The following is a 57671-nucleotide window of genomic DNA, read 5'->3' on the forward strand; positions in this document are numbered from 1 at the left end:
GGCCCGGGCGGCGGGGCTCACGAGCGGGGTGTCCGGGGAGGTGGCGAAGAGCTCGACCAGTTGCAGCAGCCGCCGGGCGAGCCGGTCCACGGTCTCCGGCTCGAACAGGGCGGTGCGGTACTCGAACCGGCCGTAGACCAGGTCGCCGAGGTGCCACCAGGCAACGGTGACGTCCATCGAGGAGATGCCCTCGGGCACGGCGTTGGCGTAGACGGTGGCGCCGGGCACCTCGTAGGAGACCGTCTCGGCCAGGTCCAGGTGGACCAGCATGGTGCGCAGCAGCGGGTAGCCGTGCGCGGTCCGCTCGGGGGCGGCAGCCCGGACGATCTCCCCGAACGGCGTCTCGTGGTGGGCCGCGACGGACGCGCCCGCCGCATGGGTCGCGGCCAGGAAGTCGTTCGGGGTGGGGTTCTCGGGCAGCCGGATCCGCAGCGGCACGTTGGTGAGCAGGAAGCCGACCAGATCCTGCACGGCGGCCTGGCCGCGGGTCACGCTGGGCACCCCGATCAGGATGTCGCGCTCGCCGCTCTCCTCGTACAGCAGGGCCGCGTACGCGGCCGCCATGGCGTTGGCGACGGTGGTGCGGGCGGCCTTGGCGCGGCTGATGAACGCGGCGGCGATGCCCTTGTCCAGCACGAAGTTGTGCTGGCGGCCGAGCCGGTCGCCGGTCTCGACCGGGTGGTCGTACGGCAGCAGGGGCACGTCCGGTGCGTCCGCGAGGTAGTCGCGCCAGAACGCGCGGTGGCGTTCGCCGTACTCGGTCTCGAAGTAGGCGCGCTGCCACTGCGCGTAGTCGCCGAACTGCACGGGCAGGACCGGCAGTTCGGGCTCACGGCCCTCCAGCCGGGCCCGGTAGGCCTCGAGCAGCTCGCGGTTGAGCCGCACGTACGACCACTGGTCGGTGAAGGAGTGCGGCATGGTCTGGACGATCTGGTGGTCGCCGCCGCCGAGGTCGGCCACGCCGATGCGCAGCACCGGATCCCGGGACAGGTCGAAGGGGCGCCGCACCTGTTGCCGTACGAACTCTCTCCGGCGCAGCTCCTTCTCCTCGGCCGGACCTCCCGACAGGTCGGCGAAGGCGAGGTCCGCGCCGAGGTCCGGGTGCAGGCGCAGCCGTGGCTGCGCGCCGTCCACCTCTACGGTGCTGCGCAGCAGTTCGTGCCGGCGCACCACGGTGGACACGGCTTCCTCGAACGCGTCGCGGTGGAACTCCCCGACGAAGCGCAGTCCGAAGCCGAGCGTGTAGGTGACGGTGCCGGGGTAGAGCTGGTCGAGGATCCACAGGCGTTCCTGGTCCATGCCCAGGGGCGCGGTGTCGCGCGGTCCGGTCCGCTGCACGAGTGGTGGAGGCCCCTGGCGCTTGCGGGACAACCGTGCGGCCAGAGCGGCCCGTTGCTGCGGGGTGAGGCCGGCGAGCCGGGCCGTGAGGGCGGCTTTGTCGGCGGCTGCGGTCATCGGTCACGCTCCGCGGGGACACAGGCGAACAGGGCGGGCAGGGCGGCCAGCACCTCGGTGGTGGGCAGACCGAAGTCGACCAGGAAGCCGACCTCGTCGGCGCCCGCCTCCCGCAGCTGTCCGAGGACGGCGGCCGCCTTGGCGGCCGGTCCCAGCAGGGAGGGGCCGGCGAGGTAGTTGAGGTAGGCGCTCTCCAGCAGCAGCGTCTCGTCCTCGCCGGGTGCGGTGGTCTGGCTCCGGTACGCCCTCAGGTAGCCGTGCATCGCGGGGCGCAGGAAGTCCTCCAGGTCGGCGCGTTCGCTGACATAGGCGTGCACCATGACCACCACGTCGCCGTCCCCCGGGTGGCCGGCGCGGCGCCACTCCTCGCGGTAGTGGGCGATGTTCTCCCGCAGCTGAGGCATCGTCTGGCCGAGCAGCGCGGTCATCACGCCCAGCCCGGCGCGGGCGGCCGATGCGAAGGTCGCGGAGCTGCCCGCCGAGGTGAGCCAGACGGGCATGTCGCGTCGTACGGGCGCGGGGCCGGTGCGGACGGCGGCGGTGCCGCCCGCGGTCGTGGGGTGGCTCACTTTCTCACCCCGCCAGTGGGCCCGTACCTGGTCGATGATCCGCAGGGTGGTCTCGCGCCGCTGTGCGTAGTCGGTGCGGGCGAGGACGAAGTCGTCGGGATGCCAGCCGCTGGCGAAGGAGATGCCGGCCCGCCCGCCGCTGAGGTTGTCGACGACGGACCAGTCCTCGGCGATGCGCGCCGGGTGGTGCAGGGGGGCGGCGACGCTGCCGGCCCGGATCTGCACCCGCTCGGTCTGCACGGCGACGGCCGCGGCGAGGACGGCCGGGTTGGGCGAGTGCCCGCCGAAGTCGACGAAGTGGCGCTCCGGCAGCCAGACGGCGTGCAGTCCGGCGGTGTCGGCCTGGCGTGCCGCGTCGAGGACGAAGCGGTAGTACTCCGGTGCGGAGACGGCGTCGGCGCTCGCGAAGAAGTAGAGACTCTGCCGCTCGGGAACGCCGGCGGCCGCGGCCCCGGCCGGTTCGCGGGCCGTGCGGTTCTGCAGCCTGCGCCCGAGGAGCCTGCGCTGTTCGGGGGTGAGGGCGGCCAGACGGTGGGACAGGTCGGTCACGGCGCTTCCTCGATCTCGTTGAGCAGCCGGAGGAGTTCCTCGTCGTCGCGTTCGCCGGCCAGTTCCTCGGCCCGGCGGATGAACGCGGCCAGGTCGGAGTGCTCGTACAGGTCCCCGAGCACCAGGGCGAGCAGCAGTGTGTCGTTGATGACGCTGATGAGCTGCGCGGCCTGCAGCGAGGTGCCGCCGAGGGTGAAGAAGTTGTCCTCGGGAGTGAGGGGCGCCCCGCCGAAGGCCTCCTGCCAGATCTCGGTGATCACGGCGGCGATGTCGCTCACCTCGGGTGCCGGCTGCGCGGCGGGGACGGCCGGCCGGTCGTCGCCGGCGGGAGCGTCGGCCTCCTGGACGCCGGGCGGGGCGTCGGCCATGTCGTCGGACGGTGTGCCGGGCGCCTCGATCCAGTGCCGGGTGTCCGCGAACGGGTAGCGCGGCAGCGGGGCGGGCCGGTCCGGGTGGGGTGGGGCGAGGTCGACGGCGCAGCCGACCGCCCACAGCCGGCCCAGGGCGGTGTGGCGGGCGAGCGTCACGTCCTGGCCGGAGCCGCCGAGCATGTCGACGATCCGGGGCGGCCGTGCCGTGGCCAGGGCGCGGGCCGCGCGGCGCACCGGGTTGGTGAGCGACCGGCTGCCGCCCACACCGACGACCACGTCGCAGGGACCGGCGAGCAGGGTGCGGACGGCGTCGGCCAGCCGTACCGTCCCGCGGAGCTGTGCCGCCCAGTAGCCGGGGTCGGTGGCCTGTTCGGGTGTCAGCTCCGCGCCGGAGACGTTGGAGATCACCCTGGTGCGCGGTGCGGACAGCCGCAGCGTGCGCAGGAACTCCTCGAAAGAGGCGGCGGCCTCTTCCATCGAGCGGGTGTGGAAGGCGTGGGAGGTGGCGAGCCGGGTGGTGGCGAGCCCGCGCTCGGCGCACCGCCGTTCGATTTCGGCCACGGTGGCGGGATCGCCGCCGAGGACGACGTCGTCGGGGCCGTTGACGCCGCACAGGTCGGCGGGGAGCCCGGCGACGATCACGCGTGCGGCCGCCTCCTCGATCGGCACGGCGAGCATCGCTCCGGGCGGGGCCTCGCCCATCAGCGCCCCGCGCCGGACCACGGCCGCCGCGGCGTCCTCGACGTCGAACACTCCGGCGTACGCGGCGGCGGTCAGTTCGCCGATGCTGTGTCCGAGGAGGGTGTCGGGCCGCACACCCCTGCGCTCCAGCCACCACAGGTGGGCCAGGCCCAGGGTGAACAGCAGCGGCTGTACGACCGCGGTGTCCAGCAGCCGGGGATCGTCGCCGTCCCAGGTCGTGAAGTCCCGCAGGTCGGGCCCCCCAGCGCGCAGCACGGCGTCCTGCAACCGGGTCAGGTCGGCCGCGAACGCCGGGTCCCGGTCGGCCGGTGCGTCGGCCGCCGACAGCCGCACGCCCTGCCCGGGGAGCAGGACGGCCACGGTGGGCTCGGTCCCGGCGGGCGGCACGTCCGCGCCCTCGGCCACCTCTCGCAGGCCCTTTCGCAGTGCCGCGTGTGCCTGCCCGGGCTCCGCGGGCAGGGCGATCGCGGCCCGGTGCGCCAGGTGGCGCCGCCCGTGCCAGAGGGTGCCGAGAACGTCGCCGAGGCCGGTGTCCGCTCCGGGTCCGTCCAGCCAGCCGGCGAGGTCCCGGGCGCGGTCGCGCAGGGCCTGGGGTGTGGCGGCCGTCAACACGGCCACCCGGGGGCCGTCGGCGGCTTCCGGCTCGCCGGCCGCCCGGGGGCCGTCGGTGGCGGGTCCGGCGGCGCCCGGGGCGAGGATCACGTGCGCGTTGGTGCCGCCGAGCCCGAAGGAGCTGACGGCGGCGCCACTCGGCACCGTCCCGCTCCACGGCCGGGCCTGGCGGGGGACGAAGAACCTGGCCGCGCCCAACTCGGCGTCCGGGCCGTCGCCCGGCTGGGCGGGGACCGGCGGCAGGGTGTCGTGCTGGAGGGCCAGCACCGTCTTGATCAGCCCCACCACTCCGGCGGCGCTGTCGGTGTGGCCGACGTTCGGCTTCACCGCGCCGATGGCGCAGCCTGGCGTCGCGGCGCCGTACACCTCGGCGAGCGCGGCCAGTTCGACCTGGTCGCCCAGGACGGTGCCGGTGCCGTGGGCCTCGACGTAGCCGATGTCCTCGGCGGCGAGTCCGGCGACCTCCAGGGCCTCCCGGATCACCTCGGCCTGCCCGCGCGGGCTCGGCGCGGACATGGCCATCCGGTCGGCGCCGTCGTTGTTGACGGCGCTGCCCACGATGTGGGCCCGGGCTGCCCGGCCCCGGTCCGGCAGGTCGGCGGATCGCCGCAGCACCACCACTCCGGCCCCGCCGGACGGAACGGTTCCGCCGCTGCCCCTGGTGAAGGCACGGCAGCGGCCGTCCGGCGCGTAGATGCCGCCCTCGGACCACCGGTACTCGGGCCGCTCGACGGGGAAGACGGTCACACCGCCCGCGACGGCGATGTCGCACTCGTAGGTCAGCAGGCTGCGCACGGCCTGATGGACGGCGACCAGGGAGGTCGAGCACGCCGTCTGCACCGTCATGCTGGGGCCGGTCAGGCCGAGCCGGTACGACAGGGCCGTGGCGAGGTAGTCGCGGGAGTTGCCGAACAGGATCTGCTCGGGGCCCTGGGAGCGCACCACGCGGTCGTTGCGCAGCACGTGATGGTGCAGGTAGTCGTCGGGTCCGCAGCCGACGAAGACACCGACCCGGCCGTCCTCCCGCTCGGTGTCGAGCCCGGCGTCCTCCAGGGCCTCCCACGTCAGTTCGGTGAGCACGCGGTGCTGCGGGTCGGTGGTCGCCGCCTGGGCGTGCGTCATGCCGAACAGTTCGGCGTCGAAGTGTTCGTAGCGGTCGATCTGGCCCGCGATCAGCGGCCCGTCGGCCGGGTTCACGCGGTCCTCCCGGGCGGCGGGCAGGGAGACCCGGCCCGCGAGGATGTTCGCCCAGAACGTACCGGGGTCCGACGCCCCGGGGACCCGCAGCGCCAGTCCGACGACGGCCACGGCGTTGTCAGGGCGGTCCGACTCAGTCATGCCGGTGCTCCTTCAGGTGCGTGCGACCAGGCCGGGAACGGACGACCGGGTCGAGGACGGTCCATTCCCCCGGCCCGGACTCGTCGGGTCATGACTGCGCCGGGCGCTGGTCGAGCGCGGCGGCCAGCCGCCTGGGGGTGGAGTTGCGGAAGACGTCCCGCAGGCGAACGTCGGGGAAGTCCGCCTCGCGCAGGGCGCTGATGAGCAGGACCGCCTGCACCGATGTGCCGCCGAGGTCGAAGAAGTTGTCGTCCGCGCCGACGGGCACGCCCAGGACCTCCTGCCAGGTCGCGGCCATGGCCGACCAGGGCCCGTCGGGTTCCGCCGGCCCCGCGTCCCGGCCGGCGGTGGCCACGGCCGGCGCGGGGTCGGGCAGCCGGGCGGTGTCCAGCTTGCCGTTCGGGGTCAGGGGCAGCTCGGGCACCTGGGTGAGGGTGGCGGGCAGCGCATGGCCGGGGAGCCGGTCGGCGAGCCGGTGGCGGATGTCGTCCAGCGCGTCGGGACGGTCGGTGACGACATAGGCGTCCACCCGCGCGGTCTCCGGTCCGCCGGGGGTGCGCACCACACAGGCGGCGGCCCGCACGCGCGGGTCCTCCAGCAGGGAGTGCCGGATCTCGCCGGGCTCGATGCGGTGTCCGCGGATCTTGACCTGTTCGTCGAGCCGGCCCAGGTACTCCAGTCGGCCGTCGGGCAGGAAGCGGCCCAGGTCGCCGCTGCGGTAGAGGCGCCGGCCGGGCAGGACCGGCAGACCTTCCAGGAACCGCTCGGCGTTCAGCTCCGGCCGGTCCAGGTATCCCTGGGTGACGCCGGCGCCACCGACGTAGATCTCTCCGGGCACGCCCGGGGGGACCGGGCGTCCGCGACCGTCCAGGACGTGGATGTCCCAGCCGGGGACGGGGCGTCCGATGGAGCGGCTGCCGCGCCGTGCCTCGGCGTGGTCGACGGTGTGCCAGGTGCAGAAGACGGTGGTCTCCGTGATCCCGTACATGTTGACGGCGCGGCAGACGTCCTGCGGATAGCGGTCCATCCAGGGCAGCAGGATGCCGCGGTCCAGGGCCTCGCCGCCGAAGATGAGCAGCCGTACCGCGAGGCCGCCGTCGTGGAAGGCCCGGGTGTTCACGAGCTGGGCGAACGCGGACGGCGTCTGGTTGAGGACGGTCACGCCCTCGGCACGCAGCAGGGCGTGGAACGCCTCGGCGTCACGCGAGACGTCGTAGGGGACGACGACGAGCCGGCCGCCGCTCAGCAGGCAGCCCCAGATCTCCCAGACGGAGAAGTCGAAGGCCAGGGAATGGAAGTACGACCAGACGTCGTCCGGTCCGGGTGCGTACTCCTGCTTCGTGGCGGCCAGCAGGGCGGCCACGTTGCGGTGACTCACCAGAACGCCCTTGGGCCGGCCGGTGGACCCCGAGGTGTGGATCACGTAGGCCGTGGTGTCGGGGGTCGGGGAGGGCAGCGGCCGGTCCGGGTCCTCGGGCTCGGCGTCCACCGGGACCAGGCGCAACCCCTGCGTCCCGGACAGCAGTCCCTCCCGGGTGATGACGGTGCGCAGGCCGGTGTCCTCGACGACGAAGGCGAGGCGCTGCGGCGGATAGTCCGGGTCGAGGGGCACATAGGCCGCTCCGGCGCGCAGCACGGCGAGGACGGCCGTCACCTGGCCGGTGCCGCGGTCCAGGCAGACGCCGACCCGGTCGCCGGGCTGCACCCCGGCCTCGCCGAGCGCGACGGCCAGGGCCCTGGAGCGCTCGTCGAGTTCGCGGTAGGTGAGGCGGTCGGCGCCGCAGACGACGGCGGTTCTGTCGGCGACGGTGGCGGCCTGCTGTTCGAACAGCTCGGTCAGGGTGGGTGCGGGCACGTCGAGCGGCGCGCCGCGCCCGGTGTCCAGCCCTGCGAGCACCTCCGGGCCGGGCAGGGTGTCCACGGCGCCGAGCAGCCGATCCGGAGTCCTCGTGAACTCACCGAGCACGTAGAGCAGTTGTCGGAAGAAGAGGGCGGCGGCCGAGTCGTCGACCAGGGCGCGCTGGTGCCGCAGCAGCATCCGGACCCCGCCCTGCCGGCCGGGCTGCTGGTAGAGGCCTATCGTGAGCGGGAAGTGGGCCGTGCCGAGTCCCTGGTCCTGCTGCGGTTCGGCGGTCAGCTCGCCGTCGGTGAGGTGCGGCAGGGCGTCGATCGCGGCCAGCACCACCTGTGGTGTGGGGCCCCCGGAGGATGGCCAGACGGCAGACAGGGGCACGTCCGAGTCGCGGTACGCCCGCATTCCGCGCCGGTGCACGGCGCGCAGGAAGTCCGAAACGGTGATCTCGTCGTCGAGCCCGATGGGCACCGGCGTGGTGGTGTTGAAGTACCCGACCGTGGTGGCGTGGGCGGCCGGGCGGCGGGAGACGGTGGTACCGACGACCGGCCGGGAGCAGCCGGAGTTGCGGCCGATGACGAACCCCGCGGCGGCCAGCACCACCGAGTGGGCTGTGACGCCGAGGTCGGCGCCCAGCTGCCGGATGCCCTCGTGCAGCGCGGCGGGGACGAGGGCCTCGGCGACTCCGCCGGTGGGCTCGTCCCGGGGCGGGGGGCCGTCCGGCGCGGCCCAGTCGAGGGAGGGCGCGCTGTCCGCGGCGGCGAGTTCGGCACGGATCGCGGCCGCGTCGGCGGTGCGGGCGGCCTGCCGGTCGCGGGCGGTCGCGGCCCAGTCGGCGAAGGCGGGACCGGAGGTGCCGGGCTCGTCGGTCAGCAGCAGGCGGGCGATCAGTGCCAGGGAGTGCCCGTCGACGACCAGGTGGTGCGCCACGAGCAGCAGATCGGCGGTGTCCGGCCGGTACCGGAGCAGGATGACCCGCAGCAGCGGGCCCTCGGCCAGGTCCAGCGGTACCCGCAGTTCGTCGTGCACCCGTTGCCGGGCCGCCGTGCCGTCCGGGTCGGTGTCGAGTGTGACGCACAGCAGTTGCGGGCGGTCGGGCGTCTCCTCGAGTAACCAGGAGGTTCCGTCCTGGACCACCCGGGCGACGAGCACGGGGTGCGCGGCGGAGAGTCGCTCCAGTCTCCGGGCGAGCCGGTCCGAGTCGACGGGACCGGTGATCCGGTAGACCGCGTTCACGAGATATGTGGCGGGGTCGTCGGTGGCGTGGTCGGCGGTGTAGAGGTCGATCTGGTTGGGCGCCAGTTCCCAGCCCATGGGTCAGCTCCCCGGGGTGTCGGTGGTGAGCAGACGGGCGATCGCCCCGGCTCCGTCCGCCTCGAGCACGTCGAGGTACTCGATCTCACGCCCCGTCAGTTCGTACAGACGGGTGGTCAGCAGGACCGCACGGAATGAATCGCCACCGTTCTCCAGAAATCCGGTGCCGGTATCGGCGCCGGGCCCCAGAATCTCACTCCAAAGACTCTCCACCAGACCCGCGGCCTCACTGGTGGAGACACCGGTTGGATATGAATTCGACTCCACTGAACAGTCCCCCGAATTCCATTGGTCCGAATTCTTCGCCACCTGCGTACATGGCGGGTAATTTCCTGGGCCAGCCAGGCGCCCGGCGCCGGGTCGCCGCCTCAACTGCCCGCGATCTCAAGGACCTACAGATTGAATACCCAGGCCACGCTACAGAGCCACCAATCGATGATCAACGTGACGCACGTCACATCGCTGATGTCCCGTTACACGCGGAAATCCGCCGGTGCGCCCCGGGAACGGTCAATCCGACTTCTTCCTTGACACCGGAAAAGGATCTTCCTAGCGTGGCTCTGTTATTTCATCGCACGGATTTGAGGCGGGGGCTCTCCGAATGTCTGACGATGCAGATCCAGAGAATGCGATCGGTCCGGCCGGCGCCGAGCAGACGCGATTCTTCCTGCTCGACCAACAGGGCGGCCGGGCGACCCTCGTCCACCACATCCGCGTCGACGGCCAGGTCGACCCCGACCGGTTGACGGCGGCCGTCCGGACGGTCGTCGCCGCCCAGCCGGCGCTGCGGACGTCCCTGCACCCCACTGCCGACGGCCTGTTGCGGCGCCTGCACCCCGCCGCCGACGTCGACATCGCGACCGAACGGTCCGCGGACGACACGGCGCTGACGGCGCGCATGGCCGAGATCGGCGCCCCGTTCGTCCACGGGCAGGGGCCGCTGTGCCGGGTCCGTGTCGTCGTCACCGGGGACGGCGCCCACTGCCTGGTGGGGATCCACCACGCGGTGTTCGACGAGGAATCGGCCGCCGTCCTGCTGCGGCTGCTCGCCGACGCCTACGCCGGCACACCGCTGCGGAGGGCCGACGACCGCAGACCGGCGCCGGACGCCGACCGCGTGGCGGCACTGGAGGCCTTCTGGTCCCGGGAACTCGACGGCTGCCCCGCCCACACCGCACTGCCCCGGATCGCGTCCGACGAACCGCCCGGCCACGCCACGGTGGCCCTGCGCGTCCCGGCGGAGCTGAGCGCGGCGATGCACCGGCGCGCCCGGGAGACAGGGGCGACCGCGTTCGCCCAGGTCCTCGCCGCATCAGCGGTGGTGACCGGCTGGTACAGCGGCAGCGACGACGTCGTCCTCGCCACCGTCGCCACCACCCGCACGAAGACTGACCAGGACGTCATCGGCTGTCTCCAGAACACCCTGCCGGTCCGCCTCCGGCTGGCCGGGGCCGACACCGCGTCCGTGTGCGACCTCGCCGCCGACGCCCTCTTCGACGCGCTCGACCACGTCGAGCTGCCCGTGGAGGACATCCTGCGGGTGAGCCGGGCCGAGCGCAGCCCGGGACGCAAACCCCTGACCGGGATCATCTGCACCCAGGCGTCCGCCCCCGCCCAGCTCACCGCGAGCGGCCTGGTCTGGCAGCTCACCCCACCCTCCGTGGCGGCCGGCGAGTACCCGCTCGCGGTGACCCTGCACCGGGCCCCCGACGGCGGCGCCCACCTGAGCGTCGAACACGACCGCGCCCAACTGCCCACCCGTGCCGCCGAACTCTTCGGCGAGCACCTGTTACGCGCCCTCTCCGCCCTCACCGCCGAACCGGCCGTCCCGCTCACCCGGCTGCGGCTGACCGGCGACAGCGGACCGCAAGCCGGCGCCGGGGAGAGCGGTCCCGCAACCGCTGCGAAGGCCGACGCCCAACCGCCCCCGAAAACCCTCACGGCCGTACCAGACCACGTCACCGAGCACGCCCGGCGCACCCCGGAGGCGACCGCGGTCGTGCACGACGGCGCACAGGTCGGCTACGCCGAACTGGACCACCGGGTCCGGAAACTGGCCGCCGCCCTGATCGAGGCGGGGGTACGGCCCGGTGACCGGGTGGCCGTGCGGCTGGAACGAGGCCCCGATCTGCTGGCGGCACTGCTCGCGGTCTGGCGGGCGGGCGCCGCCTATGTGCCGCTCGACCCCGACTACCCCGCCGGCCGGCTCCGGCTGATGATCGAGGACGCCCGGCCGTCCGCGATCATCGGCACCCCGGTACCCGGCACCGGCTCCGGGGCGGCCGCGGGCACGGTGGTCCTCGCACCGGACGCGGCGGCCCCGGAACCCGCGCAATGGCCGCGGATCCGCCCCGAGGACCCCGCCTACGTCATCTACACGTCCGGGTCGACCGGCAGGCCCAAGGGCGTGATCGTCCGCCACGAGAACCTGTCCGCGCTCTTCGCCGCCTTCGACCGGGAGTTGTCCGGCCCGCCCGCGGTCACCGTCGCGGCCACCAGCGTCTCCTTCGACATCAGCGCACTGGAGCTGTACTGGCCGCTCACCGCCGGCCGCGCCGTCCTGCTGACCTCGCACCGCGAGATCGCCGGTCAGGACGTACCCACAGGCGCCCTCTACCAGTGCACCCCCACGGTGGCGCGGATCCTGGCCGACGACCCGGACGGGCGCCGTCTGCTGGGCCGGCTCGGCACCCTGCTGGTGGGCGGGGAACAGCTGCCGCGCGACCTGGCCGACCGGCTGGACGCGCTGGTCCCCGGCGAGGTGCTCAACTGCTACGGCCCGACCGAGACCACGGTGTGGTCGACGGTGTGGCGGGTACGGCCGCACGTACCCGTGCACATCGGCCACCCCCTGGCGGGCGAGGAATGCCTGGTGGCCGATCCCCACGATCGGCCGCTGCCACCCGGCATGCCCGGTCGTCTGCTGATCCTCGGAGCGGGCGTCGGCTCCGGCTACTGGCGGCGGCCCGATCTCACCGCCGACCGGTTCCGGGAGTACGACGGCCGCGCCGGGTACGACACCGGCGATCTCGCGGTCCTCGACCCCGAGCACGGCCTGCGGTTCCTCGGCCGTGCCGACGGCCAGGTGAAGATCCTCGGCCAACGGATCGAACTCGCCGAGATCGAGAGCGTGCTGCGCGCCCATCCCGCGGTCCGCGACGCCCTTGTGGCCGTAGCCCCCGACGGCGCCACGGTCACCGCGTGTCTCGTTCCCGAGAGCGGCACCCCGGGCCCGGGCGGGCCCGTGCCGGCGCCACCGGAGCAGGCTGAGGAGATACGGCGGTACGCGGCCGCCTCTCTCGTACCCGCGATGGTGCCCGCCGTGTGGCTGCTCGTCGGGGAACTCCCCCAGCTGCCCAACGGCAAGATGGACCGGGCCACCGCGGGCGGCTGGGCGGTGCAGGCGCTGTCGTCCCGGTCCGGCCCGCCCGACGCGGAGCCCGCCGGGCAGGCCCTCGACGCCGTTCGCGGGGCCTGGGAACGCGTCCTCGGCGCCCCGGTCGCCGACCTGGACACCACCTTCTTCGACCTGGGCGGCACTTCCGCCGGACTCCTGCGGGTGCTCGTTCTGCTGGCAGACCGGTATCCGGAGCTGACCGCCGCCGAGCTCTTCCGTCACACCACCGTCCGTGGCCTGGCCCGGCGGCTCGACCCACCGGGCGGCCCGGGCGACGTGGACACCCCGGACGCCCGCCCGGACCGGACACCCGCCCGGGGAGCCGCCCGTGCCCGGGCGCTGGGCGAATGGCGCCGACGGACCGAACGATCCCAGCAGCGACACCCGTGACGACGAAGGGTCGACGATCAGTGAGCACCCATCAGACGGGCCAGGCGCAGGCACCGATGGCCGTCCTGCCGCAGACCGCCGTCGCGGCCACACCGCACCAGCAGCAGCTCTACCTCGCCCATGAGCTGACGCCGGACCACACGGCCCACGAGCTGCGCTTGACCGTCACCTTCGAGGGCACCACCGACACCGCGCGGCTGCGGTCCGCCGTGGCCGGGTGCGTACGGCGCCACGACGCGCTGCGCACCCGCTTCGCCTTCGAGGGCACCACTTTGGTGCAGTCGGTGCACGGCGAACCGCCGTCGTTGTGGGCGGAGCCGGACGCCGCCTTCGACCCGGAGCGGGGACCGCTGCTGCGGGCCGCCGTGGAACCCGCCGGCCGCACCGGTCTGCGGCTGACGCTGACCCTGCATCGCATGGTCGCCGACGAACGGTCCCTGGACCTTCTCCTCGACGAAATCCTGGCCGCCTGGCAGGCGGAGGACGGACCGCAGGCGACCCAGCCGGCCGCCTCGCCCGCACCGCAGTTCACCGAGTACGCCGCGGCCGTCGCGGACGGCCCCGTCGCCGCGTACGCGGACGCCGAGGACCTGGCACCGCCGCGGCTTCCGGGCGTCCTTCCCGACCGGGCCGCCACCCACCGGTTGCGCTTCCCGGCGGAGGCCGTCACGGGTCTGCGCGACCTGTGCGCGGCGGCCGGCGCCGACCTCGGGGACGGGCTGACCGCCCTGCTGGCCCTGCTGGTCGCCCTGTACACGGACACCGACGACGTCCTCCTCGCCACGGCCCGCGACGAGCGCGGGACCGCGTTCGCCTCCACCGTCGGCCCGTTCACCACTCCCTCGGCCGTCCACGCGGACCTGACCGGGGACCCGGACTTCCGCACCGTACTCGGACGGCTGCGGCGCCTGGCCCCTCGCGACGCCGGGGCCGGCTGGCCGGACGAACAGCCGCCGCTCCCCGTCGCCTTCGAGCTGCGCGCGACGCACACCGGCGTGCGGGAGCTGCCGGACGGGGTCGTCCTCACCCGCGAGGACACCCCCGCGCCGCACCCCCATGCGCTGCGGCTGACCGTCACGCCGGACGGGGAGGCCCGCTTCGACGCCGCCTGGCCCGACTGGCTGACCGAGCAGTTCGCCCGGCACTACGTCCAGCTCCTCACCGAGGTCGTACGGAGCCCGGGCCATCCGGTGCACACCCTCGCGGTGCCCACCGCCGGGCCCACCGCCCACACGGCGCCGGAGGCGAGCGAGGAGACCGTCCTCGACCGGTTCGCCCGTCATGCCGCAGACCGGCCCGACGCCGTCGCGGTCCGCCACGGCGGGGAACAGCTCACCTACGCCGAGCTCGACCGGCGCTCCAACCGGCTCGCCCGGCACCTGCGGCAGCTCGGCGTGGGCCGCGAGGTCCTGGTCGGCCTGAGCGCAGAACGGTCCTCGGACCTGGTCGTGGCGATCCTGGGCATCCAGAAGGCCGGCGGCGCCTACGTCCCGCTGGACCCGGCGTACCCGCAGGCCCGGCTGTCCTTCATCGTGCGGGACACCGCGCTGACCCATGTACTGGTCGACGGGCGGCCGGGCGCCTGGCTGGACGGCTTCACCGGCGCCGTGGTCTCGCTCCGGGACGACGCGGCCGTCATCGCCGCGCACCCGGCCGAGGCACCGGACCACCGGGTCCACCCGGACGACCTGGCGTACGTCATCCACACCTCCGGTTCCACGGGAGAGCCCAAGGGCACCCTCGTCCCGCACCGCAATGTCGCCCGGCTGTTCACCTCGACCCGGCACTGGTTCGGGTTCGGGCCCGAAGACGTCTGGACGCTGTTCCACTCCTACGCCTTCGACTTCTCGGTGTGGGAGCTGTGGGGTGCGCTGGCCCACGGCGGCCGACTGATCGTCGTCCCCTTCGAGACCAGCCGGGACCCCGGTGCGTTCCTGCGGCTCCTGGGCGCCGAAGGCGTCACCGTCCTCAACCAGACTCCGTCGGCGTTCGCCGTGCTGATGCGCGAGGAGGACCGAGCGGACGTCGCCGTACCGGCCCTCAGGTACGTGGTGTTCGGCGGCGAAGCGCTGGAGCCGCGAACGCTGCGCCCGTGGTTCGCACGGCATCCCGACGGACCGCGCCTGGTGAACATGTACGGCATCACCGAGACGACCGTCCATGTCACCTACCGGCCGATCTCACCGCGGGACGCCGAGGAGGGCACCGGCAGCGTCATCGGCGTCGCCATCCCGGACCTCGCGCTGGACGTCCTCGACCACCGGGGCCGCCCCGTGCCCGACGGGGTCACCGGCGAACTGTACGTGCGTGGTGCCGGACTCGCCCGGGGCTACCTCGGGCGCCCGGAGCTGACCGCGGCCCGCTTCGTCACGCTGCCCGGCGGCCGGGCCTATCGCACCGGCGACCTGGTCCGGCGGCTTCCCGGAGGGGAGCTGGAGTACTGCGGCCGGGCCGACGACCAGATGAAGATCCGGGGCTTCCGGATCGAGCCGGGAGAGGTGGAGGCGGCACTCGTCGGGCATCCGAACGTACGGGAGGCCCTGGTGTCGGCCGTCGACGACGGCCCGGACGGCGGCCCGCGGCTCGTGGCCCACGTCGTGTCCGAGCGGACCGACCTGGACGCGGCGGAACTGCGGGACCACCTCCTCGACGCGCTGCCTCCCCATATGGTTCCGGCGGCCTTCGTGGTGCTCGACCACTTCCCGCTCACCGTCAACGGCAAGGTCGACAGGCGCCGGCTGCCCTCCCCGTCCCGCGCGGCCGACGTGCCGGTCACGGCCTCGGCCAACCGGGCGGAGGAGATCCTCGTCCAGGTCTGGAGCGAGGTGCTCGGCCATGAGCGGGTGGGCACCGACGAGAACTACTTCCTGCTGGGCGGCGACTCGATCCGCACCATCGCCCTGCTCAGCCGGGCCCGGGAGAAAGGGCTGGACTTCCGGCTCCAGGACCTCCTTCGGTACCAGACGATCCGGGACCTGGCCCCGCACACCTCACTCGTCGCCCCCGGCAGCGGGGGCACCCGGTACCGGCCGCTGTCGCTGCTCACCGCCGAGGACCGGGCCGCGCTGCCCGCCGACGTCGAGGACGCCTTCCCACTCTCCCAGTTGCAGGCCGGCATGCTCTACCACAGCGAGCTGGACGCGGCCGAGCGGATCTACCACAACGTCTGCGGATACCACATCCGGGCCGCCTGGTCCGAGGACGCCTGGCGCACCGCCCTGGACTCGATGACGGCCGACCACCAGATCCTGCGAGCCTCCTTCCACCTCGAAGGTTTCGGTGAACCGCTCCAGCTGGTGCACCGCCGCGTCACGGCCCCGGTCTCCTTCGAGGATCTGCGCCACCTGGACGAGGCCGGGCGGCGAACCGCCCTGGACGAGCGGTTCGCCGCCGAGAAGCAGACCCCGTTCTCCTGGGAGCAGGCCCCGCTGATCCGGTTCCATTTGCAGCGGCTGACCGACCGCACCTTCCAGCTGTGGGTCACGGAGCACCACGCGATCCTCGACGGCTGGAGCGAGCGCTCGCTGATCACCGAGCTGTTCGACCGCTATCTGCGGTGCGTCGACGGATCCGGGACATCCGGGATCGTGTTCCCCGAACCGCCCGCCGCCCGGTTCGGCGCGTTCGTCGCGGAGGAACGCGCTGCCGTGGCCGACGAGGAGCACCGCGCCTTCTGGGCGGAACACCTGGCCGACTGCGAGTTCACGGCCCTGCCCCGGCTGCGGCCCGCCACGGGGCGGCCCGACATGCGCATCGTCCCCGTGGAGTTGCCGTCGGCCGAGGCGTCGGCACTGACCGAGCGCGCCGAACGGCTCGGGGTGCCGATGCGTACCCTGCTGCTCGCCGCCCACCTGCGCGTGGTCTCTCTGCTCACCGGCAGCCCGGACGTCGTCACCGGCGTCGTCTACAACGGCCGTACCGAGGACCGCGACGGCGACCGGGTGCTGGGCATGTTCCTCAACACCCTGCCCTTCCGGACCCGGCTGAGCGGAGGCGCCTGGGACGACCTGGTGACCGCCGTCAACGGCACCGACATCGCCGTACAGCCGCACCGGCGCTTCCCCATGCCGGAGATCAAGCGTGCCGTAGGAGGCCGGGAGCTGTTCGACAGCTTCTTCAACTTCACCCGCTTCCACGTCTACCGCTCGGTCCTGGACCGCGCGGCCGAACTGGAAGTGCTCGACGAGCGGCGCGTCACCAACACCAGCATCCCGTTCGGCGCGGAGTTCTCCCAGGACCTCGTCTCGGCCGCGGTACGACTGCATCTGCGCTACGACGCCGACCGGTTCACCGACGAGCAGATCGCCGAGATCGGCGGCTACTACCGTCGGACGCTCATCGCGCTGGCCACCACTCCCGGGGACCGGTACGAACACACCGTGCTGCTCTCCGAGACGGAGCTGCGCCGACTCGACCGGTGGCACGGCGATCCCGTCCCACGGGACGGCAATCCCTTCTTCCCGGCCCTGTTCGAGGCCCGGGCACAGGAGCGGCCGCACGCGCCGGCCGTCGTCGACGGCCGCACCACGCTCGGCTACGCGGAGCTGAACTCCCGGGCCAACCGGCTGGCCCGGGAACTGCTCGCCCGCGGCGCCGGCCCCGGCCGCATCGTCGCGCTCGCCCTGCCCCGCTCGGCCGACGTGCTCGTGGCCCTGGTGGCGGTGCTGAAGACCGGCGCCGCCTATCTGCCCGTCGACCCGCAGTACCCGCGGGAACGGATCGCCCTGCTGCTGACGGACGCCCGGCCGACGCTCCTGGTGACCACCGCCGGGACGGACCGTTCCCTGCCCGCGGCCGACGTCCCGCGGCTCGTCCTGGACGACCCCGCGGTCGACCTGGCCTGCCGGCCCGACGGCGATGTCACCGACGCGGAGCGTCCACGCCCGCTGAGCCCGGCCGACCCGGCGTACATCATCTACACGTCCGGGTCCACCGGGCGGCCCAAGGGCGTGGTCGTCTCCCACGCCAACATGGCCGACCTGCTGGCCTGGCTGGCCGGCTTCCTCGGCACGGAAGGGCTCACCCAGGTGCAGGCCACCACCTCGGTCAGCTTCGACGTCTCCGTCTTCGAGATCTTCGGCCCGCTCGCCACGGGCGGCACCGTCCGGATCCACCGGGATCTGCTCGCCCTGGCCGAGGAGGAGACCCTGGCGGCCGGCCCGGTCACCGCGCCGGCCCTGGTCAGCGGGGTGCCCTCGGTCTTCGCCGACCTGATCCGGCGCCTGGACCCGGCGGTCACCGCGGGAACGGTGGTGCTGGCCGGCGAACAGCTGGGCGCCGCGGTGGCGAACGAGATCGCGGCGGCGTTCCCCGGCGCACGCGTCGCCAACATCTACGGGCCCAGCGAGGCTCCCGTCTACGCCACCGGCTGGCTCGGCGGCGGTCCCTTCGACCAGGCGCCCCCGGTGGGCCGCCCGTCCTGGAACACCCGCGCCTACGTTCTCGACCAGGGACTGTGCCCGGTCCCCGTGGGCGTGCCCGGCGAGCTCTATCTGGGCGGCCCGGGCCTCGCCACCGGTTATCTCGGCAGGCCTTCGCTGACCGCGGAGCGCTTCGTCGCCGACCCGTACGGCGAGCCGGGAGCCCGGATGTACCGCACGGGGGACCTGGTGCGTTGGCTGCCGGACGGCAACCTCGACTTCCTCGGACGGCTCGACGACCAGGTCAAGGTCAACGGCTTCCGGATCGAGCTGGGCGAGGTGGAGGCGACCCTCGCCCGCCACGCCCACGTGGCACAGGCGGCCGTCGTGGTCCGCGAGGACCGGCCCGGCGACCGCAGACTGGTCGGCTACGTCGTCCTCGAACCCGGGGCCACGACCGACGGCCGGGCGCTGCGCCGCCATGTCGAGGGCGCCCTGCCCCGGCACATGGTGCCGATGGTCGTCACCCTGCCGGCCCTGCCCCGCACCCCCAACGGCAAGCTGGACCGGCGGGCGCTGCCCGCGCCGGCCCCCGGCAGCGCGGCGGGCCGCGAGGAGCGGCCGCCCGGCACCCCCCTGGAGAAGGAGCTGGCCGCGCTCTTCGGCGAGGTCCTGGGCGTGGACGGGCCGGCCGGCCGGCCCGGTGCCCACGACAGTTTCTTCGAGCTCGGCGGTCACTCGCTGCTCGCCTTCCGGCTGCTGGCGCTGCTGCGCTCCCGGTTCGGGGCCCGGTTCGGCATCGACACACTGTTCCGCACCCCGACCGTCGCCGGTCTGGCCGCCCTCCTCGACGGTCCGGCGCCGGAGGCGCACCCGGACGGTGCGCTGGACGTGCTGCTCCCGCTGCGGCCGCAGGGCGGCCGGGAGCCGCTGTTCTGCTTCCACCCCGGCGTCGGGCTCGGCTGGGTGTACTCGGGTCTGCTGCGCCACCTGGATGCCGAGCGCCCGGTCCACGCTCTCCAGTCCCGCGGCCTGGAGGACCCCGCCGCCCTGGTCCCCGACCTGGCCGCGATGGCCAGGGACCATGTGGCTCAGCTGCGGTCCGTCCAGCCCCGCGGTCCCTACCACCTGTTGGGCTGGTCCATGGGCGGCATCCTCGCCCACGAGGCGGCCCGGCTGCTGCGCGCCGAGGGCGAGGAGGTCGCGCTGCTGGCGCTGCTCGACTCCTATCCCCGGCGCCCGGACGCCCGCCCGGTGGACTACGACCAGCCCGAGGCCCTCGCGGAGGTGCTGCACTCGCTCGGGATCCGGCAGCCGGACGGCGCGCCGCCGCTCGACCCGGCGGCAGCCCTGCGCGTCCTGACGGAGCACGGCAGCCCGCTCGGCACGCTGTCCAGCGATCAACTGGCCTCGGTGGCCGAGGTGTTCACCAACAACGTCAACGCTCAGCGGCGCCACGACTCCCGGCCCGTCGACGTGGACCTGCTGTTCTTCGAGGCGATGGAGGACAAGGCCCCGGATCCCGAGGGGCCGGGCGACTGGGCACCGTACACGAGTGGAGGGATCGAGAGTCATCCGATCGCCTGCCGCCACGGTGACATGCTCGCCCCCGGCCCGCTGGCCGACATCGCCGCCGTGCTCGCCCGGCGCCTGGACGGCCCGGGCCACAGCGCGTGAGCACTCCCGCCGGCATCCTGCCCGACCTGTCAGGAGACACCTGTGAGAAGTCCCTTCGACGCCCCGGCCGACACCGCGGGCCGTTTCCTCGCTCTGGTCAACGACCGGCACGAGTACTCGCTGTGGCCCGCGAAGGCGGACGTGCCGGCAGGGTGGTCGGTCGCGTACGGGCCGGCCGCCCGGGCGGACTGCCTGGAGCTGATCGAACGATCCTGGGCGGACGACCTCATCGGGGCATCGCATGACCGCTGACCTCACCGGCGCCCTCGCCGGTTCCACTATCCCCTTCCACCTGATCGACCCTGCCCTGCACCCGGACCCGGACGCCTGCGACGCCTGGCGCGAACTGCGGGCGGAGCACCCGGTGGTCCGGTGCGAGACCGGCAACGGCGGCCCGGGGTTCTGGGCGGTCACGCGGTACCGTGACATCGCCACGGTCTACCGGGACACCGTGCGGCTCGGTTCGGAGCAGGGCAACATGCTCGGCACCCTGCTCACCGGCGGGGACTCCGCGGGCGGCCAGATGCTGGTGGTCACCGATCCGCCCCGGCACACCGCCGTGCGCCGCATGCTGATGGGCGCGTTCTCGGCCCGCGCCATGGCCCCGGTCGTGGACGGCGTCAGGGCCGCCACCCGGAGTCTGGTGGCGGCCCTGGTGGAGGCGGGCGGGGGCGACTTCGTCGCCGATGTCGCGGCGCAGATCCCGCTCGTCGCGATCTGTGAACTGCTCGCCGTGCCGCCGTCGGACCGCGCCGCGATGCTGGAGATGACCATGGCCGCGCTGGGCGCGGACGGTTCGCAGGAGTCCCAGGAAGAGGCCGCGGCGGCCCAGCAGGAGATCCTGCTCTACTACGCCGGTCTGCTCCCCGGCCGCCGCAAGGCGCCCGGCGAGGACATCGTGAGCCTGCTCGCCACCGAGGAGGCCGACGGCGCCCGGCTCAGCGACGCCGAGGTGCTGCTGAACTGCTACAACATCATCATCGGCGGCGACGAGACGACACGGCTGTCGTCCGCGGGCGCGGCGCTGGCCCTGATGGAGCACCCGGAGCAGTGGGAGCGGCTGCGCCAGGACGAGGGGCTGCTCGATCCCGCGGTGGAGGAGGTGCTGCGCTGGACGACTCCGGTGACGCACATCGGCCGTACCGCCACGGTGGACATCGAGCTGAGGGACCGGCGGATCACCGCCGGCGACATAGTCACGCTCTGGAACATCTCGGCGAACCGGGACGAGGAGATCTTCCAGGATCCCTACCGCTTCGACGTCTCCCGCACCCCGAACCGGCACCTGACCCTCGGCCACGGCCCGCACTTCTGCCTGGGCGGTCCGCTGGCCCGGGTGGAACTGCGGGTCATGCTGGAGGAGTTGCGCAGTCAGGTCGGTGAACTGCAGGCGGCCGGACCGGTCGAACGGATGGCCTCCAGCTTCCTGACCGGCGTCAGCCGGCTCCCGGTGCGATGTTCGGCGGGTTCGTGACGGGCCGGTGCGGGCGGCACGTCACGGTGCCGCCCGCACCGGTGCCGCCCGCCGGCGCGACCTGCCGGTCAGGCGGGGTCACCGGGCGGCCCGGCGTCCGGGTCGCCCGCGGTGTTCTCCAGATGCCGGGCCAGCTCCCGCAGGGTCGGATACCGGTACAGGTCCACGAGGGTGAAGTCCGGCAGCCCCGTCATGGTGCGCATGGCCTTCATCGAGTCGCCGCCGAGCATGAAGAAGTCGTCGTCCCGGCGCACCGAGGCGACGCCCAGGACCTGCTGCCAGACCGCGCCGAGCCGCTCCTCCCAGGGGCCCTGCGGCCGGTCCGCTTCGGGCACCGCGGGTGCCGGTCCGTCCGGTGCGGGCGCGAACGCGGCGGGAAGGGCCTTGCGGTCGATCTTGCCGTTGGGGCTGAGCGGCAGCGCCGGCAGCGTGAGCAGGGCGCCGGGGACCATGTGCGGCGGGAGCCTGGACGCCAGGTGCTCGCGTACGTCGTCGGCCCGGAAGCCGCCGCTCTCCTGCGGCACCGCGTAGCCGACCAGGACCGGGGCCCCGGCGGCATCGGTCTGTGCCGTCACCACGGCCTCCCTGACCGCCGGGTGGTCGCGCAGCGCCGCCTCGATCTCGGTGAGCTCGACGCGCAGGCCGTGGATCTTCACCTGCAGATCCACCCGGCCGATCAGCTCGATCAGTCCGTCGGCGTCGAACCGGGCCAGGTCTCCGGTGCGGTAGAGGCGCTCGCTCACGGGTCCGTACGACCACGACAGGAAGCGCTCCGCGGTCCGCTCGGGCTGGTCGAGGTACTCGCGGGCGAGCCCGGTACCGGCCAGGTACAGCTCGCCCGTGACACCGAGCGGTACTGGCCGCAGGGCGTCGTCGAGGATGTACACCCGCTGGTTGGCCATCGGGCGCCCGTACGGGATGCTCGTCCAGGTCGGGTCGGTGGCCTCGACCTCGAAGAGGGTCGAGTAGATGGACGCCTCCGTGGCGCCGCCGAGGGAGATGAAACGGCACTCGGGTGCGCGGGCCCGGATCCGGTCCGGCATCCGAAGTGGGATCCAGTCGCCGGCGAGCATCACCAGCCGCAGGTCGCGCAGGGGCAGCGCCCGGCCGGCCGGCTGCGGTTCGGCGGGTTGCTCGTCGGGGGCGGACGGCTCGGCGTGGTCGAGGTGTTCCAGGACCAGTTCCAGCAGCGCCGGCGCGGTGTTCCAGAGGGTGACCCGGTGACGGGCCGACAGCTCGGCCCAGTGCCCTGGGTCCCTGGTACGGCCGGGCGAGGGCAGCACCAGGGTGCCTCCGCCGACGGGCACGCCGAGGAATTCGTACACGGACATGTCGAAGCTCGGCGACGACAGGCCCAGGACGCCGTCGCCCGGTCCCACGTCGAAGCGGGTGTTGAGGTCCGCGATGTTGTTCATCACGCCGCGATGGCACAGGGCGATGGGCTTGGGCGTGCCGGTGGAGCCCGACGTGTGCATGACGTAGCAGAGGTGGTCTGGACCGGCCAGCGGCTGCGGATCGTGTTCGGGCTCGGCGGCCAGCTCCTCGGCCGCGCGGTCGAGGACGATCAGACGGCCCTGGGATCCCTCGGTCGGCGGGAGGCCGTCGGCGAGATCGCTGCGGCTGATCACGGCCACACAGGAGGCGCCCGTGATCATGGTGGCCACGCGCGACCTCGGATAGCCGGGGTCGAGCGGCACGTAGGCGCCGCCCGCCTTGAGCACGCCGAGGATGGCGACCAGGAGATCGGGCGACTGGTCGAGGTACAGGCCGACACGCCGGTCGGGACCGACGCCGAGTCTCCGCAGACGGTGGGCCAGCCGGTTGGCGGCCGTATTGACCTGGCGGAACGTCAGCAGGCGGTCGTCCTGGGCCACGACAACGGCGTCCGGGGTGCGCGCGGCCTGCTCCTCGAACGCCTCGTGCAGGCAGGACCGCGGATGCGGCAGGTCCGCCGCCGTGGCGTTCCACTCGACGAGGATCCGGTGCAGCTCGCTCTCGCCGAGGAACTCCAGCTCCGCCAGGGGCAGGTCCGGACGGGCGAGGCCCTCGGCCAGCAGGGCGTCGAAGTGGGCGAGCAGTCGCTCGGCCGTGGCGGCATCGAGAACCGACTCGTCGTAGCGCAGTTCGACCGGCAGCGGGCCGTCGCCCACGGCGGGCAGCACCAGTTGTGCCTCGTACGGGAGGCCGGCCGGGACCGCCGCACCGGTGCGGACCACCGTGGGAACGGAGACCCCCGCCGGGTGCTCCTGTGCCGCTCCGGCGTCCTTCACCAGCATGCGGAAGGTGGCCTCCCCGGTGACCGCCAGACGGACGGCGGTGGCCTCGGAGCGGTCCTGACTCAGCCCGAGTTCGACGTGGCTGCGGCCGGTGTACCGGTACAGCAGAGCGGCGAACGCGGCGAGCGCCGCCCGTTCCCCGGTGGTGCCACAGGCCTTCGCCAGCGTCTCGAGGCCGGCGTCGCTCATCGCGGGGACGTTCCGGCGCGCCGTTCCCGTGCGGCGCGGCCGGGAACCGCCACTCGTCCGGTCGCCTGGGAGCTGAACGGCATAGGAAGTCAATTCCCCGCCTTCCGTCTCGTGGTTCCGGGCGGCGCATGCGAATATTCGGCACGCGAGCCCGTCCCTGACTGACACATTGCCAAATACATTGCGACAACGACTGGTTGGCGAGATTATCGATCACCTCCGGCCATCACAAGGTGATGAGCGTCACAGCATTTCTTCGAGAAGTGGGAGCACTGCCTGATGCAATGTCTTTCGGGGTCTCGGCTGCGTAACGGGATATTCCCGACCAGCCGGGAGGTCGCACCATGAACTCCTTCGATTTGGCCACGCAGTCGGCACTCGATTCTCTCGACATCGGCGAGTTGTCGCGCCGGGACGGAGAGAAATGGGCGCATGCCGGAACCGACGTGCTGGCCTCCTGGGTCGCGGACATGGACTTTCCCACGGCACCCGCGATCCGTGAGGCGGTGGCGCGCCGGGCCGCGGGAGACCTCGGCTATCCGACGTGGTTCGACGAGTCGGAGGGCGGTCCGCTCGGCGAGGTGTTCGCCGAGCGCACCCGGCGCCGTTACGGACACACCCCGGACCCCACCCACGTGCGGCTGTTCACCGACATCAACCAGGCGATGCTGGCCATCCTCCAGCTGGCCACCGCCCCCGGCGAGGCGGTGCTGGTGCACACCCCGGCCTGCCCCCCGTTCGTCGAGGTCATCGAGCGGATCGGGCGCCGGCCGCTGACCGTGCCGATCGAGGACGACGGCACGGGCTGGGAGTTCGATCCGGACCGGATGGAACGCGCCGTGGCGGACGCGGGACCCGGGCGGTGCCGCGCCCTGTTCCTGGTGAACCCGCACAACCCGACGGGCAGGGTGTTCCGGCGTGCCGAGCTGGAGTCGCTCGCCGAACTGGCGCTCCGCAACGACCTGTTGGTCATCTCGGACGAGGTGCACGCGGATCTGACCCACGCCCCGCACCGCCACGTCCCGTTCGCCTCGCTGGGCCCCGAGGTGGCGGCCCGCACCGTCACCCTGACCTCGGGCAGCAAGGCGTTCAACCTGGCCGGGGTCCGCTGCGCGGTCGCCCATGTGGGCCCGAGCGCCGTGCGTGACGCCGTCGACGCCCGGCAGGGCCTGTCCTTCGGCCAGGTGGGCGTGCTCGCGGTGGAGGCGCTCAAGGCCGCCTGGACCTCGGGCGATCCCTGGTTGGACGAGGTCATGGCACTGCTCGACCGCAACCGCCACCGGGTGGCCGAGCGGCTCCCCGCGGGGCTCGCCTACCGGATTCCGGAGGCCGGATTCCTCGCCTGGCTGGACTGCCGCCGCCTGGACGTGGGCGACGATCCCATGGCTTTCTTCCGTGACGAGGCCAGGGTGCTGCTGTTCTCCGGCCCGGCCTTCGGTGCGGCGGGAAACGGATTCGTGCGCCTCAATTTCGGCACCTCCCTCAAGGTGCTGGACGAAACACTGGACCGTATGGACACCGCGGTCCGGCGTCTGCGGAAGTGACTGTCTCCTTTGTCCTGTTGACTCGCACCGGGCACCGCCTAGTAGGGTGGCAAGCAAGATCACGGGGGCTTTTCTTGATTACACGCAAGGTCGACAGGCCATGCCGGTCGAACCGATTTATCAGGCGCTCCGTGTCGGACCCGAACAACCGGGATCAGACGGCCATATCAATCAGTGCCGCCTAACGATCCGGAGGGCTGATGACCATTCACACTGTCGAAAGCGTGCAATTCACCGGCGGAAATATACGCGTACATCGGCCGGGGGACGCGGCGGACATCGCTTCCTTCCGGCAACTGCGCCGCGTACGCCGGGAGAGACTGCTCGAGGACCTGGCACAGGGACGCACGGCAAGCCGCTACTTCCCGGTGCTGTCGGTCCTGGCACCCGTCATGACCCAGTTCGAGGGAGAGATCACCTACCCCGGTGATCCGATGTGCCTCTACACGGCGATCTCAGTGGCCGTGCACCGCGCCGTCGACGACGCGGGCCCACTGGCGGAGGCCACGCACTACAACGACTTCGCCCCCGAGTGGACCCGGTTACCGTCCAAGGAGTACCGGCTGGCCGCCGGGGCCGACGGCTACCGGCCGTACGGCAGCGACCCCAACACCGACCAGACGGTGTTCGACCCGCGGGTCTGGGACGGCGCGGCCAGAGTGCGCTGGATCCGGCTGCTGCGCGAGGTCCGCCCCCGGGCCGTCCTGATCAGTGCGGTCTCCCCTGGACACCGCTACGCGCTGGAGATCGCCTCCCTCGTCAAGAGCGAACTCCCGGAGGCCTTCGTCATCCTCGGCGGCCGGCACGCGGACGAGACCATCACCTGTACGCCGGACGGCCTGAGGCTCCTCCTGAAGCCGAGCAGCCCCCTGTCCGTCATCCAGGAGGGCAAGGCGCCCCGGGTCCTCGACGCCGTCGTGACCGGCGAGGCCCACCACGCGGTGGACCTGCTGATGCGAGCCGTGGCCCTCGCCGTGGACCTGGACGGGCAGTGGGTGAACCGCGACCGGGTCCTCGGACTCCTCCAGGGACTGCTCGCCGAGGAAGGCCCCGGCCCCGGCCAGGCCCTGGCCGTCGTCGCCTCGGACGACGGCTTCGACGCCGTACCGCTGCGCGGTCGCACGCTCGACCTCGCCGACCTCCCCTCGCCGTACGAGGCATTCGCGATCCGCTCGCACTTCCCGATCTTCACGGCGCCCGACACCGGCGCGGTCCTGCGTACCGCCCACTTCATGGTGTCCAACGCCTGCCCGTACCGCTGCAACTTCTGCTCGGAGTCGGTGCAGGTGGCGGGCACCCTGAAGCGCTTCAAGCGCGACCCGGTCGGCACGGCTGCCGAACGGGTCTGCGAGTACGTCCACTACGGCGCCGAGTCGCTCTTCTTCGACGACTCCGTGTTCTGGAGCGGACGTTACCGGGACATCGCGGACTTCTGCGACGCACTGGCCGAGCTGCGGGCGGCGGACGGCGAGCAGATCCCTGCCCGCTTCGCGGCGCACCTCGGCGACCCCGACGACCTCGAGCGGCTGCGCCGGCTCCAGTGGGGCGCCCAGCTCACCGTGGACACGCTCGTGGCCCTGCACTCGCCCGAGCAGTCCGGCGAGATCCTGCGGAAGATGAAGGCCGCCGGGTGCACCTACGTCTACATGGGCATCGAGAGCATGTCGACGCAGGTCATGGACCACATCCACAAGAACCTCCGCCGGGACGAGACTCGCCCCTGGAAGGCGAAGGTCCGGGAAGCGGCCCGGCTGGTGAAGGAACACGGGCTGCAACTGGGCACCTCGGTGCTCTTCGGCCTGGACGGAGAGACGCGCGCCAGCATCGACGAGACCGTCCAAGAGGTGGGGCGACTGATCGACGACGGTCTGATCGACCTCGCCAGCCCCAACATCCTCACCTACCATCCCGCGACCCCGGTCACCGCCCAGCACGGCATGCAGGACCGGCTCGACTACCACTCGCCCCGCATCGACAACCGTAAGCCCTACATCTACTTCGAGGAGGCCTTCCCCGGGGTGGTATCGGTGCTTCTCTCGGAGGACGACATCTGGCACATCCACAACGAGACGCGCATCCACTGGGGCACCGTCCGCAACGGATCGTCCCCGACCGCGGCGGCCCCGTGATCCTCGAGCCCATTACCTCGAGGCGGACCGGCCGATGATGCGGCGGGCGACGGCGAACACCGCGTCGGCGACGCCCGCCCACGCAGCCCCGTGAGTGAAGCCGACGGCCCAGGCGCGGTTGGGGCCGCGCGCCTGGGCGGCGGATGAACCACGTCGGCACGGAGCGTCGCCACCCGGGATGCGTCGTCCACGGTGCGGACGTCGCTCCCGCCGCCCGCGTCCGCTCGGAGTACGTCCGCAGCTCCAAGTGCGCGCCCGAGGTGAGCACTTGGGGCGGGTGGCAGCACCTGGCGGTGCGGACCCGAGAGGGGGCGGCGCTACTTCACCGCTCCGGTGCGGAACGGGTGACCGCCGTCGTCGATCCGTAGCGTGCCCGAGCGGGGGCCCTGGGTCCATCTCAGTTCCAGGTACCAGCGCACCTCGCTCTTCGACGTGTGCGCGGTGACGTCCAGGACCAGGGGGGTCCCGGCGGACGCCTCGTACGGGAAGGCGCGCCCCGGGCTCACGGCCCGGGGCTCGGGTGCGTCCAGGTCCACGGCGAACGGGTGCTGTGCGGCTGTGTCTTGGCAGTCCGCGTAGGTGACTTCGGCGGGCGGGGCTTCGCCGGCCAGTACCCGGACGTCCATGGCGGTAATGCTCACGGGGCCCTCTGCCGTGCTGCCCACCTTCAGGCGGAACGTCGTGGGACGGGGCCGAGTGCCGTCCGCCCGGGGGCAGTCGTCGTCGGACGGGACGACGGCCGCCGAAAGGGGAACGTTCCCTCCGGCCGCCCCGACGTCCCCGGTCGACGGGTCGGGCACCGTGATGGCCGGGACCGTCAGGTCCGGTGCCGACTCGGCACGGAACCGGTCGATGGCCAGCGCTCCGGAGACGCTGAGGGCGACCACGGCGGCCGCCAGCAGGACGTACCGCGAGACGAGTTGGCGGGCTCGCGGCGTCGGCTCCGCGACAGCCGGCGGACTCTGGACGACCGGTACCGGCGCGGGCGCCGGCGCCGCCGCACCCTCCGACGGGCTCGTCCCCCTCCCGCGCCGCGCCTTGTCCGCCACCGCCCATCGCCGGTGCAGCTCCAGCAGCTCCTCGGGGTCCGCCCGGCAGATCCGGCCGAAGCGTTCGACCGGGGCGAACTCGGCCGGCACCGAGTCACCGGTGCAATAGCGGTGCACCGTAGAGGTACTCAGGTGCAGCCTGCCCGCGAGAGCGCCGTAGCTGAGGCCCGCGCGCTCCTTCAGCGAGCGCAGCATCTCGCCCAGCCCGGCCGCCGCATCGGCGTCCCTCATCGTCCCCACCCCACCCACACGTCCCACCCCATGTCCCCTGCGGCCGCATCCCGCCTGGTCAGGGGATGCGGAACGTCCCAGCGTCCCGGAACGGCCGTCCGGGCTGGCCCGGGACGGACCTCCCGGGCAGGCTGCGATCACCAACCGGCGAGCCCGACAAGGGGATCATCACACATCTCGCCGGACGACTCGCGCGCGCACGCGCGGCCCTCCAGCTCGACCGACCGATCCGCCCCAGGATGGAAATGATCACCGCCATATCCCAGACCCGCTCGTCCCGAAGATTCCTGATGCGCCGGCCGGCGATGGTGGCGAGGAGCACCGTGCTCGGTGCGCTCCTCGCCCTGCTGCTGTCCGTCTCCGGCGTCTTCCTCTCCGCCACGCCCGCCCGGGCGAACGACTACTACAGCAGCATCACCGAAGCCTCCGCGGCCAACGTCGACTGGATGTCACGGGTCCCGGACGGGACCAACCTCGCCTGGCTCTCGGTGCCCGGCACCCATGACAGCCTCGCGCTCTGCGGGGACACACCGGACCCGGCCACGGGCCAGTGCTCGGGCATCGTCACCAGCATCACCCAGACGCAGGAGAACCACGGCTTCAGCGCGAAGACCCTGACCACCCAGTTCGACGCCGGCATTCGCGCGCTCGACATCCGGGTCCGGGTCGACAAGGGGGACGAGGGGCTGAAGTTCACCGTCCACCACGGCGCCACCTATCAGTACGCCAACTTCACCGACGTACTGAAGACAACCTACGACTTCCTGAGCGACCACCCCGGCGAAACCGTCCTGATGAACCTGAAGGCGGAGTGCAGCGGCTCCACCTTCTCCTGCAAGGACGCCGACGGGTTCGGGACCGACGAGTGGCGCAAGAAGATCTTCGACTCCTACCTGGACGGCCGCTCGTACACCGGGGACGGCGACGAGAGCACGCCGTCGACCGCCTGGCGCAACCTGTTCTGGGGCCCCTCGGTCACCGGCAAGAGCCAGTCGAGCCGCGTCCCGACGCTCGGCGAGGTACGCGGCAAGGTCGTGCTCCTCGGCTACCGGAACACCGGCGGCGGCATCTTCGGCGGCTACGGGCTCAAGCAGCCCTACCCGTCCGGCGGCTCCAACGAGGAGTACGTGCAGGACGACTTCGAGCTGTCCACCATCAGCGACATCGACGATAAATGGGAGAAGGTACGTGCGCACCTGCGCCGGACCAACGGCACCTGGGACGGCAGCCGCCCCGGTGAGAAGGACCTCGAGTACAAGCAGGACGCGCTGTATCTGAACTACACCAGCGCCTCCGGGACCGGCGTCCACCCTTACACGGCGGCTAGCGGCACCCCGACGGCGACCGGTGTGAACAACTTCCTCATCCAGTGTCTGCGCGCCGAGAAGGACCGGTGCCCGGAGTTCTACGCCGGACGCGACGACCGGTTCGGCGGGCGGTCCGACCTGGACCGCATGGGCGTCATGATGATGGACTTCCCCGGCGGCAAGCTCATCGACGAGATCATCGCCCGCAACTCCGTGACGCACACCGACATCCGCGACGTCATGGTGGTCGGCGATTCCATCAGCCACGGGTACGAGGGCGACCACACCTGGCGCTACCGGCTGTGGGACTGGGCCAGGAGCAAGAAGTGGCCGGTCACCTTCGTCGGACCGTACCGCGGCACCGTGCAGCAGGCCGACGCGCAGCCGCCGCGGCCGCCGGTGCTGGGCGAAAGCAGCGGCGGCGAGCCCACGGAGCCCCTACCGGGCGACGCGCGCGTCCAGGGCGAGTACGCCGAGGACGTGAATGCCGGGTTCTCCGTCGGCGGCTCGGCCCACTACGCCCTCTGGGGCCGCTCACTGACCCGGACCGTGCCGACCATCAAGCCGGTGATGCAGGAGCTGAAGGCCAAGGGCCGGACGCCCGACCTGCTCCTGGTCGAGCTGGGCTTCAACGACATCGGCTGGTACGGGGCGGGCGCCGATCTGGTCGGCACCATGAAGAAGTTCGTGGACAACGCGCGGGCGGTCAACCCGGACGTGCGGATCGTCCTGGCCAACGTCCCCCAGCGGACCACCCTGGGCGACGCGAACCCCGAACTCCCCCAGCGCATCAGCGACTACAACGCGGCCCTCGCCAAGGCGGCCCCCGGCTGGAGCACCAGCGACTCGCCGGTGGAGTTGGCCGACCTGAACAAGGCGATGGGCTGCGACCCGACGGCGACGACCTGCGCCACCACCTACGACGGGCTGCACCCCAACGCCCTGGGCGAGTACCGCATCGCGCAGGCGTTCGGCACCGTGCTGCACAAGGAGTTCGGCATCGGCGCCGCCGCGCCCGACGTACCGGACAGCGCGCCCGGCCGGTCGCTCGCCACGCCGTCCGGCATGAAGTTCGACGGCACCCAGCAGGGCGTCACCGCCACCTGGGACAAGGTCTTCGGCGCGCACACCTACGACGTTCAGTGGCGTGACGTCACCACCGACTCCAAAGCGGACTGGCACGATGTGGTGCCCGGCGTGAGCGCCCCGCGCTACGACATGTCCTGGCAGTTCACCGACCAGCCCTACGACGGCCACACCTACGAGGTGCGGGCCCGCGCCGTCGCCGGTGACGGCGCGGCCAACCGTTCCTCGTGGTCCTCGGCGGTCCGGGGCAAGGCGGCGCCGACGACGGCGGGGCGGCCGCCGGGGCTCACCGCGGCGGCCGGCGCGGGCTCGATCGACGTGCGCTGGTCGGCGCCGACCGACTCGCACAGCGGCTCGATCGTCCGGTACGCGGTGTGGGTCTACGACAAGAGCACCCCGTTGAACCACTCCCGGATCATCGGCTACCCGGCCTCCGCCCGCTCCGCACGGATCACGGGGGTCACGGCGGGTCACGAGTACGTGATCCTGGTCTGCGCCTGGAACGCGTCGGGTGAGGGGAAGCCGAGCATGAGCGATACGGTGGTCCCGGGCTAGCCACCGGGTGCGCTGTCTCTGCCGAGCGCTCCGTCCGGGGATACGTTCCGGACGGGGCGCTCGGCCCAGGCATCGAGAGAGCACGGCGTGGCGATCAGACGGACGGACAACGTCGGCATCGTCGTCGAGGACATGGCCTCCACCGCCGCGATCTTCGACGAGCTCGGCATGAAGCTGGAGGGCCGGGGAGAGATGCGGTGCGGCTCCGCCGACCACCGCGCCGCGCGGCGCTCCTCCGATCGCTCGGGACCATCGGGTCGTGGAGTCGGCGCTGGAGGAGGCCGGGCTGTCGTGGACCTTCATCCGGCCGGGGATGTTCGCGACCAACACCCGGTGGTGGTGGACGCGGGCGATCAAGGGCGGGGAAGCAGTGCGGCTGCCGTACCCGGAAGCGCTGACGGCTCCCGTCAGCGAGCGGAACATCGCGGCGCTCGCGGTGACAGCGCTGAGCGAGCGGGGCCACGGACGACAGGCGTACACCCTGTACGGGCCGCAGGCGCTCACCCTGCGCGAGCAGGTTGAGCACTTCGGCGCGGCCATGGGCAAAAAGCTCACTGGGACGCCTGCCCAGACGTTCCCGGAATGGGCGCAGGAGCACGCCGACGACTTCCGTCCCTGACGACCCGGCTTCCCTTCGCCCCCGCCCGTGCCTAACCGAGTTCGCGACCAGCCCAACACGGCGCAGGGACGCGCCCGTTCTTCCACACGGCACCATCATCGAGACCGGCACCGAGTGCTACCGCCTCCCCCGGACCGGGGCCAAGCAGCAGACGAGGAAATAGGCCCGAGGCAAGCGGCCGGCGGGAATCTACCCGCTGCCGCCTCGGCCCTGGCGGTCCAGGAACTCGATCAACCGTATTTCCGAACGTCCAAGCCTCTCCCGTTGTTCGGGGGAAAGCCAAGCGAGGGCGTCGACCAGGACCCGCCGTCGCGGGACGTGCACCATGTGGCCGGAGTAGATCCGGCAACTGGAACACCAGGCGAGCCCGATGCACCGCTCGAACATGGAGGACTCGGGCGGATGAAATCGGTACTGGTACGAGCGGACGGGCGTTCCGCAGGCGGCACAGATCCGACGCTCCCCGTCGGCGACCGTGTCCCAGGTTCCGACCTTGCGCCAGCGCTGCCGCCCGGCCGGTGCTCTTCAAGTCGTCATGCCCGGCATTCTCTCCCACAGCGAGTCGCCCGGCACAGCCATCCCAGCGAAGCCGGAGCAGTGCAGACATCCCGTCGACAGGTAGTCGTGGACGACTGGCCAATGCGACGCAGCTTGGGCTCGACCCACGTGCGGCCTCCCCAAGTTGGGGCAGCCGGCCCCGTCGTGTGCCGCAGCGCAGCATGCGCATGCTATTTTTTGCGAGCGATCGTTCAACTATAGGAGGGCCGGTGGGACGTAAACAGCTCTGGGACCGGGTAGAGGTCCTCACCTCCGCCATGCGACTGTTCCGCCACCGGGGATACCTCGGCGCCTCGCTGCGGGACATCGAGGAGGCGACCGGATTGCACCCGGGCAGTCTGTACCGGGCCTTCGAAAGCAAGGACGGCCTGTTCCGCGCCGCCCTGGACGCCTACAACGACCAGGTCGTCCAGGACCGGGTCCGGGTCCATCTCCTGGAGCCGGCAGACCCCGTGGCGGGCATCCGGTCGTTCTTAACCTCGGCGTTCCAGACCGGCCCCGAGCCCGATCCGGGCTGTCTGCTCACCAACACCGCCGTGGAGTCCTTCACCGTTCCGCAGGCCGCCGACGGAGTACGCCGAGGGCTGGAGACGATCGAGTCGGGGTTCGCCGAAGCCCTGACGCGCGGCCGCGCCCTCGGCCTGCTCTCGGCGGATCTGAACGTCGAGGTGTCGGCAGCCCACCTGCTGGCCCTCTATCAGGGCCTCTTGGTACTGGTCAGGGCCGGCACACCCTTCGCAAAACTGCACACGATCACCGACGGCGCGATGGCGTCGATCGGCCCCGAGAAAGAGGGACAACGATGAGCGACTCACAGCAGCTCTGGGAGAACTACGCCGCGTGCTGGTCGGCCGACCCCGGCGAGCGGCTCGCCGCACTCGACGCGGTCGCGGTCACAGACGTCGCCTACCGGGACCCTGGCACGGAGGTCGGCGGACTGACCGAACTGGCCGCCTACATGACCGGATTCGCCGGAGCCTTCCCCGGTCACCGGTTCCGCATCGACCAGGTACTCGACCACCACGACCGGTCGCTCGCACGGTGGACCCAGCTCGGCGAGCACGGCGAACCCGCCATGTCAGGCGTGAGCACCGCGCTCCACCGCGACGGCCGGCTCGCCGACATCACCGGGTTCTTCCTCCCTGCGTGAGCGGATCCCGCAGCCTCGCCCAGCACCTCGCCGATCAGCTGCCGCCGCTGGGCGAAGTCACTGTTCACCGCTGCCTCGGCGGCTGAGCACCGCGCAGCCACGGCAGGCAGTTCGCGACCCGGGCGGGACGATGTTCCCGCTGCGGGTGCCGGTGGGGCAGGGGCAGGGGCTCTTGTCCGCGTTGGAGGAAGGCCGACTTCACCGTGATGACTCTGCCTGGACTCTCTTTCTGCGATACCACGCGGAGCGGGAAGGGCGGTGGTTGTGGAGGACGAGCAGCGCCAGGGCGCCGGTCGCTGCGGACCAGGTGAGGGACAGCAGGCCCGCCCGGCCGACGCACTCAACGAACGGCCCTCTCCCCTCTGACGGAGCTTCGGAAGCACCGGCCACGGCACCAGCCTGATGGCCTGGAGGCGCAGGTAGCGGCCGGTGGCTGCGGTGAGCGTCGCGCGACCGCCACCGGACGGCGTGCCGCTTTTCATCGGTGGTCCCCACGGCGCAGGGTTTCAGCCTTTGCGCAGAGCCGCGCGTGCGGCGTTCAGATCGGCCTCACCAGGGCGGTTGTGGGGCAGCCTGCCCAGCACGGCCGCCATCCCGCAGGTGTTCGTCACGGCGGAGAAGACCAGGCCTCCCGCGATGCCGGCCGGTATCAGCAGGAGGGCCGGATGCACGAGCAGGCCCAGAAGGACGCCGAGCAGGACCACGCTGCCGGCGGTGAAGCGGACCTGGCGTTCCATGCTCCAGCCCGCCCGCGTGTCACGGGCGGCCGGTGTGTGCAGGTCGTACCCCCTGGCCGCCCAGCCTCCGGTGCCGCCGACGAGGGTGGCGGTGACGACGCCCCGCGCGGCCAGAATCCTGCCGGCGTTCTCCGAGCGGGCTCCGGAGGCACAGACGACCAGGACGTCCCCGGCGTCCGCGGCGTGCCGTATCTCCGGCAGTGCGCGCCGGATGCGGTCGAGGGGGATGTTCAGGGCTCCGGGCAGGTGCCCGGAGGCGTACTCGGCGGGGGTGCGCACGTCGATGACGGTCAGCTCATGGATACGGGTGCGGGCCTGGTCGGCGCCGAGGGCTCGGGGGACGGGAACGTGGGTCATGGCAGAGGTGATCCTTGATGGTCGACGTCGTCCCGGACCGGGACGTAGAGTACCCCTAGGGGTATTGCTGGAGGAGTGATCGTGGAACTGGAGCTAGAGGGCGCGGATCTGAAAGCCGTGCTGAACCGGCTGCGTCGCGCGCAGGGTCAGATCTCGGGAGTGATCCGGATGATCGAGGAGGGGCGTGACTGCGAGGACGTCGTCACCCAGCTCGCCGCCGCCTCCCGCGCGCTGGACCGGGCCGGTTTCGCGATCATCGCGACCGGCCTGCAACAGTGCGTTGCCGACCTCGATTCCGGGCGCAAGAACGGTGAGGACACGGTAGCCATGCGCGCACGGCTGGAGAAACTGTTCCTGTCTCTGGCCTGAGCGCGCGTGTCGGTGACGCTCACCGCCGCCGATACGCGAGCCCGCGCCTCGCCGGCCGACACCGTGCCGCGTCGACCGGCAGGGAGGCCGTCACCGTGCCGCGTCGACCAGCATGCAGGCCGCCACGGCCAGCAGCACCGCAGCGAAAATCCGCTGAAGCGTGTGCCCGGACACCTTCGCGGCCAACCGCTTGCCGTCCCACGCGCCGAGGATCGCGGTCCCGATGAAGGGACCGACGACCGTCCAGTCGAGCTTCTCGACCGTGCCCGCGCGCATCGCCAGCGCCGCCAGCGAGTTGACGGTGATGACCAGCAGACTGGTACCCACCGCGTTGCGCATCCGTAGATCCAGCACGCTCACCAGCGCCGGTACGGCGAGGAAGCCGCCGCCGACCCCGAGAACGCCGGTGACCGCGCCGAGTCCGGCACCGGCCCCCGCTGCCCGCGTCGGCCGCACCGTCACCGATCGCTCGGCGGCCGGTCTCGGCCGCAGCATGCGCAGGGCGGCCGCTCCCGCGACCACGGCGAAGCCCGCCGTCAGGGCGGCGGCCGGGACACGGGCGGCCAGTGCGCCGCCCAGCATCGCGGGACCGATCCCGGCCGCCGCGAACAACAGCCCCGTCCGCCAGCGGACATTCCCGTCGCGCGCGTGCGCGGACAGGGCCGTGACCGAGGTGACGGTGACGACGACCAGGCTCGCGGTGGTGGCTCCGACCGGACTGAAGCCGAGCAGGTAGATCAAGGCGGGCACGGCCAGCACGCTGCCGCCTCCCCCGAGCGCGCCTAGCGCCAGGCCGATGACCGCCCCGGCGGCCAGGGCGAGTATGAGAGCACTCACGCGACGGCGCCGCGTTCGCCGCGCGCGTCCACGACCGGTAGACCCGCCTTCGCCCAGCCGCTCATGCCGCCGATCACGTCCACGGCTGCCGCGCCGCGGGCAGCGAGCAGTTCGGCCGCCTGCCGGGAACGGGTCCCGGAGCGGCAGATCACGATCAGGGGCCGCGCCTGCGCATGAGGGGGCAGCCCCGCGCCGGCGGCCAGCGCGGACAGCGGAAGGTGCACAGCCCGGGGTGCGTGCCCCGCGTGCCACTCGTCGGATTCGCGCACGTCAAGCAACACGGCGTGGGCCGTGCCCTTGGCGGCGCTACCGTGGCCGGTGCGCGAGGCCGCCTCCTGCACGGTGACCCGGCCCGCGCCTCTCTGCACTCGTCGGAACATGCTCATGTCGGCTTCTCGCTCCTGTCTGCCGTGCCGGTACTGGAGAGCGGCGCGGGTCTCGATGACGCCTCGCGCCCTCGGGGATTGGGGTTTCAGGGGTTGCGGATGAGGAGTCCGGCCCGGCCGGCCGCGTCGAAGGAGTCGTCAACGGCGACGACGTCACGGCCTGCGGCGTCCAGCAGGGAGGCGGCGACGGCGGCCCGCATGCCGCCCGCACAGTGCACCCACACCTCACCGTCGGGAACCTCGTCCAGGCGGCCGTGCAGGGTGTGGATCGGGATGTGGAGCGAGCCGTCGATGTGGCCGCCCGCCCGCTCCGAGCGTCGCCGGACGTCGAGGACGACGACCCCCTCACCCGGATGACGACCCGCGAGGTCGGCGAACGTCGCCCGGCGGTAGGAGGCCGGCGCCTCGCCCTCGCGAAGCCAGTCGGCCGGCCCGCCGGTGGCCACCGCGGTCGGCCGGTCGATGCCGACGCGGACCAGTTCACGCTGGGCGCGGGCGAGTTGTCCGGGGGACTCGGCAAGCAGGGTCACCGGCTTGCCCCACGGAATCAGCCAGGCGAGATACGTGGCGAGCTGTCCCTCGGCCTCGAAGTTGAAGGACCCGGACACATGCCCGGCGGCGAAGGCGACGCGATCACGCAGATCCACCACCCACTCCCCCGCCGCCAGCCGGTCGGCGATCTCGTCGGCGCCGGCCACGGCGGGTGGGGTGAGGTCCACGGGTGCGGGTCCGGCGGCGTTGGCCGGCCCCATGTGCGCGTAGTAGGCGGGGACGTCGTCCAGACCGGCCAGCAGGTCGGCGACGAAGGTGTCCGCGTCCCGTGTCAGGGCCTCGTTGGACGCCTTCTCCTTGCCGATGGTCGTGGCGTCGCCCTGCGACTGCGAGGACGAGCAGAAGCTGCCGAAGCCGTGCGTGGGCAGCACCGCCGCGTCCTCGGGCAGCTCGGCGGCCAGCCGGTGGGCAGAGGCGTGCTGGGCCCGGGCGAGCCGCTCCGTCAGCCGCGGTTCGACGAGGTCCGGTCGGCCCACGGTGCCGATCAGCAGCGAACCGCCGCTGAACACCGCGACCGCGGCGCCGTTCTCCTCCAGCGCGTAGGAGGTGTGGTGCGGGGTGTGGCCGGGCGTGGCCAGCGCCCGCAGGGACAGGCCGGCGCGGGCGTCGATCTGCGTGCGGTCTCCGTCGTGCACCCGTATGCGTTCGAAGGAGACGCGGGCCCCGGCGGGGACGAGGTAGGCGGCGCCGACGACCCGGGCCAGCTCCAGGCCTCCGGTGACGTAGTCGTTGTGGAGATGCGTCTCGACGACGTGGGAGATCCGCACCCCTCGCCGGACGGCCGCGGCGATCACCAGGTCGATGTCGCGCGGCGGGTCGACCGCCACCGCGGTCTCCTCCCCGCCCGCGAGATAGCTCCGGTTGCCGAGCCCCGACAACTCGATCGTGTCGACGAAGAACACGAGGTACTCCCTTCCTGCGATCAATTACCCCGGGGGGTATATCTACGAAGGTAGCACGAGTACCCCCGGGGGTATCCAGACCGGGGAATCGGCAGGTCGCTGAGGAACGGACCGGGCGCCTTCACCGCCGTGACAGGCCTCGCGTCGCCGTGCTCGCCGGAGCGCGCCCGCACCGCGGACCGCAGCTCGCGCCGGACGTCGGGTGCTGGGGCCCTGCGGCATACCACCGGGGCCCCACGTGACGGACCGATGCGGCGCGGGCGTGGTCAGCGGCGACACAGGGGAGAACAACCGGCCGGCCCCCGACGCTCCGCCGCAGGAACTCCGCGAGCCGTGCCGAAGGGACTGCGCCCGTGCTCCCGGCGGACGGACCCGTGCGCCCGTCGGCCCACAGGAACAGGGAGGCGCTGCAGGTCGAGACGTGATGTCGGGGTGGGGCCGTCGTGGACGCTCAGCGGCAGCGCGGAACGACGGCGACCGATGCGGGTCAGTCGTCTGACAGGAGGTCTACGGATCCAGGTCGAGCGAGGCCTGTGGAGGCCGGCGTGCCGGGCGAGGGCGAGGGCTGCTTCCCCCCGCCGCCCGGCCGCACGCCGGGCACCTCGTCGTAGACGGCCGGGCCTCCGACCGTCTACTGCATGGGAGCACGGGCTGATGCTCGTTGAGACCGACGACGGCCAGCGGCGTCGCTCCCTATGCGCAGGAGTGCAACCGCAGAGGTCGTCGTCCTGGATGCCTCACTCCGCACTCGGTCCGGGCCGCGGCTCTCGGACGACGGCGACGCCCCCCTCGGGGACGGTGACCGAGCCCACCACCGGTTTCCCTGTGAGGAGTTCGACGCCGTCGGCGGGGATCGCGGCGCCGCGGCCGGCGTGGTCGATCAGGAAGAGGCAGTCGGCGTCCGCGCCTCGCCCAGGACCGCAGCAGCGGCGACGCCGCGCAGAACGGTGCGGCGGCCGGGAGAAGGCAGGGGGTGATCGAGGGATGAAAGGTGCATTTCGGCTCCTGACAGGGTGACCGAGCCCGAGACGGCGGGTCGACCCGAGGGGGCGTGGCGGGGAAGCGGTCGTCAAGGCGACCCAGACTCAACACGATCGAACAAATACGATCGGCGGCTGCGAGGAAGACTGAACGCTTCCGAGAGTCGCCGTCAAGACCCTTCATCCCGGACACGGAGTCGGCCGCACCCGTCCGGAAGCCCGACGCAGCCTCGCTGGACGGCAATGACGGCCCCGTGGCGCGAAGACCGCAGAAGTGAACGCATACGGCTTGAGCTGCTCGTATACATCCTCCGAACAACACCGAAGCGGCCGTTGCACCCCTCACGCCGGGCGACCGCCCTCCCCCCGGTTCCAGCGCCCTCCATCGAAATCGCTGCCGCACGGACCCTTGACGTACAGCTCTCGCCTACGTAGACATGACCACGCGGTCAGACCGCGTGGTCATACGGTTGACCTCGTCCGATGCAGATGTGTGACCTCCGGGAGACTTCATGGCGCCAGCGATGGGCGAGAACGAGAGCTCCTCCGCGCCGCGCAGCGCGGACGTGGCCCGCCTGGCAGGGGTGTCGCGCAAGACGGTCTCGCGTGTGCTCAACAACGAGCCCTATGTCTCCGACGCGGCTCGACGCAAGGTGCTCGCAGCCGCCGAGGAACTCGGCTACCGCCTCAACCAGGCGGCCCGCACGCTGGCCTCCGGGCGCACCGGCTCGATCGGCGTGGTGGCGCTGGGAACCGTCGGGTACGGGACCGCTTCCCTCCTCCTGCACATCGAGCGGGCCGTGCGCGATGCCGGGTATGCGCTCCGTGTGGTCAACACGCCGGACGGCGACCCGGTGGGCATCGCCGGCGCCGTGGAGTCGCTGCTGGAGCAAGGAGTGGACGGCGTCGTCGTCTCCGAGCCCATCGTGGAAGGAGACGTCGGCGTACGCGTCGACGTGCCTGTCCTCTTCCTGGGTGCGCCGCCGGCGTTCTCGGCCGCCCGGACGGTGACCATGGGCGTCGGCGCACACGCGTTGGCGCGGGCGGCGACCGAGCATCTGCTGGATCTGGGGCATGCGACCGTTCACCACCTCGCCGGTCCACGCCGGTGGTACGCCACCAAGGACCGTATCGAGGGATGGCGGGCGGCGCTGGCGGCGCGGGGCGCGCACGAGCCGCCGCTGCTCAACGGTGACTGGTCGCCCGCCTCCGGGTATGCGGCGGGTTACGCACTGGCCTCGGACACCTCGGACACCTCGGTGACCGCGGTCTTCGCCGCGGGCGACGAGATGGCCATCGGCCTCATCCACGCCCTGCGGGACGCGGGGCGGCGTGTGCCCGAAGACATCAGTGTCGTCGGTTTCGACGGCAATCCGGTCTTCGCCTATGTCTCCCCTCCCCTGACCACCGTGCGTCAGCCCTTCGAGGCCGCGGCCCGGGAAGGCATCCGCCTGCTCGTGCACGCGATCGAGAAGCCCGACACCGACCTGCCGCCGGCGAGCGACCCACCGGTCCAACTCGTCGTCCGCGGCTCGACAGCGCCGCCGCCGTCCCACCAGGACAAGACGGTGCAGCGCAACGCCTGAGAAAAACCCGGCAGGGAGAACACCCGCACGCCCGGGCACCGCTTTGCCGCTCGCCGGCAGTCTCACCATGACGCCGGCCGATCCCCGTCACCGCGACACCGACGTCTTCCCGCACGGCGGCCGCGGCCCGCGGGCTCGCCGCCTCCGCCAAGATTCCTCCAGGGGCGACGGGCGCCGAACCACACCATCCCTTCCCTGCTCTGGGAGCCGCACCATGTCCCCTGCTCTGTCGGTCGTCAGACCCGGCGCCGCCCGGCGTTCCCGCCCTGCCACCGTCCTGTTCCTGATTCTGGCGACGGTCGTCGCCGCGGCGACGGTGTTGCTGCCCGCCGCGAACCGGGCGCAGGCCCTGGCCCGCCCCTCGCAGACGATGTACACCCCGCCCTCGGGTGCGCCTTCACCCGGTTCCCTCTACCCGCGAGCCATACGCCTGCAGCACAACGGATCCGCCGACGGCACCCTGCTCGCCACGTTCGAGCAGTACACCTCCGGCACACCCGTCTTCCCGATCTACCGCAGCACCGACAACGGCAACTCCTGGAGCAAGCTCTCGGACGTCGCCGACACCCAGAACGGCTGGGGCATGCGCTGGGAGCCCGAGCTGTTCGAACTGCCCACGGCGGTCGGCGGCTTCCCGGCGGGCACGATCCTGGCCGCCGGCGCGTCCGTCCCCTCCGACCGCTCGGCCATCAAGATCGATGTCTACGCCAGCACCGACCGCGGACAGACCTGGACGTTCGTCAGCAACATCGCCACCGGTGGCGCCGCCTTCGACACCAACGGGAACACCCCCGTCTGGGAGCCGTTCTTCCTCTACGCCAACGGCAAGCTGATCGTCTACTACTCCGACCAGCGCGACCCCGCCCACGGCCAGAAGGTCGTGCACCAGGTCTCCACGGACGCCCGCACCTGGGGCCCCGTCGTCGACGACGTGGCGATGCCTGTTTACGGCAACCGTCCCGGCATGCCGACCGTCGCAAAGCTGCCGAACGGCAATTACGTCATGACGTACGAGTACGGCGGCGCCCCCGAAGGCAACTTCTCCGTCTACTACAAGATCTCCTCCGACCCCGAGGCCTTCGGCTCCGCCACCGGCATCCCCCTGCGGACGACGGACGGCGTCGTACCCCAGAGCGCTCCCTACGTCACCTGGCTGCCCGCCGGAGGCCCGGGCGGCACCCTCGTCGTCAGCGCCAACAGCGCCGACGACCTGTTCGTCAACACCCAGAACGGCGCCGCGAACACCTGGACGCGCATCAGCGCCAACGTGGCCGGCGGCTACAGCCGCGGCATGACCCCCCTCTCCGACGGACACAGCCTGCTGATTCTGAGCGGCGGCCGCGGCGGCAGCAATCTCGCGAACCCCGTCACCTACAGCACGATCGACCTCGGCGGCGGCATCTCCGACGGCGCCACGTACACCGCCTCCAACGCAGGCAGCGGCCTGATGCTGACCATCGCGGGCGGCTCCACCGCCAACGGCGCCTACGCCACGCAGCAGAACACCGACAACGCCGGCGACCAGAAGTGGAGGTTCGCCCAGCAGCCCTCCGGCTACTTCAAGATCTTCAACGTGGCGAGCGGCAAGGTCCTGGGCGTTCAGAACCAGTCCACCGCCAACGGCGCCAAGATCCTCCAGTGGGACGACAACGGCACCGTCGACCACGAGTGGGCGGTCTCCCCGAACCCCGCGGGCGGCTTCTCCTTCATCAATCGGCTGACCGGCAAGTACCTGGAGATCCCCGACGCCTCCACCACCGTAGGCGCCACCGCCGGGCAGTGGGACAGCAGCGCCTGCGCGTGCCAGCGCTGGAACCTCACCCAGACCGACCTGCCGCCCCTCGGCACCGGCCAGTACATACTCGTCAACAAGAACAGCGGCAGGTACCTCGACGTCCCCAACGCCTCCACCGCCACCGACACGGCCGTCGACCAGTGGCAGAACACCGCCTGCGCCTGTCAGTTGTTCACCTTCCAGTCCGCGGGCAGCGGAGCCTGGACCGTCAGAGGCGTCAGCAGCAGTCTGAATCTGGACATCCGTAACAGCTCCACCGCCGCGGGAGCCGTCGTCGTCCAGAACACCCCCTCCACCGCAGACTCCCAGAAGTGGACACTGACCGACGCGGGCAACGGCTACTACAAACTCCGCAACGTGAACAGCACCCTCGTCGCCGGCGTCGCGCAGTCCTCCACCGCCAACGGCGCAGCCGTCGTGCAGTGGAGCAATGTCGGCGTCGACGACCAGCTCTGGAAAATCGTCCGTATCAACTGACGACTGTCACCCGGCTCATGACCAGACGCGGGGACCGCCGGCAAGGCGGTCCCCGCGACCGACGACGTGGGCCGGTAGGGTTCGACGCGGGCTGGCAGGGCTGACGCGGGCCGGACGGGGCATCCGCAACTGCACCAGGAACAGCCCACGCACCGGGAGCCATCCGTGACCCGACACCTCGCCCTCGCCCGCGCCTGCCGCACCCTGGCCCTCACCGAACTGGCGACCGCGGCCTGGCTCTTCGCCAACCACGAGTGGCTGCTCGGGATCCTTGCTGTCTGGTCCGTGCCCAGCCTGCTCGCCGCCGACGCCGTATGCCGGCGCGCGCACCGCCGCGCGCGGGCCGAGGCACAGCACGCGGCACGGTTGGAGGCCGGTGAGCAGGTCCGGCCGCTCACGCCGTGCTGCCCGCTCTGGAAGCGCTCCGACGGCCAGGCCCACGGACCGGGCTGCACCCGCCCGCCCCTCCCCCGACGCGACACCTACCGCCTCGACCACGCCGACCGAGCCGCGTTCGACGAGATCGTCCGCCACTACCACGACCGGAGTGCGGCCTGACCTGCCCTCGCCCGCCCCGAGTCGAAGACGCGGAGGCGGCCTGGTTGTCGCCGTCCCGAGCCATGGGGCTCGTGGAGCCATGCGAGGTGCTCAGCCGGTGGTCTGTGAGGTCTTCAGGGAACCGCAGAAGTCGGCGAGCGTGTGGAAGTCGTTCTCCGCAGGTCGATCCGCGGGTTGACGCACCGCAGAAACCCGGGCTGTTCGGCGAGCGAAGGTGGGCCGGTCCACCCGCCGGTGATGGCGGCGCCGATGAAGGCCTGCCGCCGCGAGGGGGCAGGCCGTGGCATGAGCGCGGGTCCGGAGGCGTATCCGGGGACTGTCAGGCGGTGACCTTGCCGAAGATGTGGTTGGCGGGAGCGTCGGGGTCGTTGCCGTAGAAGAACTCTTCGAGTGCCCGGTGGAACTCGTCACGGTCCAGTCCGCCGGAACCATCGACGTCCAGAGCGGCGAAAACGGCGGCGCAGTCCTCGCCGGGGACGGCGGCGACCGCGTCGAACATCTGCTGGAACTCGGCCTGGTCGATCTTGCCGTCTCCGTTGAGGTCGACGAGGTCGAAGAAGCAGTTGGTGACCGGCTCGATCTGCTGCGGGTAGAGCGCCCGGTCGGTCAGGACACTCTTGAAGCCTTCGGTCATCTCCCGCACATCGACCTTCCCGTCACCGTCCTGGTCCATCGGGGCGATGACGTTCGACCAGAACTGGTCCATCCCCTCGGTGAGCCGGCGGACGGTGTCGGCATCAGGGGCGGTCCCACGGGCGCTGATGTAGCGCTCGCTCATCTTGCGGACATCGTGTCGGGTAATGAACCCGTCGCCGTCGACATCGGCGCCCCTGAACCACTGCCCATACTTGAGATCTTGAAGTGCAGTCATGACTGCGCACCGTATTCGCGCAGTTACGGCGACGCAAACGTCCGAGTGGAGGCTGGACGCCCGGTCGGACCCGCCGACCGGACGCCCGGCGAAGATGAACACGGCAAACGCGCCTGTCGACGAGGTGGCTTCGTTTCAGTGTTCGAGGTGTGGTGGTGTGAAGGCGAGTACTTCCTCGACCGGCCCGTCGTAGACCTCGACGTCGACGAGCGCACTGTGCGCGCTGGGTCCCTGGGACAGACTCGAGCACCCGCGGTCCCCGGTGAGGGTGTTCGGGTTGCCGTGTCGGTCCAAGGTTCCGCTCCGGCCCGGCTGGGCCGGGTCCCACCACGCTCCGGTGGACAGCTGGATGACGCCGGGCATGACGGCGTCCGACAGGATCGCGCCCGCCAGGCAGCTGCCTCGGTCGTTGAAGACGCGCACGATCACGCCGTCCTCGATACCGCGTGATGCCGCGTCCTGCGGGTTGATCGTCACGGGCTCGCGGCCGTGGATCTTTGACTTGAGGCTGTGGCCGCCGTTGTCGTACTGGCTGTGCAGGCGTGAGGCAGGCTGATTCGAGATCAGGTGCAGCGGGAAGCGTTCCGCCAGGTCGGCGCGGAGCCATTCCACGGGTTCGAACCACGTCGGATGTCCGATGCAGTCGTGGTAGCCGAACGAGTCGATCTCCTCGGAGAAGATCTCGATCCGGCCCGACGGCGTCGTCAGGGGGAAGCGCTGCGGATCGGAGCGCAGTGCTTCGAAGCTGCCGGGAAACGGCCCGCTGAGTGCCGGCAGTTCGACACCGGAGGCGCATTGCCAGAAGTCGTCGAAATCTGGCAGGGCCGCGTCGTCGCCGAGGTCCGCCCGTGTCCTGCCGTAGAGGTGCCGGACCCATTCGATCTCGGAACGCGCTTGGGTGAACTCGCGCTCGTAGCCGAGCCGGGCAGCCAGAGCGGCGAAGATCTGGTGGTCGGTGCGTGCCTCGCCGGCCGGCTCACGGACCTTCGGCATCGCGACGAGGTGAGGGTCGGAGAACCCCGCGGCGAAGTCGTCACGCTCCAGGCTGGTCGCGACGGGAAGCACGATGTCGGCGAACTTCGCGGTGGTGTTCCACCAGGCTTCATGGACCACCACCGTGTCCGGGCGCTGCCAGGCTCGGGTGAGGCGGTGGAGGTCCTGGTGGTGGTGGAAGGGGTTTCCACCGCACCAGTAGATCAGGCGCAGGTCCGGCAGGGTCAGGCGCTGACCGTCGTAGTCGATGGTCGCGCCCGGTTCCAGCAGGGTGTCGGCGATCCGCGCGACCGGAATGAAGTCCGCAACAGGGTTCGCCACCCGCGGCATCGACGCCACGGACGGACGGCCCGGGGCAACACCGGTCGCGTCCATCGTCGCGTAGCCCGCGCCCCAGCCGCAGCCGGGCCGCCCCAGCGAACCCGCCATCGCCGCCAGCACGACCGACATCCAGATCGGCTGCTCACCGTGGTCCGCCCGCTGTACCGCGTAGTTGACCATGATGAGAGAACGCTGTGTGGACAGGCGGCGGGCGAGATCGGTGATCGTGTCGCGGCTGATGCCCGTGATCCTCGCGGCCCAGTCGGCGTCCTTGACGACGCCGTCCACGTCGCCGGTCAGGTAGGAGGCGAAGCGGTCGAACCCCTCGCAGCAGCGGGTGAGGAAGTCCTCGTCGTGCCAGTCGTTGACCAGCATCGTGTGCGCGATGCCGAGCATCAAGGCGGTGTCGGTGTTGGGGATCACCGGCAGCCACTCGGCGTCCAGGAAGTCGGCGGTGTCACTGCGGATCGGGCTGACGTTCACGAACCGCACCCCGGCCTCACGGCACTTCCGCTGCAGGTCCCGCGTCTGGTGCCGGGCCAGCCCGCCAGGGTTGATCTGGCTGTTCTTCAGAGCCAGCCCGCCGAACGCCACCACGAGCTCGCAGCTCTCGGCGATCTCGTCCCACATCGGCATCCGGGACTGGTAGCTCCACGGAGCCCCGCCGATCACATGCGGAAGGATGACCTCAAGAGCGGCCGTGCTGTACGTGTTGCGCGAGTCGGTGTAGCCCCCGCCCAACGCCAGGAACCGCTGGAGCTGACCCTGCGCATTGTGGAACCCGCCCGCACTGGCCCAACCGTACGAGCCGCCGAACACCGCGCTGTTCCCGTGCTGTGCGCGCACTCGGCGCAGTTCCTCGCTCACCAGCGTGAGCGCGTGGTCCCAGCTGACCTCTACGAAGGCGTCCGCACCTCTGGCCGCGTCATCGGCGCGCGGCAGGCCATCGAGCCACCCTTTGCGCACCGCGGGACGCAACACACGCGCACTGTCCTCAGCAGCCGCCACCATGCCCGGTCCGATCGGCGAGGGCGCGGGGTCGTCACCCCGGGGCTCAATGCGCACCAGCTGACCCGAATCGACCACGGCTAAGAAACTGCCCCAGTGCGTCGCCACCGGCATGCGTCGTTCCACCGTGCACCAACTCCATCCCTGAAGTTTCTCCGGCCCTCGAGCAACGGCCGCTGCACCACAGGGTTTCCGCGTCGGTCAGCGGTCCGCAGGACACAGGCTCCCCCTGGCGGACGGTGCCCAACCCCGACTGTCCGCACGACTCCCACCGCCGCCACTCGACCGGAGCGCGGCGCGCCTCTGTAGACCGCGACCGGCCCATCGCCGGCCGCGACGGCGGTCGTGGACGCGGCTGCGCAGAACCTCGCCTCGGCTGCCGCGGTTGCGGTCGGCGCACTGATCGCCCCGTCCGGCCGCTCGCACCTCGCGCACTTCAGTGCGCGAAGATCACCGTCGCCACCGGCACTGCCAGCAGAAGGCTGAGTCCGACGAGGGGGAGACGGTCCAGCCACAGGATGGCGGCGAACTCGCGCAGTGTCGCGGCCAGCCAATAGGCGGGGGAGGTCGGCGCGCCCACGACGTGCACGGGCACGCCGACACGGCGGGCCAGCAGGGTCGTGCGGTAGACGTGGAAGCCGCTGGTGACCACCGTGACACAGTGGCCGGGAGTGGTCCCGTCCACGAGGGCCATGCTGAAGCGGAGATTCTGCCCGGTGTTGACGGAGCGGTCTTCCCTCACGATCCGGTCGGCGGGCACCCCGCGTCCGCGCAGATAGTCGGCCATCGCCTCCGCCTCGGAGCGGACCTCGTCATCGCCCTGGCCGCCCGAGACGACGAACACCACACGAGGCGTGTCCGGTGCGCGGGCGGCGTCGAGCGCGAGGGCGCGCTCCAGCCTGCGGGTCAGCAGCGGACCGGGCCGGTCGCCGTTGAGCCCGGCGCCCAGGACGACGACATGGGTGGTTCCGGGCAGGGGGCCGCTGCGGCCCCGGACGAACACGTAGCCGGCGAAGACCAGGAAGAGCAGAGTGAGGTATCCCGCGGCCACGTTCACCGCGATCACCAGGGCGCCGAACGCCTCGCCGCCGACCGCATGGAAGACCGCGTCGAGGCCGAGCACCGCCAGCACCGAGCAGCCGGCGGCCCCGGTCGCCAGCAGGGCTGCCTGCGGTCCGTAGCGCCGGACCAGAAGGACGCTGTCGGCCAACAGCAGCAGGCCCACCGCGAACGCCAGGAGCAGGGCGGCGACGGTGAGGACGGTGACGATGGTCGGGTGGGCTGCCGCACTGCGACCGGCCACGCCGAGTCCGGCAGAGGTCACCGCGAGGCAGAACAGGACGGCGGTGGAGAACCGGTGCGGTGCCAGCAGGGCGTTGACCACGCCGCCCGCCGCGAAGACGACCGCGGCGAGATATTCCGGGTACTCCGGCATGTGCCGCACCGCTCCGCTCTCCCGCCCGCCGGGCCGCTGCCCGTGCCCGCCCGCCTCTCGCCGACGGGTTCCCGGACCCGGTACGGACGGCTGCCGGCCATCCTGCCAGACCTGCTGTGGTGCGCCGAACGCGGGCTGGCAGCGGTGCGTTCGGCGGGCCGGCACGTCATGCCGGTGTGTCCCCCGGCTGACGTCACTCTTGCACCACTCCGATGCCGCGCAACCGCGCCGAAGTCGTGTCGCGTCAGGCGGCGGCCGGCACGGTGCAAAGGCTCGGATCGGCGGCGGTGCTCGGCAGGGCCTCGGCGTAGAGCGCGGCGTCGTCGGTGGCCGCCCCGGGGATTGTTCCGCACCCGTGGGTCCGCTCGGGACGGATCGCGCGGGTTGGCTCCGTACGGATCGCGCCCGTCGGAACCATGATCAGCGCTGTCACGCTCCATCCCGGATTTTTCGGTCCTGGAAGAGCTCTCAACAGCCCCTCCGAGCCCCGAGAATCGAGCACAACGGGCACTCCTGAAGAGGCGCGTGACGGTTCTTCAGGGGGACGTGAGGCTCATGTCGCGGTCACGCTCCGCCAGCGTGACACCGACTCCGGGTGTGTCCTCTGACCGTGAACCCGGTCGCTCCGTCACCGTCATCCGACCCGGTCAACGCCGACCACGCCGCTGGTGTCGCCCCGCCGCAGATCAGCCGGCCGTGTCAGTGCCCGGTCGCATACTGACGCCCATGCAGATATCGGCGTACACGCTCAAACAAGCCTGGCACCAGGTGGCCGCAGGCTCCGATGTGCTCGACGAAGCGATGCTCCCGCCCATCGGCACCTCACCCGACCAGTACGAGCAGCTGATGGGCGAGCCGCACGGTCGTCTCTTCCTGGTCCTGGGCGAAGACGGCACGGTGCACGGCCACATCGGTCCCTATCGGAAGGTCTTCGTCACTCAGGACCTGGATCAGGTGCTGTATTTCGCCGCCGAGGACGCGGTCCGCACGCTCGCCGAGCACATCGCGGCCCGGTCCCCGGGCCGCGGCCCGGTGGCCGATCTCGTCTCCGGGCAGGCCGGGCTGCTGGACCGGATCGACCCCGCCTGGGGAAGCAGATTCCGCAACGGCGGCGTGGACGGTGCACAGCCCTCCACTGCGTGCGGGCGCGACCCGCTGGAGCGCCTGGCCTGGATCGCCGGCAGCTGGCGCGAGCAGGACCCCTACACCCACCTCGCCTTCTTCCGCGGCGAGAACGTCAGTGCCGAACAGATCGCCCTGCTCCACGGAGCCGACCCCGCACAGATCGCCGCCGGGACCCGTCTTGCGGATCTGCGCAGCATGGACGGCGGGACCTTCGACTACTGGGACGTCGTCTGGGAGACCTGCTGTTTCGGGCAGGCCGGCGGCTGGGTGTTCCTGATGTACCACGAGACCCCCGGCTCCGGGCCCGGTCATGATGCTCTCGCCCGGCTCGGCGTCACCGAGACGGTGCACCTGAGCGCCACCTCCGCGAAGGCCATCTACACCTTCGACTACATGCGCGACGGCCGCCGCATCGACGACGACTGGGGCGTCCTGGAGCTGATCTGGTACGACCGCGGCCGTGCCCCCTATTTCCGAGGCGGTCAGCTCGACTTCCTCAACCAGGCCGTACGCCGCGCCGAACTGGACCATCCCGAACTCACCAACGAGTTCGAGCTGTACTTCCACGCCCTGGAGGACGCTTTCGACCTCCAGCTGCCCCGGCAGGACATTCAGGAGGGAGCGGTCAGGGCCGCGCAGTGGGCACGCCGCAACAGCTGACAGCTCCGTCCTCACAGCCTGCCGGGGCCGTGGCATCTCATGGCTGCCCGCCCACCCGCGTGCATGCCCCGCCCCCACGGCCGCGCAGGACGTGAAGGGCACAAGGAAGCGACACCCCTGCCGGCGCTCGCCCGGAAGGGCGCCGCGAGCCTGCTCAGGACGGCCGGCTCCGTCCGGCGAGCGACGCACGTTGCCAGGTGGGACTGCGGTCCTTGTCGACCAGGGCCGCACGGACGCCCTCCAGGAAGTCCGGCGTGCGGATGGTCGTCCGCGTGAGGGCGAGTTCGGCGTCGAGGCACTCGCGCAACGTGCGCTGTCTGCCCCGGGCCAGCAGGGCGTGTGTGATCTCCAGGCTCTGCGGCGAAGCGGACTCCAGGGCGGCCAGGGCGTCGGCCGCCCAGTCGGTGTCGAGGCGGCGCAGGCGTTTCTCGATCTCACCGAGGGTCGCCGCGCCGAACGCCCAGTCCAGGTCCCCGCGTACGGCGGCCAGCCTGCTCTTCGCCACCGGGGAACGGCCGGCGAGGCGGCTGAGGACCGCGTCGACGGGTTCACCGGGGGCGTGGGCCAGGGCGTCCCCGACGGCGTCGAGGCCGTCGGCGGGGACGAAGTGCGTGCCGAGCCCCGTGTACAGGGCGTCGGCCGCGTCGATCCGGCTCCCGGTGAGTCCCAGGTACATGCCGATCGCACCGGGCAGCCGCGGCAGAAAGTAGCTGGCCCCGACGTCCGGGAAGAACCCGATCCCGGTCTCGGGCATCGCCAGCACCGCGCGCTCGGTGACGACGCGGAAGCTGCCGTGGACGGACAGCCCGAGACCACCGCCCATGCACAGGCCGTCGATGAGCGACACGAACGGCACGGGATATTCGGCGATCCGGGCGTTGAGCCGGTACTCACCGGCGAAGAACCGCTCACTCGCCTCGGCATCCCCGTCGAGGCTGTGCTCGCGGATCGTGCGGATGTCCCCGCCGGCGCAGAACGCCTTCGCGCTGGTACTGGCGAGCACCACGGCGGACAGCGGGGTGCGCTCCCACTCTGCGAGCACCTGGTCAAGGGCGACGACCATGTCCGTGGTCAGGGCGTTGAGCGCCCTGGGCCGGTTCACGAGGATGCGGCCGACGCCCCCGCGGACGTCGGCGAGAATCTCGACCGCAGCGGTATCGGTCATCGGTCGTCGTCTCCTCGTCCGCGGACCCGACCCGCGTGGCCGTCACGTCCGGGGTGGACGCCTCAAGATCATGGCACGGGCCACGGAAGCATGGCACGGAGCCCCCAGCGCCTCCATGAGTTCCGCCTCGCTGTCATGTTCGCCGACCGCACCGTGGCCGATGATCGGCGACAACCTACCCCTCCGACGCCTACCCGCTGCCCACTCGGCGTGGAGCCGAGCGCGCTTCGACGTCGGCCTCATCGGTGGAAGGAGCCGTGACCGACCTATGGACACAGTCTGACTCCCGCTTTGGCCGGCACCCGACGATCGCCACGGCGCGCGGCAGGCGCCGTCGGCCCCGACGTACTGTGCGGCCATGAACGAGGACTGGTTCGAGGTGGACAAGGGCGAACTGAGCCCTTCAGAGACCACCCTGGTGAATATCGTCCGCGAGAGCGCCCGCGGGTGGCCCGAATGCCCGCCCGGCGCGACTGCTGTGCTCGTCTTTCGTGCCGATGAGGAAGAGGACACGCGCCCTCCTCGCGACGCCTACGAGGCCGCCTGGGATGAGGCGTTCGCCGCCGGGCAGGCGGTTCTCACCCTGATCGTGGACCTGAGGCACCGGGACCGGGAGCTGGTCGTCATGACGCTGGGCGCGACGCCGGCCGGAGACCGCCTCTTCTGCAGCGAGCGGAACGCGAGCACGTATCATCCCGAGCCCATCACGGGCATCGAGTCGCTGGAGGCGACAGGATCGCGCGAGGAGCTGGGCAGGATCGCCGCCGACTGGTTCGAGGAGATCGTCGGCCGTTCCATGATCGAGGTGGACCGAAGACCATGGCCTCGCTCGTTCGTCCCGAAAGGCGCCCCCCTTCCCCGCGGCCACCGCTGGGTGCGGAACCCGTGACGCGCAGACGGAAGGCCAGCCGTCCGCACGGTCACTCGTCACCCCATCCCATCGCGAAACCACTTGAGAACAGTCGCTGATTCAGCCATGGACTCGGCTGATGCTCGGCTTGTGCTCGGCCTGCGCTCGGCCTGCGCTTCCGCCTCGGCCTCGCCGCCGGCCTCCGCACCGCTCTCGGCCATCCGCTGGAGCCAGACCCGGCCGCCCTCGCGCATCTTGGCGCCCGAGCGGGACGCTACGGCTGGAGTGTCCATCCCCTTCGGCAGTCGGCTCATGGTTGGCCCTTGCGTGATCAGCCGCGAGCCTCCATTATCAGGAATCCTGATACTTTAACGTTGTAGCGATGGGGGGCAGTCATGTCATTCAGGCCCAGAATCCAGGCCAGAGGGGTTCAGCTGCTGCTCGGCCGAATGATGAGCCGCGTACACGAGGATCTGCGCTTCACCGACATCCCGAAGCGCACGGAATCCATCCGGGTGGAGACCACCGCCGGACCGGTGACGTGCACCGTCTACCGCCCGTCGGCCACCGCCGCAGGCCCTGCCCCCGTGTACGTCAACTTCCACGGCGGCGGGTTCGTGATCGCCCGCCCCCAGCAGGACGACCACATCTGCCGCTACATAGCCGCGACGGCCGGCTGCGTGGTGATCAACGTGGACTACGCCGTCGCACCGCAGCGGCCGTACCCCGTACCCGTCACCCAGGCGTACGAAGTCACCGCCTGGGTGGCCGAGAACGGCGCCGCCAACAGCTGGGACGGTTCGCGACTCGCCGTGGGCGGACACAGCGCCGGGGCCAATCTGACCGCCGCGGTCTGCCGCACCGCCCGGGACCGCGGCACCTTCACCCCCCGCCTCCAGATCATCGACTCGGCACCGCTCGACCAGCTCGCCGACCCGGCCACCAAGCAATCACCCATCGTCAAGCCCCTGCTCACACCTCAGCTCATGCGGGTCTTCACCGCCGCCTACGTCCCTGATCCCGCCGACCTCGCGCATCCGCTGGTGTCGCCCGGCCTGACCGACGACCTCACCGGTCTGCCGCCCGCCCTGGTCATCACCGCGGAGAACGACCGCCTGCGCGACGAGGGCGATGCGTACGCCAAGGCTCTGGAAAAGGCCGGCGTGCCGGTCACCCACCGTTGCTTCGAGGGTGTCGACCACTACTTCACCCACACCGGCCCGGCACCGGCCGGGAAGGAAGCCATCGATCTGATGGCCACCACCCTGCGCACGGCACTCACCGCCTGACCGCTGACAGGGGCCGACCGTCCTTGTGACAACACGCCGCCTCGGTGACACTGCCTCGGCGACACCCATCGAGCTTCGGCTCATGGCCTCGACCTCAAGCTGCTCGGCTCGGCGTCCGTTGTCCGCGAAGTACATCTCCTGGATGGATGCGCCTTCCTCGTTGACCTCGTCGCTGCGGACCGGCAGACCGGTTGCGGCATGGGGCCGCCCGGTGTCAAAAGTCCTCGATGCGGACGCGACCAACTCCCGACCTCTCCCCCACCTGACACCGCCGCATGGACGGCAGCACGGACGCGGCGGCCCTGCCGAAACGCAACCGGGCTGAGCGTGCGCCCGACCCCGAGGCCCGTCGCCCGTCGCCCGGGTCCTGCGTCGTCCCTCCACTTCTCTTCCTTCCCGGGGCGTGGACTCAGGGGCGTAGAGGTTGTCGGCCTCCCGACCACGGCCGGACCAGCGGGGTGACGTCCGAGAACGCTGCGGAGATCGCCTCGCTTCGGGTCGGGGAACTCGAACCCGGGCGTGACCGTGGGCCTCAAGCCGCCCCGGGTAAGGGGGAGTCGGTGTAGTCCTCGGCGCCCGGACCGTAGAACAGTTCCGGCCGCGGACCGTTCTCCGGGTGCCCCGCCCCTCCCTGCCGGCGCTCGACCAGGTCGGGGTCGGCGATGAGGGCCCGGCCCACGAGCACGGCGTCGGCGTGGCCGGCCTCGCTCTGCTGGAGCGCCTGCTCGCGGGCGGTCCGCCGATGGACATCGTGCTGGCAGCCTGAGCGGGTGAGGATGGCGGGCCGACGAGGAAGCGTGCGTGGCCCTACCGCCTAATCCGGCCCGTGCCGATCCCACAGCGGGGCGCGCCCGAGAGCGCCGGGCATCACCGCGGCTGCGCGCGCAGCATTGACGCGCAAGGGGTTCGATTCTACGGTCCACCCGATGACGCGACCGCCGTTCGGTGGCACGAACGGTGACCCCCACTGAAGGAGCGTCCGCATGAGCCCCACCTCACGCACGCGCACCTCTCGAACGTCCCGCACCTCGCGCACCTCCGTAAGGGCCGCGCTGCTCTGCGTTCCGGCCGCGATCCTGCTGGCTCTGACCCCCTCTGCCGCCTTCGCCTACCCCGACCCCGGCGCCGTCACCGGGGCCACGGTCGTGCACGACCCGACGATGATCCGGACCTCGGGCGGCCGCTACCTCCTCTACGCCACCGGGGGCGGCCTGGCCTACCGCACCTCCACCGACCGCATCGCGTTCAGCGCGGGCGGCGACGCCTTCGCGGCCCGGCCGGGCTGGTGGTCGTCGTACGGCACGACCGAGGCCTGGGCCCCCGACATCTCGTACCAGGGCGGCCGGTACCTGCTGTACTACGCGGTCTCCACCTTCGGGTCCAACAAGTCGGCCATCGGCCTGGCCACTTCGCCCTCGGGCCTGCCCGGCTCCTGGACCGACCGCGGAACCGTCTACTCCTCCACCACCTCCAGCGACTACAACGCCATCGACCCCAACCTCTTCGTGGACGACGACGGCAAGTGGTGGCTGTCGTTCGGGAGTTGGTGGACAGGGATCAAGATGATCCGGATCGACCCCTCGACCGGCAAGCAGCTCTCCTCCGACACCGCCAGGCGCGCGATCGCCGCCCGCCCCACCGGGACCAAGGCCGTCGAGGCGCCCTACCTCGTGAAGCGCAACGGCTACTACTACCTCTTCGCCTCCTACGACACCTGCTGCGCCGGCGCCGCCTCCACCTACAAGGTGAAGGTCGGACGCGCCACCGCCGTCACCGGGCCGTACTACGACAGGAACGGCGTGGCGATGACGAACAACGGCGGCACACCCGTCCTGGAGTCACACGGGCGGTATATCGGACCGGGCGGCCAGTCGATCATGCACGACACCGGTACCGACCTGATCGTCTACCACTACTACGACGGCAACGACAGCGGAAGGCCCAAGCTGGGGCTCAACCAGCTGAACTGGAGCAGCGGATGGCCCATCGCGTTCTGACTCCGCCGCCCCTGCGCCATAGACACCCCAACTCTGGTGCCAGGAAGGCGACTTCTGCGTCAGGAAAGGCGAGAAGAGCGAACGCCGCGGGGCGGGCCATCCCGAGCCCAGGACGGGAGTCCACCCCCTTCGACAGGGGCTGGCCAGTTCCGGTCGGAGGGGGCGCGGCGACCAGTGATGCTTCGTCACCTCGGGTGACCTGGTCTGGTGAGCATGTGGCGGGGCGGCATCCCCTGGGGTCTGGTCGGCGGTCTCTCCCGGCCGATCAAGCTACGGCGTGACGGTGATTCCCGCAGGCTGATCACGGCTCGCCACGCGCCCGGTCGGCCGAGTGGACGGCATTTCGTGGACGTACCCCCCTCACACGAACGGGGGTGGGTCGATGCGGTGGTGGCGCTCCGGCAGGACGGCCAGGACGGCGTAGAAAGCTGCCCGAACGCAGATCGCGTACGCCCGGACCCGAGTCGTCGGCCTGCGTGACGAGTGCCTTGGTCTACGGCGCGACTATGGGAACGTTCCCATTCGACGGGGATATTGAGCGACCTGACGCATCGCCACAACTGCAGCACGGGGCGATCGAAGCTGTTGTCATTCGATAGATCTCGAATGTTTTCGGCATGCCCAGCTGATTGACAGGGGCACTGCAGGTGAGGAAAGTGCGTGGTGCGCCAGTCCGAGCAGTAGTGCTCGCAGTGGACCGTCCAGCTGTCGACGCACTGGAGGAGCGCGGTCACCGCGGTACGCCCGCTCCTCGTTCTGCCTCCTGGGATCGTTCACAGACATCAGCCACCGATGCTCGTATTCCCGACCGTAAGGAGTGCCTCTCACAGACCGCGCGGACCCGCACGCTCACCCATCGTTCGACCAGCACTCCTGCGTCTGTCGTCGTCGCTCAAGGAGGTTCATCGTCATGCTGTATCGAGACGGCCCCACCTGGGCGAGGGAGGCTCGTGACACCCTGCGAAGGCAAGGCCGTCCAGCGCCCGGAGCCTTGCGCCGCTTCGCTGACACAGCCGCGGCGGTACTCGGGTTATTCGGGGGTACGGCGGCGGCGCTTCCGGCATCGGCAGCCGACAACCCGAACCACCATGGGGCCGCCCCCACTCCGGCCAGCGTCGCAGTCACTCGCGACCCGTTCGCCACTGCCCAGTTGAGCGCGCCGGCGGGCAACAGCTTCAACGGCGGGACCACCTATTACCCGACCGAAACCAGTCCGGGCACGTGAGGCGCGGTCGCGATCGCCCCCGGTTACACGGCGCGCTTCGCCGACGAGGAGGCGTGGAGGGGCCCATGCCTGGCCTCGTTCGGGTTCGTCGTCATCGACGTCGAGACCAACTGCCGCACCGACTTCGACACAACCCGGGGAACACGACTGCCGGCCGCGCTGGACCGTCTCACCCAGCCCAAGGGCCCGGTGCGCGACCGCGTCGACAGCAGCTGTTCGGCGGTGGTGGGCCACTCGACGGGCGGCGGCGGAGCCCTGGCGGCGGCCGAACGACTGCCATCGCTGAAGGCCTCTACGGCTCCGTGCCGAGTACTACGGAGAGCGCCCACCTGCAGCTCACCGGAGCCGACCGTCTCGTCTCCAGCATGGCCAACAGCCTCGAGATGCGGATCTTGATCCCTTGGTTGAAGACCTTCGTGGACAGCGACACCGGTTGCACCCGGTTCCTGTGCCCCAGGCTTGCCGATCCCAGCGGCATCTCGACGTACCGCGTCACATGCCCGTACGGAAGGCCAGCCGCGTGCCGGTGTTGAGCGCCTCCCTCCGCACCTCCCAGACGAACCGTCCTTCGTCGGCGGCACCCCGCGTGCCGCCGATGGATCGAGAGGAGTAAGCATGCCCCCCACCCATGCGTCCGGTCCTCGGAGGATCAGCCGAAGGACCCTGCTCAGGGCTACCACCGCCACCGCCGGAGCGATCGCCACCGCTGCCGCGTTCGCCGAGCTCGCCACGCCGGCCGGAGCCGCGGCCGGTTTCGTCAAGGGCGTCGACATCAGCTGGGCGCCGCAGATGGAGGCGCATGGATACTCCTGGAAGAACGCGAGCGGGCAGACGCAGGACCTGCTGACCATCCTCAAGGGGTACGGCATCACGGCGGTCCGGCTGCGCACCTTCGTCAACCCGTCCGGCGACCCGGCCAACGGACACTGCAGCATCAGCGAGGTCGCCGCCTTCGCCAGGCGGATCAAGGCCGCCGGCATGTCGATCATGCTCGACTACATGTTCGGCGACACCTGGAACTCCGTCGGCGTGCAGAACCCGCCCGCCGCCTGGCGGAACATGAGCTACAGCCAGATGCTCTCCGCGCTGGGCACGTACGTGACCCAGACCATGACGGTCATGAAGAACAACGATGTCCTGCCCACCTGGGTGCAGATCGGCAACGAGATCAACAGCGGCATCTGCCGCCCGGTCGGCAGCGTCTCCAGTCCGGCGCAGATGGCCGGGCTGCTCAACGCGGCGTACACGCAGGTCAAGGCGGTCTCGCCGAGCTCCACGGTGTGCATCCACCTGGCCCAGCCGCAGAAGTACGACGCGATGACGACGTTCTTCACCCGCTACGCGGCGAACGGCGGCAAGTGGGACATGTCGGTGTTCTCCTCCTACGGCAGCGCGGACCTGGCGCCCGGCATCGTGGCGAACATGCAGAAGATCTCCGCCGCC

Annotated in this window: 36 protein-coding genes and 1 pseudogene (2 of these 37 only partly in view); 21 read left to right on the forward strand and 16 right to left on the reverse strand. The window is 71.5% G+C overall.

From position 1 onward, the window contains the following. From BG482_RS02535 to BG482_RS02555, 5 genes are all read right to left on the reverse strand, one after another. Window positions 1-1455 carry the 5' portion of a condensation domain-containing protein gene (locus tag BG482_RS02535; protein WP_069767158.1) on the reverse strand. 357 nt of this gene lie to the left of the window's left edge, so only the first 1455 of its 1812 coding nucleotides appear in the window; it begins with the start codon at window positions 1453-1455; its stop codon lies off the left edge, out of view. Further along, the gene (locus BG482_RS02540) at window positions 1452-2573 is read right to left on the reverse strand and encodes a MupA/Atu3671 family FMN-dependent luciferase-like monooxygenase (protein WP_069767159.1); all 1122 of its coding nucleotides are present in this window, start codon (window positions 2571-2573) and stop codon (window positions 1452-1454) included. The genes BG482_RS02535 and BG482_RS02540 overlap by 4 nt, the downstream gene beginning before the upstream one ends. Beyond that, window positions 2570-5596, reverse strand: coding sequence for a type I polyketide synthase (locus BG482_RS45770; protein ID WP_069767160.1), 3027 nt, complete (start codon window positions 5594-5596; stop codon window positions 2570-2572). The genes BG482_RS02540 and BG482_RS45770 overlap by 4 nt, the downstream gene beginning before the upstream one ends. A gap of 88 nt (window positions 5597-5684) precedes the next feature. After that, the gene (locus BG482_RS44870; RefSeq protein ID WP_069767161.1) at window positions 5685-8762 is read right to left on the reverse strand and encodes an amino acid adenylation domain-containing protein; all 3078 of its coding nucleotides are present in this window, start codon (window positions 8760-8762) and stop codon (window positions 5685-5687) included. Between the two features lie 3 nt (window positions 8763-8765). Continuing rightward, window positions 8766-9029 carry a phosphopantetheine-binding protein gene (locus BG482_RS02555; RefSeq protein WP_141746534.1) on the reverse strand — a complete coding sequence of 88 codons (264 nt, stop codon included), beginning with the start codon at window positions 9027-9029 and terminating at the stop codon, window positions 8766-8768. 334 nt (window positions 9030-9363) lie between these two features. On the opposite strand from BG482_RS02555, the gene BG482_RS02560 reads away from it, so the two are divergent. Genes BG482_RS02560 through BG482_RS02575 form a run of 4 tightly spaced genes read left to right on the forward strand, consistent with a single transcriptional unit; the run spans window position 9364 to window position 21060 of the window. Continuing rightward, a complete protein-coding gene (locus tag BG482_RS02560; protein WP_069767163.1) occupies window positions 9364-12549 on the forward strand; it encodes an amino acid adenylation domain-containing protein in 3186 nt (1061 codons plus the stop codon). A gap of 20 nt (window positions 12550-12569) precedes the next feature. After that, a complete protein-coding gene (locus BG482_RS02565; protein WP_176741296.1) occupies window positions 12570-19586 on the forward strand; it encodes a non-ribosomal peptide synthetase in 7017 nt (2338 codons plus the stop codon). Window positions 19587-19628: 42 nt separating this feature from the next. Continuing rightward, complete coding sequence (locus tag BG482_RS02570) at window positions 19629-19838, forward strand: MbtH family protein (protein WP_069767165.1); 210 nt, start codon at window positions 19629-19631, stop codon at window positions 19836-19838. Next, window positions 19828-21060 carry a cytochrome P450 gene (locus BG482_RS02575; RefSeq protein ID WP_069767166.1) on the forward strand — a complete coding sequence of 411 codons (1233 nt, stop codon included), beginning with the start codon at window positions 19828-19830 and terminating at the stop codon, window positions 21058-21060. The genes BG482_RS02570 and BG482_RS02575 overlap by 11 nt, the downstream gene beginning before the upstream one ends. Window positions 21061-21128: 68 nt before the next feature. Here the strand turns inward: BG482_RS02575 and BG482_RS02580 are convergent, their stop codons facing one another. Then, window positions 21129-23525, reverse strand: a complete 2397-nt coding sequence (locus BG482_RS02580; RefSeq protein WP_069767167.1) for an amino acid adenylation domain-containing protein — start codon at window positions 23523-23525, stop codon at window positions 21129-21131. Window positions 23526-23869: 344 nt separating this feature from the next. Here BG482_RS02580 and BG482_RS02585 point away from each other — a divergent pair, with 344 nt between their 5' ends. Further along, on the forward strand, window positions 23870-25069 hold the full coding sequence (locus BG482_RS02585) for a MalY/PatB family protein (RefSeq protein WP_069767168.1): 1200 nt from the start codon (window positions 23870-23872) through the stop codon (window positions 25067-25069). Window positions 25070-25269: 200 nt separating this feature from the next. After that, the gene (locus tag BG482_RS02590) at window positions 25270-27198 is read left to right on the forward strand and encodes a radical SAM protein (protein ID WP_079141531.1); all 1929 of its coding nucleotides are present in this window, start codon (window positions 25270-25272) and stop codon (window positions 27196-27198) included. 317 nt (window positions 27199-27515) lie between these two features. Here BG482_RS02590 and BG482_RS44875 read toward each other — a convergent pair whose 3' ends face one another. Next, window positions 27516-28478, reverse strand: a complete 963-nt coding sequence (locus BG482_RS44875) for a helix-turn-helix transcriptional regulator (protein WP_069767169.1) — start codon at window positions 28476-28478, stop codon at window positions 27516-27518. Between the two features lie 245 nt (window positions 28479-28723). On the opposite strand from BG482_RS44875, the gene BG482_RS02605 reads away from it, so the two are divergent. The 5 genes and pseudogenes from BG482_RS02605 to BG482_RS02620 all read left to right on the forward strand — a co-directional run bounded on the left by BG482_RS02605 (window position 28724) and on the right by BG482_RS02620 (window position 33753). Next, window positions 28724-31426 (forward strand): phosphatidylinositol-specific phospholipase C domain-containing protein, encoded by a 2703-nt coding sequence (locus BG482_RS02605; protein ID WP_176741297.1) that lies wholly within the window; start codon window positions 28724-28726, stop codon window positions 31424-31426. An 87-nt stretch (window positions 31427-31513) separates the two neighbouring features. Then, window positions 31514-31639 (forward strand): annotated as a pseudogene (locus BG482_RS44880) (VOC family protein); the annotation flags it as partial. Window positions 31640-31685: 46 nt separating this feature from the next. After that, window positions 31686-32045 carry an SDR family oxidoreductase gene (locus BG482_RS02610; RefSeq protein ID WP_069767172.1) on the forward strand — a complete coding sequence of 120 codons (360 nt, stop codon included), beginning with the start codon at window positions 31686-31688 and terminating at the stop codon, window positions 32043-32045. 767 nt (window positions 32046-32812) lie between these two features. Further along, window positions 32813-33409, forward strand: a complete 597-nt coding sequence (locus BG482_RS02615; protein ID WP_069767173.1) for a TetR/AcrR family transcriptional regulator — start codon at window positions 32813-32815, stop codon at window positions 33407-33409. Further along, window positions 33406-33753 carry a nuclear transport factor 2 family protein gene (locus tag BG482_RS02620; RefSeq protein WP_069767174.1) on the forward strand — a complete coding sequence of 116 codons (348 nt, stop codon included), beginning with the start codon at window positions 33406-33408 and terminating at the stop codon, window positions 33751-33753. The genes BG482_RS02615 and BG482_RS02620 overlap by 4 nt, the downstream gene beginning before the upstream one ends. Window positions 33754-34259: 506 nt before the next feature. Here the strand turns inward: BG482_RS02620 and BG482_RS02625 are convergent. Beyond that, on the reverse strand, window positions 34260-34847 hold the full coding sequence (locus tag BG482_RS02625) for a rhodanese-like domain-containing protein (protein ID WP_069767175.1): 588 nt from the start codon (window positions 34845-34847) through the stop codon (window positions 34260-34262). Between the two features lie 81 nt (window positions 34848-34928). Here BG482_RS02625 and BG482_RS02630 point away from each other — a divergent pair, with 81 nt between their 5' ends. Continuing rightward, window positions 34929-35216 (forward strand): metal-sensitive transcriptional regulator, encoded by a 288-nt coding sequence (locus BG482_RS02630; protein ID WP_069767354.1) that lies wholly within the window; start codon window positions 34929-34931, stop codon window positions 35214-35216. 90 nt (window positions 35217-35306) lie between these two features. On the opposite strand, the gene BG482_RS02635 is transcribed toward BG482_RS02630, so the two are convergent. The 3 genes from BG482_RS02635 to BG482_RS02645 form a co-directional block, all read right to left on the reverse strand. Beyond that, on the reverse strand, window positions 35307-36053 hold the full coding sequence (locus tag BG482_RS02635; RefSeq protein WP_069767176.1) for a sulfite exporter TauE/SafE family protein: 747 nt from the start codon (window positions 36051-36053) through the stop codon (window positions 35307-35309). Then, complete coding sequence (locus BG482_RS02640) at window positions 36050-36439, reverse strand: rhodanese-like domain-containing protein (RefSeq protein ID WP_069767177.1); 390 nt, start codon at window positions 36437-36439, stop codon at window positions 36050-36052. The genes BG482_RS02635 and BG482_RS02640 overlap by 4 nt, the downstream gene beginning before the upstream one ends. Window positions 36440-36525: 86 nt before the next feature. Beyond that, complete coding sequence (locus tag BG482_RS02645) at window positions 36526-37893, reverse strand: rhodanese-like domain-containing protein (RefSeq protein ID WP_069767178.1); 1368 nt, start codon at window positions 37891-37893, stop codon at window positions 36526-36528. A gap of 1492 nt (window positions 37894-39385) precedes the next feature. On the opposite strand from BG482_RS02645, the gene BG482_RS02650 reads away from it, so the two are divergent. The 3 genes from BG482_RS02650 (at window position 39386) to BG482_RS02660 (ending at window position 43289) form a co-directional block, all read left to right on the forward strand. Beyond that, window positions 39386-40459: a LacI family DNA-binding transcriptional regulator gene (locus BG482_RS02650; protein WP_069767179.1), complete on the forward strand. Its 1074-nt coding sequence runs from the start codon at window positions 39386-39388 to the stop codon at window positions 40457-40459. 214 nt (window positions 40460-40673) lie between these two features. Further along, the gene (locus BG482_RS02655; RefSeq protein WP_069767180.1) at window positions 40674-42731 is read left to right on the forward strand and encodes an RICIN domain-containing protein; all 2058 of its coding nucleotides are present in this window, start codon (window positions 40674-40676) and stop codon (window positions 42729-42731) included. Between the two features lie 165 nt (window positions 42732-42896). Then, window positions 42897-43289, forward strand: coding sequence for a hypothetical protein (locus tag BG482_RS02660; protein WP_069767181.1), 393 nt, complete (start codon window positions 42897-42899; stop codon window positions 43287-43289). A 319-nt stretch (window positions 43290-43608) separates the two neighbouring features. On the opposite strand, the gene BG482_RS02665 is transcribed toward BG482_RS02660, so the two are convergent. From BG482_RS02665 to BG482_RS02680, 4 genes are all read right to left on the reverse strand, one after another. Further along, the gene (locus tag BG482_RS02665) at window positions 43609-44160 is read right to left on the reverse strand and encodes an EF-hand domain-containing protein (RefSeq protein ID WP_069767182.1); all 552 of its coding nucleotides are present in this window, start codon (window positions 44158-44160) and stop codon (window positions 43609-43611) included. Between the two features lie 135 nt (window positions 44161-44295). Next, window positions 44296-46608, reverse strand: a complete 2313-nt coding sequence (locus BG482_RS02670; RefSeq protein ID WP_176741298.1) for a molybdopterin-dependent oxidoreductase — start codon at window positions 46606-46608, stop codon at window positions 44296-44298. Between the two features lie 310 nt (window positions 46609-46918). Beyond that, window positions 46919-47917 carry a YdcF family protein gene (locus tag BG482_RS02675; RefSeq protein WP_069767184.1) on the reverse strand — a complete coding sequence of 333 codons (999 nt, stop codon included), beginning with the start codon at window positions 47915-47917 and terminating at the stop codon, window positions 46919-46921. A 244-nt stretch (window positions 47918-48161) separates the two neighbouring features. Further along, complete coding sequence (locus BG482_RS02680) at window positions 48162-48350, reverse strand: hypothetical protein (protein ID WP_069767185.1); 189 nt, start codon at window positions 48348-48350, stop codon at window positions 48162-48164. A 293-nt stretch (window positions 48351-48643) separates the two neighbouring features. On the opposite strand from BG482_RS02680, the gene BG482_RS02685 reads away from it, so the two are divergent. After that, window positions 48644-49702, forward strand: coding sequence for a hypothetical protein (locus BG482_RS02685; protein ID WP_069767186.1), 1059 nt, complete (start codon window positions 48644-48646; stop codon window positions 49700-49702). A gap of 154 nt (window positions 49703-49856) precedes the next feature. Here the strand turns inward: BG482_RS02685 and BG482_RS02690 are convergent, their stop codons facing one another. After that, the gene (locus BG482_RS02690; protein WP_069767187.1) at window positions 49857-50867 is read right to left on the reverse strand and encodes an enoyl-CoA hydratase/isomerase family protein; all 1011 of its coding nucleotides are present in this window, start codon (window positions 50865-50867) and stop codon (window positions 49857-49859) included. Window positions 50868-51225: 358 nt separating this feature from the next. On the opposite strand from BG482_RS02690, the gene BG482_RS02695 reads away from it, so the two are divergent. The 5 genes from BG482_RS02695 to BG482_RS02715 form a co-directional block, all read left to right on the forward strand. Continuing rightward, entirely contained in the window at window positions 51226-51756 is a 531-nt protein-coding gene (locus BG482_RS02695; RefSeq protein WP_069767188.1) for a hypothetical protein, read from the forward strand. Window positions 51757-52169: 413 nt separating this feature from the next. Continuing rightward, the gene (locus tag BG482_RS02705; protein ID WP_256096243.1) at window positions 52170-53006 is read left to right on the forward strand and encodes an alpha/beta hydrolase; all 837 of its coding nucleotides are present in this window, start codon (window positions 52170-52172) and stop codon (window positions 53004-53006) included. 616 nt (window positions 53007-53622) lie between these two features. After that, window positions 53623-53772, forward strand: a complete 150-nt coding sequence (locus tag BG482_RS43725; RefSeq protein WP_176741299.1) for a hypothetical protein — start codon at window positions 53623-53625, stop codon at window positions 53770-53772. Between the two features lie 217 nt (window positions 53773-53989). Next, window positions 53990-55003, forward strand: a complete 1014-nt coding sequence (locus tag BG482_RS02710; protein ID WP_069767191.1) for an arabinan endo-1,5-alpha-L-arabinosidase — start codon at window positions 53990-53992, stop codon at window positions 55001-55003. Window positions 55004-56843: 1840 nt separating this feature from the next. Then, a protein-coding gene (locus BG482_RS02715) for a glycosyl hydrolase 53 family protein (RefSeq protein WP_069767192.1) crosses the window boundary here: on the forward strand, window positions 56844-57671 show its 5' portion. Its footprint extends 228 nt past the window's final position; 828 of the gene's 1056 nt are visible here — the first part of the coding sequence; its start codon is at window positions 56844-56846; its stop codon lies off the right edge, out of view.

Source organism: Streptomyces sp. LUP30 (genome assembly GCF_001746365.1).
In the GTDB taxonomy this organism is placed as follows: domain Bacteria; phylum Actinomycetota; class Actinomycetes; order Streptomycetales; family Streptomycetaceae; genus Streptomyces.

Bases quoted from the DNA above. Each gene is read 5' to 3' on its own strand.
- BG482_RS02655 (WP_069767180.1), top strand. From the start codon at position 40,674: ATGTCCCCTGCTCTGTCGGTCGTCAGACCCGGCGCCGCCCGGCGTTCC.
- BG482_RS02590 (WP_079141531.1), top strand. From the start codon at position 25,270: ATGACCATTCACACTGTCGAAAGCGTGCAATTCACCGGCGGAAATATA.
- BG482_RS02710 (WP_069767191.1), top strand. From the start codon at position 53,990: ATGAGCCCCACCTCACGCACGCGCACCTCTCGAACGTCCCGCACCTCG.
- BG482_RS02585 (WP_069767168.1), top strand. From the start codon at position 23,870: ATGAACTCCTTCGATTTGGCCACGCAGTCGGCACTCGATTCTCTCGAC.
- BG482_RS02620 (WP_069767174.1), top strand. From the start codon at position 33,406: ATGAGCGACTCACAGCAGCTCTGGGAGAACTACGCCGCGTGCTGGTCG.
- BG482_RS02625 (WP_069767175.1), bottom strand. From the start codon at position 34,847: ATGACCCACGTTCCCGTCCCCCGAGCCCTCGGCGCCGACCAGGCCCGC.
- BG482_RS02575 (WP_069767166.1), top strand. From the start codon at position 19,828: ATGACCGCTGACCTCACCGGCGCCCTCGCCGGTTCCACTATCCCCTTC.
- BG482_RS02580 (WP_069767167.1), bottom strand. From the start codon at position 23,525: ATGAGCGACGCCGGCCTCGAGACGCTGGCGAAGGCCTGTGGCACCACC.
- BG482_RS02685 (WP_069767186.1), top strand. From the start codon at position 48,644: ATGCAGATATCGGCGTACACGCTCAAACAAGCCTGGCACCAGGTGGCC.
- BG482_RS44875 (WP_069767169.1), bottom strand. From the start codon at position 28,478: ATGAGGGACGCCGATGCGGCGGCCGGGCTGGGCGAGATGCTGCGCTCG.
- BG482_RS02665 (WP_069767182.1), bottom strand. From the start codon at position 44,160: ATGACTGCACTTCAAGATCTCAAGTATGGGCAGTGGTTCAGGGGCGCC.
- BG482_RS02605 (WP_176741297.1), top strand. From the start codon at position 28,724: ATGATCACCGCCATATCCCAGACCCGCTCGTCCCGAAGATTCCTGATG.
- BG482_RS02705 (WP_256096243.1), top strand. From the start codon at position 52,170: ATGAGCCGCGTACACGAGGATCTGCGCTTCACCGACATCCCGAAGCGC.
- BG482_RS02675 (WP_069767184.1), bottom strand. From the start codon at position 47,917: ATGCCGGAGTACCCGGAATATCTCGCCGCGGTCGTCTTCGCGGCGGGC.
- BG482_RS02650 (WP_069767179.1), top strand. From the start codon at position 39,386: ATGGCGCCAGCGATGGGCGAGAACGAGAGCTCCTCCGCGCCGCGCAGC.
- BG482_RS02690 (WP_069767187.1), bottom strand. From the start codon at position 50,867: ATGACCGATACCGCTGCGGTCGAGATTCTCGCCGACGTCCGCGGGGGC.
- BG482_RS45770 (WP_069767160.1), bottom strand. From the start codon at position 5,596: ATGACTGAGTCGGACCGCCCTGACAACGCCGTGGCCGTCGTCGGACTG.
- BG482_RS02560 (WP_069767163.1), top strand. From the start codon at position 9,364: ATGTCTGACGATGCAGATCCAGAGAATGCGATCGGTCCGGCCGGCGCC.
- BG482_RS44870 (WP_069767161.1), bottom strand. From the start codon at position 8,762: ATGGGCTGGGAACTGGCGCCCAACCAGATCGACCTCTACACCGCCGAC.
- BG482_RS02695 (WP_069767188.1), top strand. From the start codon at position 51,226: ATGAACGAGGACTGGTTCGAGGTGGACAAGGGCGAACTGAGCCCTTCA.
- BG482_RS02640 (WP_069767177.1), bottom strand. From the start codon at position 36,439: ATGAGCATGTTCCGACGAGTGCAGAGAGGCGCGGGCCGGGTCACCGTG.